General features: G+C 64.5%; 53 protein-coding genes (1 of these 53 cut by a window edge). 31 read left to right on the top strand and 22 right to left on the bottom strand.

The annotated features are described in order from the left end of the window. From AC1RNN_RS18825 to tal, 3 genes are all read right to left on the bottom strand, one after another. Nucleotides 1-396, bottom strand: the start of a protein-coding gene (locus AC1RNN_RS18825; protein ID WP_493091159.1) for a winged helix-turn-helix domain-containing protein. The gene continues 846 nt to the left of window position 1, outside the view; the window shows 396 of its 1,242 coding nt (coding positions 1-396); its start codon is at nt 394-396; the stop codon falls past the left edge of the window. Between the two features lie 112 nt (nt 397-508). Next, the gene (gene pgi / locus AC1RNN_RS18820; protein WP_493091157.1) at nt 509-2,077 is read right to left on the bottom strand and encodes a glucose-6-phosphate isomerase; all 1,569 of its coding nucleotides are present in this window, start codon (nt 2,075-2,077) and stop codon (nt 509-511) included. Between the two features lie 12 nt (nt 2,078-2,089). Beyond that, nucleotides 2,090-3,037: a transaldolase gene (tal, locus tag AC1RNN_RS18815; protein WP_493091156.1), complete on the bottom strand. Its 948-nt coding sequence runs from the start codon at nt 3,035-3,037 to the stop codon at nt 2,090-2,092. 143 nt (nt 3,038-3,180) lie between these two features. On the opposite strand from tal, the gene zwf reads away from it, so the two are divergent. Further along, nucleotides 3,181-4,647 (top strand): glucose-6-phosphate dehydrogenase, encoded by a 1,467-nt coding sequence (gene zwf / locus AC1RNN_RS18810; RefSeq protein ID WP_493091155.1) that lies wholly within the window; start codon nt 3,181-3,183, stop codon nt 4,645-4,647. Nucleotides 4,648-4,708: 61 nt separating this feature from the next. Further along, the gene (locus AC1RNN_RS18805) at nt 4,709-5,557 is read left to right on the top strand and encodes a MurR/RpiR family transcriptional regulator (protein ID WP_493091154.1); all 849 of its coding nucleotides are present in this window, start codon (nt 4,709-4,711) and stop codon (nt 5,555-5,557) included. A 119-nt stretch (nt 5,558-5,676) separates the two neighbouring features. Here AC1RNN_RS18805 and AC1RNN_RS18800 read toward each other — a convergent pair whose 3' ends face one another. Next, complete coding sequence (locus AC1RNN_RS18800) at nt 5,677-6,777, bottom strand: porin (protein WP_493091153.1); 1,101 nt, start codon at nt 6,775-6,777, stop codon at nt 5,677-5,679. A 296-nt stretch (nt 6,778-7,073) separates the two neighbouring features. Continuing rightward, nucleotides 7,074-8,078 carry a porin gene (locus AC1RNN_RS18795; protein WP_493091152.1) on the bottom strand — a complete coding sequence of 335 codons (1,005 nt, stop codon included), beginning with the start codon at nt 8,076-8,078 and terminating at the stop codon, nt 7,074-7,076. Nucleotides 8,079-8,321: 243 nt separating this feature from the next. Between AC1RNN_RS18795 and coq7 the strand changes: the two genes are divergently transcribed. Beyond that, the gene (coq7, locus tag AC1RNN_RS18790; RefSeq protein ID WP_493091151.1) at nt 8,322-8,939 is read left to right on the top strand and encodes a 2-polyprenyl-3-methyl-6-methoxy-1,4-benzoquinone monooxygenase; all 618 of its coding nucleotides are present in this window, start codon (nt 8,322-8,324) and stop codon (nt 8,937-8,939) included. 28 nt (nt 8,940-8,967) lie between these two features. On the opposite strand, the gene AC1RNN_RS18785 is transcribed toward coq7, so the two are convergent. Then, nucleotides 8,968-9,417: an OsmC family protein gene (locus AC1RNN_RS18785; RefSeq protein WP_493091150.1), complete on the bottom strand. Its 450-nt coding sequence runs from the start codon at nt 9,415-9,417 to the stop codon at nt 8,968-8,970. A 122-nt stretch (nt 9,418-9,539) separates the two neighbouring features. On the opposite strand from AC1RNN_RS18785, the gene ilvA reads away from it, so the two are divergent. After that, the gene (gene ilvA / locus AC1RNN_RS18780) at nt 9,540-11,162 is read left to right on the top strand and encodes a threonine ammonia-lyase, biosynthetic (RefSeq protein WP_493091149.1); all 1,623 of its coding nucleotides are present in this window, start codon (nt 9,540-9,542) and stop codon (nt 11,160-11,162) included. Nucleotides 11,163-11,208: 46 nt separating this feature from the next. On the opposite strand, the gene AC1RNN_RS18775 is transcribed toward ilvA, so the two are convergent. Next, nucleotides 11,209-11,757 carry a type II secretion system protein N gene (locus AC1RNN_RS18775; RefSeq protein WP_493091148.1) on the bottom strand — a complete coding sequence of 183 codons (549 nt, stop codon included), beginning with the start codon at nt 11,755-11,757 and terminating at the stop codon, nt 11,209-11,211. 81 nt (nt 11,758-11,838) lie between these two features. Between AC1RNN_RS18775 and gspG the strand changes: the two genes are divergently transcribed. Genes gspG through AC1RNN_RS18720 form a run of 11 tightly spaced genes read left to right on the top strand, consistent with a single transcriptional unit; the run spans nt 11,839 to nt 22,202 of the window. Continuing rightward, nucleotides 11,839-12,270 carry a type II secretion system major pseudopilin GspG gene (gene gspG / locus AC1RNN_RS18770; RefSeq protein ID WP_493091147.1) on the top strand — a complete coding sequence of 144 codons (432 nt, stop codon included), beginning with the start codon at nt 11,839-11,841 and terminating at the stop codon, nt 12,268-12,270. Next, a complete protein-coding gene (locus tag AC1RNN_RS18765; protein ID WP_493091146.1) occupies nt 12,267-12,698 on the top strand; it encodes a GspH/FimT family pseudopilin in 432 nt (143 codons plus the stop codon). The genes gspG and AC1RNN_RS18765 overlap by 4 nt, the downstream gene beginning before the upstream one ends. Beyond that, on the top strand, nt 12,695-13,063 hold the full coding sequence (gene gspI / locus AC1RNN_RS18760) for a type II secretion system minor pseudopilin GspI (protein WP_493091145.1): 369 nt from the start codon (nt 12,695-12,697) through the stop codon (nt 13,061-13,063). Before AC1RNN_RS18765 ends, gspI begins: the two co-directional genes overlap by 4 nt. Beyond that, entirely contained in the window at nt 13,063-13,746 is a 684-nt protein-coding gene (locus AC1RNN_RS18755; protein ID WP_493091143.1) for a PulJ/GspJ family protein, read from the top strand. Before gspI ends, AC1RNN_RS18755 begins: the two co-directional genes overlap by 1 nt. Then, nucleotides 13,743-14,696, top strand: a complete 954-nt coding sequence (gene gspK, locus AC1RNN_RS18750; RefSeq protein WP_493091140.1) for a type II secretion system minor pseudopilin GspK — start codon at nt 13,743-13,745, stop codon at nt 14,694-14,696. The genes AC1RNN_RS18755 and gspK overlap by 4 nt, the downstream gene beginning before the upstream one ends. Nucleotides 14,697-14,718: 22 nt before the next feature. Then, nucleotides 14,719-15,894: a type II secretion system protein GspL gene (gspL, locus tag AC1RNN_RS18745; protein ID WP_493091139.1), complete on the top strand. Its 1,176-nt coding sequence runs from the start codon at nt 14,719-14,721 to the stop codon at nt 15,892-15,894. Further along, nucleotides 15,891-16,364: a type II secretion system protein M gene (locus AC1RNN_RS18740; protein WP_493091138.1), complete on the top strand. Its 474-nt coding sequence runs from the start codon at nt 15,891-15,893 to the stop codon at nt 16,362-16,364. Before gspL ends, AC1RNN_RS18740 begins: the two co-directional genes overlap by 4 nt. A 12-nt stretch (nt 16,365-16,376) precedes the next feature. Next, complete coding sequence (gene gspN / locus AC1RNN_RS18735; RefSeq protein ID WP_493091136.1) at nt 16,377-17,195, top strand: type II secretion system protein N; 819 nt, start codon at nt 16,377-16,379, stop codon at nt 17,193-17,195. 4 nt (nt 17,196-17,199) lie between these two features. After that, the gene (gene gspD, locus AC1RNN_RS18730) at nt 17,200-19,317 is read left to right on the top strand and encodes a type II secretion system secretin GspD (protein WP_493137494.1); all 2,118 of its coding nucleotides are present in this window, start codon (nt 17,200-17,202) and stop codon (nt 19,315-19,317) included. Nucleotides 19,318-19,341: 24 nt separating this feature from the next. Next, nucleotides 19,342-20,805: a hypothetical protein gene (locus AC1RNN_RS18725; RefSeq protein ID WP_493091132.1), complete on the top strand. Its 1,464-nt coding sequence runs from the start codon at nt 19,342-19,344 to the stop codon at nt 20,803-20,805. Between the two features lie 8 nt (nt 20,806-20,813). Then, nucleotides 20,814-22,202 (top strand): GspE/PulE family protein, encoded by a 1,389-nt coding sequence (locus AC1RNN_RS18720; RefSeq protein ID WP_493091130.1) that lies wholly within the window; start codon nt 20,814-20,816, stop codon nt 22,200-22,202. A 6-nt stretch (nt 22,203-22,208) separates the two neighbouring features. Here the strand turns inward: AC1RNN_RS18720 and AC1RNN_RS18715 are convergent, their stop codons facing one another. Continuing rightward, nucleotides 22,209-23,141, bottom strand: coding sequence for a LysR family transcriptional regulator (locus tag AC1RNN_RS18715; protein WP_493091129.1), 933 nt, complete (start codon nt 23,139-23,141; stop codon nt 22,209-22,211). Between the two features lie 204 nt (nt 23,142-23,345). Here AC1RNN_RS18715 and AC1RNN_RS18710 point away from each other — a divergent pair, with 204 nt between their 5' ends. Then, nucleotides 23,346-23,906 (top strand): DUF4148 domain-containing protein, encoded by a 561-nt coding sequence (locus tag AC1RNN_RS18710; RefSeq protein WP_493091127.1) that lies wholly within the window; start codon nt 23,346-23,348, stop codon nt 23,904-23,906. Between the two features lie 55 nt (nt 23,907-23,961). On the opposite strand, the gene AC1RNN_RS18705 is transcribed toward AC1RNN_RS18710, so the two are convergent. Further along, nucleotides 23,962-24,945 (bottom strand): lipase secretion chaperone, encoded by a 984-nt coding sequence (locus AC1RNN_RS18705; protein WP_493091125.1) that lies wholly within the window; start codon nt 24,943-24,945, stop codon nt 23,962-23,964. A 3-nt stretch (nt 24,946-24,948) separates the two neighbouring features. Continuing rightward, on the bottom strand, nt 24,949-25,866 hold the full coding sequence (locus tag AC1RNN_RS18700) for a lipase family alpha/beta hydrolase (RefSeq protein ID WP_493091124.1): 918 nt from the start codon (nt 25,864-25,866) through the stop codon (nt 24,949-24,951). A 249-nt stretch (nt 25,867-26,115) separates the two neighbouring features. Between AC1RNN_RS18700 and gspF the strand changes: the two genes are divergently transcribed. The 6 genes from gspF (at nt 26,116) to AC1RNN_RS18670 (ending at nt 33,290) form a co-directional block, all read left to right on the top strand. Further along, nucleotides 26,116-27,330 carry a type II secretion system inner membrane protein GspF gene (gene gspF / locus AC1RNN_RS18695; RefSeq protein WP_493091123.1) on the top strand — a complete coding sequence of 405 codons (1,215 nt, stop codon included), beginning with the start codon at nt 26,116-26,118 and terminating at the stop codon, nt 27,328-27,330. Between the two features lie 6 nt (nt 27,331-27,336). Continuing rightward, complete coding sequence (locus tag AC1RNN_RS18690; protein ID WP_493091121.1) at nt 27,337-28,230, top strand: 5'-nucleotidase; 894 nt, start codon at nt 27,337-27,339, stop codon at nt 28,228-28,230. Nucleotides 28,231-28,340: 110 nt separating this feature from the next. After that, nucleotides 28,341-29,861, top strand: a complete 1,521-nt coding sequence (locus AC1RNN_RS18685) for a DUF1800 domain-containing protein (protein ID WP_493091119.1) — start codon at nt 28,341-28,343, stop codon at nt 29,859-29,861. Between the two features lie 9 nt (nt 29,862-29,870). Then, nucleotides 29,871-31,139, top strand: a complete 1,269-nt coding sequence (locus tag AC1RNN_RS18680; RefSeq protein ID WP_493091117.1) for a DUF1501 domain-containing protein — start codon at nt 29,871-29,873, stop codon at nt 31,137-31,139. A gap of 62 nt (nt 31,140-31,201) precedes the next feature. After that, entirely contained in the window at nt 31,202-31,414 is a 213-nt protein-coding gene (locus tag AC1RNN_RS18675; RefSeq protein ID WP_493091115.1) for a hypothetical protein, read from the top strand. Between the two features lie 76 nt (nt 31,415-31,490). Continuing rightward, nucleotides 31,491-33,290, top strand: a complete 1,800-nt coding sequence (locus AC1RNN_RS18670; RefSeq protein ID WP_493091113.1) for an ABC transporter ATP-binding protein/permease — start codon at nt 31,491-31,493, stop codon at nt 33,288-33,290. Here AC1RNN_RS18670 and queC read toward each other — a convergent pair. The 8 genes from queC to glmS form a co-directional block, all read right to left on the bottom strand. Then, nucleotides 33,245-33,985: a 7-cyano-7-deazaguanine synthase QueC gene (gene queC / locus AC1RNN_RS18665; RefSeq protein WP_493091111.1), complete on the bottom strand. Its 741-nt coding sequence runs from the start codon at nt 33,983-33,985 to the stop codon at nt 33,245-33,247. The genes AC1RNN_RS18670 and queC overlap by 46 nt on opposite strands. Nucleotides 33,986-34,041: 56 nt before the next feature. Continuing rightward, nucleotides 34,042-34,542, bottom strand: coding sequence for a hypothetical protein (locus AC1RNN_RS18660; RefSeq protein ID WP_493091109.1), 501 nt, complete (start codon nt 34,540-34,542; stop codon nt 34,042-34,044). Between the two features lie 192 nt (nt 34,543-34,734). Continuing rightward, nucleotides 34,735-36,315: a methyl-accepting chemotaxis protein gene (locus AC1RNN_RS18655; protein ID WP_493091107.1), complete on the bottom strand. Its 1,581-nt coding sequence runs from the start codon at nt 36,313-36,315 to the stop codon at nt 34,735-34,737. Between the two features lie 51 nt (nt 36,316-36,366). Then, a complete protein-coding gene (locus AC1RNN_RS18650; RefSeq protein ID WP_493091105.1) occupies nt 36,367-37,812 on the bottom strand; it encodes a DUF4139 domain-containing protein in 1,446 nt (481 codons plus the stop codon). A 142-nt stretch (nt 37,813-37,954) separates the two neighbouring features. Beyond that, on the bottom strand, nt 37,955-39,004 hold the full coding sequence (locus AC1RNN_RS18645) for an ABC transporter ATP-binding protein (protein ID WP_493091104.1): 1,050 nt from the start codon (nt 39,002-39,004) through the stop codon (nt 37,955-37,957). Further along, a complete protein-coding gene (locus AC1RNN_RS18640) occupies nt 39,001-40,542 on the bottom strand; it encodes an ABC transporter permease (RefSeq protein ID WP_493091102.1) in 1,542 nt (513 codons plus the stop codon). The genes AC1RNN_RS18645 and AC1RNN_RS18640 overlap by 4 nt, the downstream gene beginning before the upstream one ends. A gap of 34 nt (nt 40,543-40,576) precedes the next feature. Further along, nucleotides 40,577-41,599: an iron ABC transporter substrate-binding protein gene (locus tag AC1RNN_RS18635; RefSeq protein WP_493091100.1), complete on the bottom strand. Its 1,023-nt coding sequence runs from the start codon at nt 41,597-41,599 to the stop codon at nt 40,577-40,579. A gap of 97 nt (nt 41,600-41,696) precedes the next feature. After that, complete coding sequence (glmS, locus tag AC1RNN_RS18630; RefSeq protein WP_493091098.1) at nt 41,697-43,592, bottom strand: glutamine--fructose-6-phosphate transaminase (isomerizing); 1,896 nt, start codon at nt 43,590-43,592, stop codon at nt 41,697-41,699. Nucleotides 43,593-43,729: 137 nt separating this feature from the next. On the opposite strand from glmS, the gene AC1RNN_RS18625 reads away from it, so the two are divergent. Beyond that, nucleotides 43,730-44,212, top strand: coding sequence for an Lrp/AsnC family transcriptional regulator (locus AC1RNN_RS18625; protein WP_493091286.1), 483 nt, complete (start codon nt 43,730-43,732; stop codon nt 44,210-44,212). Here AC1RNN_RS18625 and AC1RNN_RS18620 read toward each other — a convergent pair. Then, complete coding sequence (locus AC1RNN_RS18620; protein ID WP_493091096.1) at nt 44,111-45,160, bottom strand: LysR family transcriptional regulator; 1,050 nt, start codon at nt 45,158-45,160, stop codon at nt 44,111-44,113. The genes AC1RNN_RS18625 and AC1RNN_RS18620 overlap by 102 nt on opposite strands. A 203-nt stretch (nt 45,161-45,363) precedes the next feature. Between AC1RNN_RS18620 and AC1RNN_RS18615 the strand changes: the two genes are divergently transcribed. After that, entirely contained in the window at nt 45,364-45,564 is a 201-nt protein-coding gene (locus AC1RNN_RS18615; protein ID WP_493091094.1) for a hypothetical protein, read from the top strand. A 34-nt stretch (nt 45,565-45,598) separates the two neighbouring features. Here the strand turns inward: AC1RNN_RS18615 and AC1RNN_RS18610 are convergent, their stop codons facing one another. Continuing rightward, nucleotides 45,599-46,357 (bottom strand): sensor histidine kinase, encoded by a 759-nt coding sequence (locus tag AC1RNN_RS18610; RefSeq protein WP_493091092.1) that lies wholly within the window; start codon nt 46,355-46,357, stop codon nt 45,599-45,601. A 20-nt stretch (nt 46,358-46,377) separates the two neighbouring features. Continuing rightward, complete coding sequence (gene glmU, locus AC1RNN_RS18605) at nt 46,378-47,760, bottom strand: bifunctional UDP-N-acetylglucosamine diphosphorylase/glucosamine-1-phosphate N-acetyltransferase GlmU (RefSeq protein ID WP_493091284.1); 1,383 nt, start codon at nt 47,758-47,760, stop codon at nt 46,378-46,380. Between the two features lie 159 nt (nt 47,761-47,919). Here glmU and AC1RNN_RS18600 point away from each other — a divergent pair, with 159 nt between their 5' ends. After that, nucleotides 47,920-48,744: a DUF6279 family lipoprotein gene (locus AC1RNN_RS18600; protein ID WP_493091091.1), complete on the top strand. Its 825-nt coding sequence runs from the start codon at nt 47,920-47,922 to the stop codon at nt 48,742-48,744. 8 nt (nt 48,745-48,752) lie between these two features. After that, nucleotides 48,753-49,178, top strand: coding sequence for a TfoX/Sxy family protein (locus AC1RNN_RS18595; protein WP_493091089.1), 426 nt, complete (start codon nt 48,753-48,755; stop codon nt 49,176-49,178). Here the strand turns inward: AC1RNN_RS18595 and AC1RNN_RS18590 are convergent. Beyond that, nucleotides 49,147-49,746, bottom strand: a complete 600-nt coding sequence (locus AC1RNN_RS18590; RefSeq protein ID WP_294769032.1) for a 5-formyltetrahydrofolate cyclo-ligase — start codon at nt 49,744-49,746, stop codon at nt 49,147-49,149. The genes AC1RNN_RS18595 and AC1RNN_RS18590 overlap by 32 nt on opposite strands. Nucleotides 49,747-49,755: 9 nt before the next feature. Here AC1RNN_RS18590 and AC1RNN_RS18585 point away from each other — a divergent pair, with 9 nt between their 5' ends. The 5 genes from AC1RNN_RS18585 to AC1RNN_RS18565 all read left to right on the top strand — a co-directional run bounded on the left by AC1RNN_RS18585 (nt 49,756) and on the right by AC1RNN_RS18565 (nt 55,993). Continuing rightward, a complete protein-coding gene (locus AC1RNN_RS18585) occupies nt 49,756-51,768 on the top strand; it encodes a lytic transglycosylase domain-containing protein (RefSeq protein ID WP_493091087.1) in 2,013 nt (670 codons plus the stop codon). Nucleotides 51,769-51,879: 111 nt separating this feature from the next. Continuing rightward, nucleotides 51,880-52,563 carry a glutathione S-transferase family protein gene (locus tag AC1RNN_RS18580; RefSeq protein WP_493091085.1) on the top strand — a complete coding sequence of 228 codons (684 nt, stop codon included), beginning with the start codon at nt 51,880-51,882 and terminating at the stop codon, nt 52,561-52,563. Nucleotides 52,564-52,568: 5 nt separating this feature from the next. Further along, entirely contained in the window at nt 52,569-53,870 is a 1,302-nt protein-coding gene (locus AC1RNN_RS18575) for a multifunctional CCA addition/repair protein (RefSeq protein WP_493091083.1), read from the top strand. Between the two features lie 48 nt (nt 53,871-53,918). Further along, entirely contained in the window at nt 53,919-54,620 is a 702-nt protein-coding gene (locus tag AC1RNN_RS18570; RefSeq protein WP_493091081.1) for a response regulator transcription factor, read from the top strand. Beyond that, nucleotides 54,617-55,993 (top strand): sensor histidine kinase, encoded by a 1,377-nt coding sequence (locus AC1RNN_RS18565; RefSeq protein WP_493091079.1) that lies wholly within the window; start codon nt 54,617-54,619, stop codon nt 55,991-55,993. Before AC1RNN_RS18570 ends, AC1RNN_RS18565 begins: the two co-directional genes overlap by 4 nt. Nucleotides 55,994-56,083 lie beyond the last annotated feature (90 nt).

Below are 56,083 nucleotides of genomic sequence, written 5' to 3'. Positions count from 1 at the left end.
GGCGCGGACGTGGTCCAGCAGCTTGTCCAGATGCGCGCGCTGCGTCGCATCCAGTTTCCGAGCATTGGCCACCCCCCAGTGCTGGCGGGCGTGGCGGTTGTAGGCGCGATGGATATGCAGATCGTCCACAGGCGCAAAGCAGGCCTCATGGGCCCAGGTTTCAAACACCTTGGCCGCAGCCAGTGTTTCTTCCAGCCATTCACGCGGGTAGTCACCCAGCCGGGAATGTAAAACGAGGTAAGGGCTGCGCGACACCACATGGATGGTGTCGATCTGCAGCAGCGCCATACGCTGGATACAGGCCGCCACATCGGCGCGCTTGGCAGCACGCGTGGGCACTTGCAGCAAGCCTTGTGCTGCGAGATGCAGATTGCGGGCCTGCTGCAGTGTAAGCATGGTTCAGTGGCTTGGAAGCGAAGCGGCACGGCGGGATGTTGCGGCGGGCGATTTGTGCGCGTTTGGCACCATGAGCCCGCCGCAATGTCCCGCTGTGCCGCCCACCACGCAGTCAGGCCCGCAAGCGTGCCAACAATCCGGCGGTGGAGCCGTCCAATCCCGACACATCGCCGGAAGCCAAGCGAGGCTCGATCTCCTTGGCCAGCACCTTGCCCAGCTCCACACCCCACTGATCAAAGCTGTTGATGCCCCATAGCGAACCGCTGACAAACACGCGGTGCTCCTGCAGTGCAATCAGCGCGCCCAGAGAAGCGGGAGTCAAATCGTCCAGCAACAGGAAAGTGCTGGGGCGATTGCCGGTGAAATGCTTGTGGCCACCCGCATCGCTCTTGCCCTGCAGCAAGGCTTGAGCTTGCGCCAACACATTGGCCAGCAGCAATGGCTGGTGACCCTTCAGGTCATGGCGCGCCTTTTTCACCGCGATGAACTCCATGGGCACCACGTCGGTCCCCTGGTGCAGCATCTGGAAGTAAGCGTGCTGCCCGTTGGTGCCAGGCTCGCCCCACAGCACGGGCGAAGTGCCAAAGGGCAGCGCTTCACCGGAAGCGTCCACGCGCTTGCCATTGCTCTCCATCTCCAGCTGCTGCAGATAGGCCGGCACGCGGCGCAAGGCGCTGTGGTACGGCGCAATGCTGCGGCTGGTGAAGCCATGGAAGTTGCGGTACCAGACGTCCAGCAGGCCCAGACGCACCGGCAAATTGCTTTCCAGCGGCGCAGTGCGGAAGTGCTCGTCCATGGCGTGGGCACCGGCCAGGAATTCGCGGAAGCCCGCGGCACCAATGGCAATGGCGATGGGCAAGCCAATGGCCGACCACATGGAATAGCGGCCACCCACCCAGTCCCAGAAGCCAAAGGTGGTGGTGATGCCAAAGGCATTGGCCGCCGGCACATTGGTGGTCAGCGCGGCAAAGTGACGCGCAACGTCGGTGCCACCCTGCGCTTCGAACCAGGCCTTGGCCGAGGCGGCATTGGTCATGGTCTCGATGGTGGTGAAGGTCTTGCTGGCGATCAGAAAAACGGTGCTTTCGGCCTTCAGGTCCGGCAGCTTGGCGGCCAGTTCGTGACCATCCACATTGCTCACAAAGTGCAGGCGCTTGCCGCTGGTGGCAAAGGCATCCAGCGCGAGCACAGCCATCTGCGGGCCCAGGTCCGAGCCGCCGATGCCGATGTTCACCACATCCGTAATCGCTTTGTCAGCGCGCACTTTCTCGGCGTAGGCCAGCATGGCGTCCAGCGTAGCGTGCACCTTGGCCTGCTCGCCTGCTACAAATTCCGCAGCTGCTCCCGCATAGTTGACGGGGACTCCAGGCGGATTTCGCAACAACACGTGCCACACCTCGCGCTGCTCGGTGTTGTTGATCTTCTGGCCCGCGAACATGGCATCGCGGTGTTCCAGCACGCCGCTCTGGCGCGCCAGGTCGAATAACAAAGCTTCGGTCGCCGCGTCTATGCGGTTCTTGGACAGGTCAGCAAACACATAGGGTGCCTCCTGGCTGAAGCGGCCAAAGCGCTGGGCGTCAGCCTTGAAGGCCTCGCGCACATCCAGTGCTTTGCCCGACGCATCGTAGGCAGCTTGCAGGGCGCCCCAGGCGGGCGTGCGGTCGCAACGGGTACGTGCCATGTCGCCCGCCCCTTACGCTGCCAGCAGCAGTTGTTCCAGCTTCACCGCGTCCACGCAGAAGGCGCGAATGCCTTCGGCCAGCTTCTCGGTGGCCATGGCGTCGTTGTTCAGCGCGAGGCGGAAGCTGGCTTCGTCATAGCTCACGTGTTCGATGGCTGCGGCCTTGGCGGCTTCGGCGTTCAAGGCGGGTGTCAGCGGTGCGTCGGTGGCGGCCAGGCTGGCCAGCAGGTCGGGGCTGATGGTCAGCAGGTCGCAACCGGCCAGGGCCGTGATCTGGCCCACGTTGCGGAAGCTTGCGCCCATCACCTCGGTTTTGATGTCGAACTTCTTGTAGTAGTTGTAGATCTGCGCCACGGACTTCACGCCGGGGTCATTGGCCAGCGCGTTGTCGGCTTCGACCCAAGCAGCGCCTGCGTTCTTCTTGTACCAGTCGTAAATACGGCCGACAAAAGGCGAGATCAGTTGCACCTTGGCCTGGCCGCAGGCCACGGCTTGGCAGAACGCGAACAGCAGGGTCAGGTTGGTGCGGATGCCCTTGCGCTCCAGTTGCTCGGCGGCCTTGATGCCTTCCCAAGTGGACGCGACCTTGATCAGCACGCGATCGGTAGCAATGCCTTGCGCTTGGTACAACTCAATCAGGCGCTCGCCGCGCGCCACGGTGGCGGCAGTGTCAAAGCTCAGGCGGGCATCCACTTCGGTGGACACGCGACCGGGGATGATGGAAAGGATTTCGCAGCCAAAACGCACCAGCAAGCGGTCCACGATCTCGTCCATGGGGCGGCCGCGGAACTGGTTCACCGTGTCTTTCACCAGGGGCGCGTAATCAGCCTTTTGCACCGCCTTCAGGATCAGCGAGGGGTTGGTCGTCGCGTCCTGGGGCTTGAAGGCGTCGAGCTGCTTGAAGTCGCCGGTGTCAGCGACCACGGTGGTGAATTGTTTGAGTGCGTCGAGTTGGTTCATGAGAGGCGCGGGCCGCGAGGCCGGGGTTAGAGACTAGGGTAAACCCGTAAAACTGGGTCGGTTCAGCAGCTTGAATTATCAATGAAACAAAGTTACATTACAACGTCATCTTTCATGTAACTCTTAAACGTACCATCTGTCTTATGAGCTTTGATCTAGTCATGTTTGGCGGCACCGGCGATTTGGCCTGGCGCAAGTTGATGCCCGCACTGTTCCAGGCGTTTCGCCACGGCTCCTTGCCAGAGGGTGGACGCATCATCGGCGTGGGCCGTGACAATCTGAGCCACGAGCAATACCGCGCGCTGATCCAGTCCCGTTTCGAGAAGGTGGAACTGGCCAAGCGCCCCAGCGCCGAGGAGTTCGCCCGCTTTGCCGCCATCCTCGAATTCCAGCGCATGGACCTGTCCAAGCCCGACGATTACGCCGCCCTGGCCGAGACCCTGAACGCCCGCAACGCCGACAGCGTGGTCATCTACGTAGCCACCGCGCCCAGCCTGTTCACCAATGTCTGCGAGCAGCTCGCCGCTGCCGGCCTGAACACGCCCAAGACGCGCGTGGTGCTGGAAAAACCGCTGGGCCATGACCTGGCCTCCAACCGCGCGATCAACCAGACCGTGCGCCAGTTCTTTGAAGAAAAGCAGATCTTCCGTATCGACCACTACCTGGGCAAGCCCTCGGTGCAAAACCTGTTTGCCATGCGCTTTGGCAACGCCCTGTTTGAACCCCTGTGGCGCCGCGAGCACATCGCCAACATCCAGATCACCATCGCCGAAGACCTGGGCGTGGAAAGCCGTGGTGCGTTCTACGAAACGACCGGTGCGCTGCGCGATATGGTGCAGAACCACGCGCTGCAGCTGCTCTGCGCGATTGCCATGGAGCCGCCCATCAATTCGCACGCCGATGCCATCCGCGACGAAAAGCTCAAGGTGCTGCGTTCGCTCAAGCCCTGGACCAGCGAAACGTTGAAACAGGACGTGGTGCGCGGCCAGTATGCGGCCGGCACCAGCGGTGGCAACAAGGTACCGGGCTACCGCGAAGAAACGGGCGTGGACCCCAAGAGCAACACCGAAACCTTTGTGGCCCTGCGCACCGAAATCGCCAACTGGCGCTGGGCCGGCGTGCCGTTCTACGTCCGTACCGGCAAGCGCCTGTCGGGCCGCGATGCACGCATCGTCATCAACTTCCGCCCCACACCGCACGCCATCTACGACTCCAACGAAGGCGCGGCCAACCGTCTCATCATCAACCTGCAGCCCAAGGACGGGCTGGAATTGCACATGCTGGCCCAGGGACAGGAAAACCGCCAATCGCGTGCAGCCGCCTCGCAAACGCTGGCCCCGGTGCAGTTGGACCTGGACTTCGACAAGCGCTTTGGCTCCGAGCGCGTGGGTGCCTACGAGCGCCTGCTGCTCGACGTCATCGACGGCCGCCTGAACCTCTTCGTGCGCAGCGATGAACAGGAAGAAGCCTGGCGCTGGGTCGAACCCATGCTGGAACATTGGGCTGCCGACTCCACTGGCCCCCGCCTCTACGCGGCGGGCACCTGGGGTCCCAGTGCGTCGAGCGCCATGATTGCGCGCGACGGCTTCTGCTGGTCAGAAGAGTCTTGATGTGCTGACGACGCAGCGGCAGTCCACGGGACTGCCACTGCGTCCCACTGGAAAACTGAACATGCTGGACCGAATCAAAGCCTCCCTGCCCTCCCTGGCCCCCGCTGAACAACGGGTGGGCAAGCTCTGCCTGGCCGACCCGCGCGCCTTTGCCAAGCTGCCCGTCAGCGAATTGGCCGACCGCGCCCACGTGAGCAAGCCCACTGTGGTGCGCTTCTGCCGCAGCGTGGGCTACGACGGTCTCTCGGACTTCAAGCTGAAACTGGCTGGTACGGTGAACGAAGGCGTGCCCTTCATCCACCGCAGCGTGGATGCCGATGACAAGGTAGGCGATGTGATGGTCAAGGTCATCGACAACACGGTGGCCGCCTTCCTCAAGTACCGCAACGATGCTTCCACCATGGCCATCGACAAGGCCGTCACCTCTTTGGTGGATGCCTATAGCGCTGGCCGGCAAATCCAGTTCTTCGGCGTGGGCAACTCCGGCATCGTGGCGCAGGACGCGCAACACAAGTTCTTCCGCCTCGGCATCAACACCACCGCCTACAGCGACGGCCACATGCAGGTCATGAGCGCCTCCATCCTCGGGCCCGGTGACTGCGTGGTCGTCATCAGCAACTCCGGCCGCACCCGCGACCTCATGGATGCCTGCGACATCGCCCGAAAGAACGGCGCAACCACCATCGTCATCACCGCCAGCGGCTCGCCCCTGGCCAGCGCCGGCCACATCCACCTGAGCGCAGACCACCCCGAAGGCTTCGACCGCTACAGCCCCATGGTCTCCCGCCTGCTGCACCTGATGATCATCGATATCTTGGCCACCTGCGTCGCCCTGCGCATAGGCAGCAACAAGCTGCAGCCTCTGCTGCGCGAGATGAAGCACAACCTGCGCAACAAGCGCTACGCGTGAGCTGCACGGAGATCGTTGCGCCCATATCCGCCAGCCCGACTGGCAAACAAAAAGCCCGCTGTATCACTACAGCGGGCTTTCTTATCTAGACCACACACTGGCTCACGCCAGCGTCGTGATTAGAAGGAGTGGGAAACCAGCAGATTGGTCTCGCTGCTGCGGTCCTTGCCAGCGGCGGACAGCCAGTTTGCGTAAGTGGCAATCAAGCTGGTGCGCTTGCTCAGAGCGTATGTAGCAGACAGGCCATAGCCGCTGCGGGTTTGGTCCAACTGCCCCGCCACGAAGGGAACGTTACCCACGCCAGAAACAGGAATGGTTTGCGCAATTGTTCCATTGGAGGTTTCTTGGGCGAAGTTTGCGCCCAAAGTCCAAGCGCCAACCGGCACAGAGGCTGCGACCATAACGTCAGTCAGGGTAGAGCCACCAGTTGTTGTCAGAACAGACACCCCGCCACCGAGCTTGGCAACGCCGAAGTCATAGGACGCTGCAGTACGAAGCACATCCTTGTAGGAGGTATTCACATTATCAGTACGGCCGTCATACGACAGGTAGTTGATGTTGGCAATCAAAGCGCCGCCCACATAAGTGGCAGAGAAGCTGTTGAGGCGTTGGCCAGTAGTACTCGCAGCACCAGCACCGCCAACACCTAGACCAGCACCCACACCGGAGGTCGTGCTGGAGCTCACGGAAGCCTGCTCATGGTGAGCGATACCCAAATAAACAGAGCCAAGCTTGGTGTCAAAACCAACGCTGTCCTTCAGACCACGCGAAGGAAACACTTTGTTGTCCATGCCCACGCCACCCACGCCAGAAATACCACCCGACAGGTAGTCCACAGGCTTGTAGGTTTGCAGAGTCAGGCGCCCCACAGATGTCGTCAGCTTCAGGGAGGAGTCACCGCCGGATACACCACCACGGTTCAGACCGTCAATGCTCATTTCGGCGGCAACACTCATGCCACCACCCAAGTCTTCCTTTGCAGCGAAAGTGATGAGCGAGGTGTCAATACCCAAGCCGGAAGCATCACCTACAGGGTTACCGCCGCTACCACCAGCCAGCGCTTCAGTCACTGCCTGTGTGATTTGTTGTGTAGCCGTACCTTGGCGGGGAGCATTAGTGCTCGCCTTGTAGCCAACAATGTAGTTACCAGTGATCGTTACCTGGGCAAAGGAAGCGCCAGAAGCAGCCAAAACTGCCAAAGCGATGAGCGATTTTTTCATGTGGTGTCTCTTCAATTTGAGTTAGATGGTAAGCAGGAAGAACATGATGAGTTCTTCTTCCGCCTGTCTACTTCTTAATTCAGAAGTAAGTTCTATTGAAACAAAAATTCACATTGGCGTCATGTAAATGCCGGGACAAAAAGTAGACGACCGTGCCAAAAAGTGCGTTTTGTTGTATTAGCACCAACGACAACAAGAATTTCACCCAATGAAAATAAGGCGAATAAAAAAGCCTGCTGCATTGCTGCAGCAGGCTTTTAATCTTCAATCTCAAGCTGGCTTACGCCAGCCGGATATTAGAAGGAGTGGGAAACCAGCAGGTTGGTTTCAGTGGAACGCTGAGCAGCGCCCACAACGCCTTCCCACGAAGCGTAGGAAGCGATGAAGGAAGTGCGCTTGGACAGAGCGTACTCAGCCTTCAGACCGTAACCGGTACGTGTACCTTCAGCGCTACCAGCAGGAGCAGTGTCGCTGTGCACGCGTTGAGCAAAGTCTGCACCCAGAGTCAAAGAGCCCAGGGGAACGCCAACAGCCAGGAACGAGTCTTGGCGAACGCCAGTCACGAATTGGGTGTTACGGTAGCCAGCGCCCAACTTGGCAACGCCGAAGTCGTAAGCGCCACGGATGCTGAAACGGCTCTTGCCGTTGGTGGAAGCAGCAGTACCTTGTTGGTCCCAGACCTTGAAGTTACCGTTGATAGCCAAGGGGCCAGCGGCGTAGCCGAGGGTCACGCCAGTACCGCGTTGGTAGCCAGCAGCGACGGGGGTACCAGCAGCACCAACACCCAGACCGATGGGGGAAGCGTTTTCACCGCCTTGAGTAACGGCGCTTTCGTCGTGAGAGATGCTAGCTGTGAAGCCGCTGAAAGAAGGAGTGGTGTAAGTGATGGAGTCAGAAGCAGTCTTGGTGGAGAACACCTTGCCGTCAAAGCCAACACCGCCAACAGCGGAAGTACCTTCGGACAGGTAGTCAGCGCCGCGGCCGTTTTCGATAGCGATCTTACCGAAACCACCAGCGATCCACAGACCGGAGTCACCACCGGAAACACCACCGCGTGTCAGGCCGTCGATCTTCATTTCTGCGCCAGCAGTCAGACCGCCGCCCAGATCTTCCTTGGCGGTGAAAGTCACCAGGGAAGTGTCGTTACCTAGACCAGATTGGTCACCACCGTTGGCAGTGGCAGTAGCGCCAACGCCAGTGGAAGCACGGTAGCCAGCGGTGTAGTTACCGGTGATGGTTGCTTGAGCGAAAGAAGCGCCGGAAGCAGCCAGAACTGCCAGAGCGATGAGGGTCTTTTTCATTGAGAAATTCTCCAAGGTTAAACATAGAGCTCCGGACCGATTGTTCGGAACTCCGGGCCAACCTCCTAGTTCAGGAAGTTGGATGTATTGCACCAGACGAGGCCCGGTTTGGCAAAGAAAAAGGCCGAAATATTAGGGTTCCTACGAGTTACCGTTGTTGGTCTGCAACATTTTCTTTAACCCTCGTCAAATGCCTTTAGATGCCCGTCCCTATAGACTCTGCGCATCCCTACAGAGACCTCTATGGACGCCCTGCTGACTGCCGCCGATTCCGCTTTGCGCACCCTGTTTGCCACCCCCCGGGCTTCCCAAGCCTGCCCCACTTTGCCCGAAGGCCCAACCGAGCTTTCAGATGGCGAAAAACGGCGCGCGGCGGGCCTGATGCGGGTCAACCACGTGGGAGAGGTCTGCGCCCAGGCTCTATATACCGCGCAGGCTCTGGCCACGCCCAATGCGGCACTACGTGAACACTTCACCAAGGCCTGCGACGAGGAAACCGATCACCTAGCTTGGACCGCCCAGCGGCTGGAGGAACTGGGCTCGCGCCCGTCCCTGCTCAATCCGCTCTGGTATGCCGGGGCTTTCGGGCTGGGCTTGCTGGCCGGGCGCATGGGCGACCGCCTGAGCCTGGGCTTTGTGGTGGAAACCGAGCGCCAGGTTGGTGCACACCTGGAAAGCCATTTGACGAAATTGCCAGAGGGCGACCACGCCTCCCGTGCCATCGTGGCGCAAATGAAAACGGATGAGCTGCAGCACGCTGCTGATGCGGAGGCTGCAGGAGCGGTCGAACTGCCCGCCCCGGTCAAGGACATGATGCGCGCCGCGGCCAAGGTCATGACCAGCGTCGCTGTCCATATCTAGGTCTAGGGGCGCCTGGCCCCGCTGACGATCAGTCCTCGATCAGGTCGAAGCCGGTGGTGATTTCGGCCGTCTTGCCCAGCATAATGCTGGCCGAGCAGTATTTCTCGTGGCTCATGGCGATGGCACGCTCCACGGCGCTGGCCGGTATGCCCCTGCCGCGCACGGTGAACTGCATGTGGATCTTGGTGAACACCTTGGGATCCACGGGCGCACGCTCGGTGGTGAGCTTGACGCTGCAACCGCGCACATCGTGGCGGCCGCGCTTGAGAATGAGCACCACGTCATAGGCCGTGCAGCCGCCCGTGCCGGCCAACACAGTTTCCATGGGGCGCGGCGCCAGGTTCTGACCACCGTTTTCAGGTTTGGCGGCATCGGGCGCACCGTCCATCACCAATGTGTGGCCGCTGCCTGTCTCGGCAATAAAGCCCATGCCGGAGCGGGTATCCAGACCACCGGTCCAGCTGACTGTGCATTCCATGACTTGCATCCTTTTCAATATGCCCCGCGCGGGGCCAAAAACTTGCCACTACAATATGATTAACTTACTCCGCGCGGAGTAAATTATTTGCATTTGCTTATTGCAACCCGGAGTGTAGCCCTGTGAGTCAACCCAGCCCAACCGCCACCGCCCCCCTGACCCCCGCCGACTACCTCGCCAAGATCCTGAGCGCGCGCGTCTACGACGTGGCCAATGAGACGGCGCTGGAACCTGCCCGCGCCCTGAGTCGGCGCCTGCACAACACCGTGCTCTTCAAGCGCGAGGACCAACAACCCGTGCGCAGCTTCAAGCTGCGCGGTGCCTACAACAAGATGGCGCAGTTGCCTGCGGACCAGATTGCGCGCGGCGTGATCTGCGCCTCCGCCGGCAACCACGCCCAGGGCGTGGCCCTGTCGGCCAACCGCATGGGTATACGCGCCGTCATCGTGATGCCCACCACCACGCCCCAGCTCAAGGTGGACGCCGTGCGCAGTTTTGGCGGCGAGGTGGTGCTCCATGGCGAAAGCTATTCCGACGCCTACGCCCACGCCGTGACGCTGCAGAAGAAAGAGGGCCTGACCTTCGTCCACCCCTTTGACGACCCGGACGTGATCGCCGGCCAGGGCACGGTGGCCATGGAAATCATGCGCCAGGTGCAGACCCTGGGCGCGGACAAGGCCGCCAAGTCGGGTCACAAGACGGGCAGCAAGAGCGGCCCCGGTATCGACGCGGTCTTTGTCGCCATCGGCGGTGGCGGCCTGATCTCGGGCGTGGCCAACTACATCAAGGCGGTGGCGCCTGGCGTGAAAGTCATCGGCGTGCAGATGAATGACTCGAACGCCATGATCCAGTCGGTAGGCGCCAAGGAACGCGTCACCCTGCCCGACGTGGGCCTGTTCTCCGACGGCACAGCCGTGAAGCTGGTGGGCGAAGAAACCTTCCGCATCGCCAGCAACCTGGTAGACGACTATGTGACGGTAGACACCGATGCAGTGTGTGCGGCCATCAAGGACATTTTTGTGGACACGCGCTCCATCGTGGAGCCCGCCGGTGCGCTGGCCGTGGCTGCCATCAAGCAATACGTGGCGACGCACAAGACCAAGGGCGAAACCTACGCGGCCATCCTCTGCGGCGCCAACATGAACTTCGACCGCCTGCGCTTTGTGGCTGAGCGCGCCGAGGTGGGCGAGGAGCGCGAGGCCTTGTTTGCAGTCACCATCCCCGAGGAGCGCGGCAGCTTCAAGCGCTTCTGCGAACTGATTGGCGAACTGCCCGGCGGCACGCGCAATGTGACCGAGTTCAACTACCGCATCAGCGACGCGGCCAAGGCCCATGTGTTCGTGGGCCTGAGCACGCAGGGCAAGGGCGAGTCGGCCAAGGTGGCGAAGAACTTCGAGAAGAACGGCTTCCAGACCCTGGACCTGACGCACGACGAACTGGCCAAGGAGCACATCCGCCACATGGTGGGCGGCATTTCCCACCTGGCGCAAGACGAGCGCCTGCTGCGCTTTGTATTCCCTGAGCGACCCGGCGCGCTGATGAAGTTCCTGAGCCTGATGCGCCCGGGCTGGAACATCAGCCTCTTCCACTACCGCAACCAGGGCGCGGACTACGGCCGCATTCTGGTGGGCCTGCAGGTGCCTGCTGCGGACAACGCGGCCTTTGCAGAGTTTCTGGAAACGCTGGGCTACCCCTATGTGGAAGAAACCGCCAACCCGGTGTACCGCATGTTCCTGCAGCGCTGAGCACTTGCTACCAAAAAAGTAGCTGTTCGCGCGCATTCCACGGGGGCTAGGGCGCTGTTTTATCCTTAAGCGCGATGGAGGGGCCGGCAAATTCGGCCTTGGCCTGAACCGGCTGCGCGGCAACACCCAGCCCCGCAGCCGCGGGAACCGATGCCGGCAACTCCAGCAGCATCTCCAAGCCGTTGCGTATCAGCGTGGCCCGACGGCCTTGCACGGACTGCAGTGTCCAGCCATCCACCACCGTGGCGCCCACAGCCACCGGCTTGGCCGGCTTGCCGTCGACCGACAGCAAGACTGCACCTTTGGTTTGGCCCTGGACGACCACGCCCAGCAATGCAAATCGCGCAGACTCCAGCACAGGGGCCGCCTGCGGCGCGGCGTTGGCACTACCGCCACTTGCCACATCCCCCAGCGCGCGGCGTACGGCCACGGTATCCGGCGCCACGGCAGGTGCAGCGGCCACGGCCACCACACTGTCGGACGCGGCAGGGGCCGCCACACGCAGCCCCCACACCACCGCACTGGCCGCAGCCAGGGCCGCCAGGACAAATGCCGCCAGACGCGGCCACCACAGGGAGGGGGCAGACAGGACCATGCGGCGCATTATCATGGAAGGCCCATGCGCCTGGCCCCGGCAGGCGAGCCCCATCCACCCCTGCCCCTTGGCCTACCCACCATGCGCCTTGCTCCACGTCTTTCTGCACTTGCCCGCGGCTTCACGCTGATCGAACTGATGGTGGTGCTGGTCATCATCGGCGTGCTGGCTGCGCTCATCGTGCCCAATGTGCTGGACCGCGCCGACGACGCGCGCGTCACCGCCGCCAAGACCGACATTGCCAACCTCACGCAGGCGCTCAAGCTCTACAAGCTGGACAACCAGCGCTTCCCGAGCAGTGAACAGGGCCTGCAGGCGCTGGTGACCAAACCCACCGCTGCCCCCCTGCCGCCCAACTGGCGCGTCTATCTGCCAAAGCTGTCCAACGACCCCTGGGGCCACCCCTACGTGTACCTGAGCCCCGGCCTCAAGGGCGAGATCGACGTGATGAGCCTGGGCGCCGATGGCCAGGCCGGCGGCGAGGGCAAGGACGCCGACATCGGGAACTGGTGAAAGAGCGCGGCTTCACCCTGCTGGAACTCCTGCTGGTGGTCGCCATCGTGGGGGTGGCCGCTGCTGGGGTGACGCTTGCGCTGCGCGACGCCACGCAGTCCCAGCTGGACCAAGAGGCCCAGCGCCTGGCGGCACTGCTCGAGTCCGCCCGCGCCCAGTCACGCGCCAGCGGCGCACCTGTGCGTTGGCGCACCACCGCGCAGGGCTTTGTGATCGAAGGCCTGCCGCCCGTGAAAGACGCGCAGCCCCTGCCCACCAACTGGCAAAGCGCAGGCACGCAAGCGCAAAGCGACGGCGTGCTGCTGGGCCCGGAACCGTTGCTACCGCCACAAGCCGTACGCCTGTGGAAGCGCGATCAGCCCGAACGCAGTCTGTGGGTGGTCACCGACGGTGTGCGACCCTTTGCCGTACAGGGCAGCGCGCCATGAACCGGCCGCGCCGCACGCCCCGGGGCTTCACCCTGATTGAGGTGCTGGTGGCGCTGGCCATCGTGGCGGTGACGCTGATTGCAGGCCTGCAGGCCACGGCCTCGCTCACCCGCAATACCAGCCGCCAGACCGAGCGCGTGCTGGCGCAGCTGTGTGCCGAAAACGCGCTGGCCCAGGTGCGCCTGTCACGCCAGCTGCCCGACGTGGGCGACAGCACACGGCCGTGTGAGCAGGCCGGGCGCACGCTGGACCTGCGCCTGCTGGTGCAGCCCACGCCCAACCCCAATTTCCGCCGCGTGGAAGCGCGCGTGGCGCTGGAGGGCGTGCCCCTGCTGCAATTGGGTACCGTGGTGGGACGCTACTGATGCACCGCCCCCTGCGCCCGCGCGGCTTCACCCTCGTCGAGCTGCTGGTGGCGCTGGCCATCATGGCGCTGATGGCGGTAATGGGTTGGCGCGCGCTGGACGGCATGCAACAGGCGCGCAACGCCAACCGCGACCATGCCGACGCCGTGCTGGCGTTGGACGCTGGCCTTACGCAGTGGACCACCGATCTGGAAGCGCTGACCGAGCAGCCCCAGACCCGCACCCTGGAATGGGACGGCCGCGCCCTGCGCCTGACGCGCCGTGCCGCCGCAGGCGCGCAGGCCGGTGTACAGGTGGTGGTGTGGACGCGGGCCGAACGCGAAGGTCGCATGCAGTGGTTGCGCTGGGAGTCCACCCCGGTGCGCACGCGCGAAGAATGGACCAGTGCCTGGGCCGCTGCCGACGCTTGGCTGCAGGGTACAGGCGCGGGAGTCGACGCGGCCAGCGGCGTGCGCACGCGGGAAGTGCGCATTACCGCGCTGGACCAATGGCAGCTTTACTTTTACCGCGGCGGTGCCTGGAGCAACCCGCTTTCCAGCGCCGGCAGTAATGCCGCTGGTGCCGAGCCCGCTGCCGCGGTGCCCGACGGCGTGCGCCTGGTGCTGACTGTGGCATCGCCCCACCCGCTGGCCGGCACCGTGGTGCGCGACTGGGCGCGCGCCAATAGCGGGGGTACGCCATGACGCACATGCAGCGCCAGCGCGGCGCGGCGATCCTCACCGCAATGCTGCTGGTCACCCTGGTGGCGGCGCTGAGCGCGGCCGCGCTGTGGCAGCAGTGGCGCACGCTGGAGGTGGAAACCGCCGAGCGCCAACGCACCCAGGCCAGTTGGATCCTGCAGGGCGCGACCGACTGGGCGCGGCTCATCCTGCGCGAGGATGCACGCGCCGGGACCACCGACCACCTGGCCGAGCCCTGGGCCGTGCCGCTGCAGGAGGCCAAACTCTCGGCCTTTCTGGCCAGCGATGGGGATGGCGCGCTGGACGCGATGCAGTCGGCCAGCCTCTCGGGCCAGATCGTGGATCTGCAAGGGCGACTCAACCTGCTCAACCTGGTGCAGGAGGGCCGCCCCCACCCTGCCACGCTGCAGGCCGTCACCCGCCTGTTTGATGCATTGCACCTGCCCCCTGCCGAGCTGCAGCTGCTGGTGAGCCAACTGCAGCTGGCGCTGGAGCCGGCTGATAACTCCGGCTCCGCCAAGCAGCCCCACCCCCTGTTGCCGCGCAGTGCAGATCAACTCGGCTGGCTGGGCCTGTCGACGTCTACCGTGCGTGCGCTGCAACCCTATGTGGTGGTGTTGCCCGAGCGCACGCCGCTCAACCTCAACACCGCATCCGCCGCGCTGCTGCAGGCCAGCCTGGGCGTGGACGCTGCGGGCGCACAACGACTGGTAGCGGCGCGCACGCTCAATCCCTTCCGCTCGCTGGCCGATGTGGTGCAGGCCGCGGGCAGCGCCAATCTGGTCACCGTAGATACGCTGCACAGCGTGAACTCGCGCTACTTCGAAGTGCGTGCGCGCCTGCGCCTGGGCACGCTGGAGACGATGAAGCGCACCGTGGTGCAGCGCGAGGGCCTGCTGGTGAAACCCCTATGGAAAGAGCGGGTGGCGCCCGAGATGGCGTTCGTACAATGAAGCGCCCTCCGGCTCCCCACCCATGACCCACCTGCTTGTCCTGCTGCCCCTGCCTGCCGACCTGAGTGCCACACCAGTGGCGCAATGGGCGTGGGCGGGCCCTGCGCGAGCGGGCCAGGTGACGGTGGTGGTGCCGGCGCAGGCCCTGTCCTGGCACCGCGTGCAACTGCCCGCTGGTGTGCAGCGCCAGGGGCCGCGCCTGCGCGCCGTACTCGAAGGCCTGTTGGAAGACCAGTTGCTCGATGAGCCGGCCCGCATGCACTTTGCGCTGGAGCCCTCGGCGGCCAGCAGCGGCCCCGTCTGGGTAGCCGCCTGCCTGCGCGACTGGCTGCGCCAAGCCTTGCAGGCGCTGGAGCAGGCCGGCCACCAGGTCGGTGCCGTGGTGCCCGAATGGGCGCCGCAGGCCAACAGCACCACGCTCTGGGTCACCGGCAATGCCGACACCGCCCAGGCCGTGTGGGTGGATGCGCAGGGCGTGCACTGGCGGCCGCTGTCGGGCGAACACATCTCTTCCGCCTCCATTCCCGCCGCCTGGCAAGCGCTTTCCGTGCAGGCCGAGCCTGCCGTGGCCAGCTTGGCCGAAGCCCTGCACCGCGGGGACGTCACCGTGCTGCCGCGCGACGAACGCCTGCAGCAATGCGCCCACACGGGCTGGGACCTAGCCCAAGGCGACATGGCCCGCCGCCACCCGTTAACGCGCCGCCTGCAGCAAGCCGCGGCCGCGCTGTGGCAGGCGCCGCAGTGGCGCCCGGCGCGCTGGGCGCTGACGACCCTGCTGCTGGTGCAGCTCGTTGGGCTCAACGCCGCAGCCTGGCAGGCAAAAAGCCAGCTCGCGCAGCAGCGCAGCGCCATGCAGGCCACGCTGCTGGCCACCTTCCCCAACACACCCGTGGTGATCGACGCGCCCAAGCAGATGGAGCAAGCCGTGGCGGGCCTGCGCCAAGCCAGTGGCCAGGCCTCGGCCCGCGATCTGGAAAGCCTGCTGGCCGCCCTTGGTAGTTTGGAAGGTTTTGATGCCCTGGCCCTCGCCAATTCTGCGCAAGCAGCTATTGATTTCGTAGCAGGCGAGTTGCGCGTGCGCGGCCTGAACCTGTCCGCCACGCAGCTGCCCACGGTGCAAAGCCAGCTGCAGGCGCGCGGCTACAGCGCCCGCCTGGACGGCAGCACCCTGCACATCACCCCCCGGAGCACACCATGAGCACCGCCCTGCGCCACTGGTGGACCCAACGCGCGCCGCGCGAGCAGCGCATGCTGGGCATCGCGTTGGCACTGGTCGCGGTAGCGCTGCTATGGTGGCTGGGCGTGGCCCCGGCGCTGCGCAGCCTGCGCCAGTGGGAAACCCAGGCCCCCCAACTGCAAACCCAGCTGCAGACCATGCGCAGCCTGCAAGCCGAGGCCCAGGGCCTGCAGGCCCAGCCTCCACTTTCTACCGCCGCCGCACAACAGGCCCTGCAAGGCACGCTGGGCGCGCTGGAGAGCAGCGGCAGCCTGGTGGTGCAGGGCACGCTGGCCACCGTGACACTGCGCGGCACAAGCCCGCAGGCACTGGCCCAGTGGTTGGCCCGCGTGCGCACCGAAGCGCGCCTGGCCCCCAGCCAAGCCAGCCTGAGCCGCGACGCCAAGGGCGGCTGGAGCGGCACGCTGCAACTGCCGCTGCCCGGCCAGTAAGCCGCCCCCACCATGGCCCGCACGCACCTCCGCCCCCACCTGGTCGCCGCATCGCAGCGCGGCGCGCCTTGGGCGTGGGCCGTGGCGGGTGTATTGGCTGGCGGGCTGCTTGCCACCGCCTTGTTTGCACCCGCGCGCTGGCTGGCCTGGGGCCTGGCGCAGGCGACCCAACAACGCGTACAGCTGCTGCAGCCCCAGGGCACGGTCTGGAACGGCAGTGCCCAGCTGACGCTGGGCGCCGACGCCGCGGTAGCCACCGCGCTGCCCGGGCGCGTGGCCTGGCAACTGCGTCCGCAGTGGCTGGGCGCCGCATTGCGCCTGGAAGCACCCTGTTGCCTGCACGCACCGTGGGACATAAGACTGCACGGTTCCACCAGCGGTGTGCAGCTGCAAGCTGCCGACCTGAGCGCGGGCCAGGCCCTGCGCCTGCCCAGCGCCTTGCTGGCCGGGTTGGGCACGCCGTGGAACACCATCCAGCTGCAGGGCACCCTGGCGCTGCAACCGCAAGGTTTGGCCCTGCAATGGCAGCAAGGCCAACTCGCCGTGCAAGGTCGCCTGCAGATCGACGCGCTGCAGATGAGCACGCGCCTCACGCCGCTGCAACCCGTGGGCAGCTACCGCCTGCAGCTGCAGGGCGGTGATGCGCCCACGCTGGCGCTACTGACGCTGGACGGTGCCCTGCAACTGCAGGGCCAGGGCCAGTGGCAACAGGGGCGCTTGCGTTTTGAAGGCGAAGCGCGCGCCGCCGCGGGCCGCGAAGACGCGCTGGCCAATCTGCTCAACATCATCGGACGGCGCGATGGCGCGCGCTCCATCATTCACGTGGGTTAACCGCATGCACCACTCCCTTCCCCCTTCGTCCATGGCTCTGGCTCGCAGCCGAAGTGCTACGGTTTTGCTAGCTGCTTGCGCACTATCCATGGGGGCTGGCAGCCTGTTTGGCACACAAGCCTGGGCGCAGGCCGCAGCCGCCAGCACGATAGCCAAACGCGGTGACTCGATCACCCTGAACTTCAGCAACGCCGACATCGAGGCCGTCGCCCGCACCATGGCCACGCTGACCGGGCGCAACGTGGTGGTGGACCCGCGCATCAAGGGCACCATCACGCTCACCACCGACAGCCCGGTGCCACCGGCGCGCGCCTACAGCCTGTTCCTGGCCACGCTGCGCATGCAGGGCTTCACTGTCGTGCAGGTCGATGGCATTGACAAGGTGGTGCCAGAGGCCGACGCCAAGCTGCAGGGCGGCGGTGTCTTGTCAGCCGAATCCGGCGCGCCCAGTGCAGGTGGCAACCAGCTGTCCACCCAGATCATCAAACTGCAGTACGAGAACGCCAACAACCTGGTGGCCGTGCTGCGCCCGCTGATCAACCCCAACAACCCGATCAACGTGAACCCGGCGACCAACTCGCTGGTGATCACCGACTACGCCGACAACCTGCGCCGCCTCTCGCGCGTGATCGCTGCGCTGGATGTGCCCAATGCCACCGATGTGGAAGTTGTGCCCCTGCAGCACGCCAGCGCCACCGACCTGGCACCGCTGGTGCTGCGCCTGCTGGAGAGCAATGGCACGGCAGCGGGCGGACAGGTGGACGCGAGCTTCAAGACCACCGTGCTGGCCGAACCGCGCAGCAACGCCCTCATCGTGCGCGCCGCCAACCAGGCGCGCCTGACGCTGGCACGCTCCCTCATCAGCAAACTGGACCAGCCCACGGCGGGCGGCAACGGGGCGGCCGGCAACATCTATGTGGTCTACCTGAAGAACGCCAACGCCACCCAACTGGCCACCACGCTGCGCGCCGCCATCAGCAACGAGGCGCGCGCACCGGTCAGCAGCGTGCCTGCGCCCTCGACGCCCAGTGGCGCAGCAGGCGCCACGCTGGCTGCGCCGGCCGCCCCCAGCACCGGCGGCCAGATCCAGGCCGACCCCACCACCAACTCCCTCATCATCACCGCCAGCGAACCGCAGTACCGCCAGCTGCGCGCCGTCATCGACAAGCTCGACGCACGCCGCGCCCAGGTGTTTGTGGAAAGCCTGATTGCCGAAGTCAGTGCCGACAAGGCCGCCGAATTCGGCATCCAGTGGCAAGGCGCGCTGGGCAATGCCGGCGACGGCACCATCGGACTGCTGGGCACCAACTTCGGCAGCGCGGGCAAGAACATCATCACCCTGGCCACGCAGGGTGCGGCGGGCACCGTGTCACCCGGGCGCGGCATCAACCTGGGCGCGGCCACCAAGACCAATGGCGTCTATGTGCTGGGCTTTCTGGCGCGCTTTCTCGAAGAATCGGGCAGCGGCAATGTGCTGTCCACGCCCAACCTGCTGACGCTGGACAACGAAGAGGCCAAGATCGTCATTGGTCAGAACGTGCCCTTTGTGACCGGCCAGTTCACCAACACCGGCGGTGGCAACAACGGCACGGTCAACCCCTTCCAGACCATCGAGCGCAAGGACGTGGGCCTGACGCTCAAGGTCAAGCCGCAGATCAGCGAGAACGGCACCGTCAAGCTGGCCATCTTCCAGGAGGTGTCCAGCGTGCTGGCCTCCACCGCCAACGCCACCAACGGCCCCACCACCAACAAGCGCACCATCGAGTCGAACGTGCTGGTGGAAGACGGCGCCGTGGTGGTGCTGGGCGGCCTGCTGCAGGACGAGTACGCCGGCAACCAGGAGAAGGTGCCCGGCCTGGGCGACCTGCCCTTCTTCGGCAACCTGTTCAAGAGCGAGGCCCGCAGCCGCAAGAAAACCAACCTCATGGTCTTCCTGCGCCCCATGGTGGTCCGCGATGCGGCCGCCACCCAAGCGCTGTCCAACGACCGCTACGAACTCATGCGCAGCGGCCAGCAAAACAGCCAGCCCGAGGCCAGCACGCTGGTGCCCATCAACGAGGCGCCGGTGCTGCCCACGCTGTCGGCCAAGCCTGCAGCAGGCAATCCATCACCACAACCATAAACGAACTAGGGAGTTTTTTTGAGCATGAAGTGCACGTTCCAGCATCCACGCCTGCGCACACTGCAAGCCACCGTTTTGACCGCCGCACTGGCGTGTGCGGTCAGCCAAGCCCAGACCGCCTACGACAAACTGGACGTCGGGGTCCAGGTCAACAAGGGCATCAGCTTCAGTGCCTTTGCAGCACCATTGCCACTGCCACCGGGTGAATGGCTGGTGGTCAGCAAGGCGGAATCCAAGGTCAGCCTGATGGGGGGCGGCTCTGACGCCCCCGGTTCGGCCAAGGAGATCAGTCTGGGGCTCAAAAGCACCGATGCCGACAACCCCGTGGAGCTGGTGGTGGCCACTTTCACACCGGACTCCGTCCCGATTGTCTGGCGAAGCCCAGCCTGCAACACCATGGGCACCGGGGCACCCTTCAAGGATGATTTCGGCACAGTGCCCAGCGGCCTGACGTATGGTTGCGCCAAAGGTTTCTATACCGGAACCGGCAACCGCAAAGTCGTCGACACCTTGGCACACAGCAGCAACGCAAACACTGCCCAGCTGTACACCGGATTCACACCCTACCTGTCCTCCATCAGTGACAGCAGTGTGATCATCGCCATGACCTTCAGCGCCGACCGGGGCCGACGTGTCAGCTACCAGATGCACGCACGCGCGCCCTCCAGCGTGCTCAAGGGCAATGCCTTTGACGTCGCCACCCAGGCGTGGACACATGAGAGCGGCTTGGCGATTCAGGCCGCCTTACAGAACAAGGCCATTGCCATCGCCCCCTTCCCAGCAGCCACCGGTGATAACAGCCCGGAAGCGGTCGCCAAGAAAATGGACAACGCGGTGGAAATCACGCTGCCGGGCAAAACGCTCTCCGGTTCCATCAAACTTGATGAAAGTGGCCAACCCCTCCCTCTGCCGCCAGGCCAGTGGAAAGTAGCCGGAAGGCGCGAGGTGCAACCGTCCACCCCAAGCGGCGACCGGTCCAGCCGTGTCTACCTGACGTTGCGCAACCTGGACGCCAGCGCCAGCATCGCCGTGGTCTGGTTGGCCTACGACAGCAAGCCCTATTACAACTCCCAGGCTTCGGCCAAGTGCGAAAACAAGTCCGCGCCCATTGTGGAGAGCTATGGCACCACGCCGGAGTCGCGCGTAGCATCCTGCGCAATCGTCAATACTTTCACCCGTAGTTTCCGGGAACGGGTTGTAAACGCCAAGACCACAGGGACCGACTGGGACAAGAGCAACTTGGCCTCGCTGCTGCCATATGCCGAGGGGCTGCCAGAAGCGCACACGTGGATGGAGTTGCGTGTGGGCGCCAATGAGACACGCCGCCTGCTGTACACCTTCTATGCCGCGCAGCCAGCCAAGGTCAGCCCGGAAGGCAAGTACCTGAAGGCCGTGCGCACCTGGATGGACAAGAGCAAGGTTACGTTAGAAGCCTACCTTGACGGGAAGGCCTCCAGCTTCCCGCCCTACCCCGATCTGGTGGATTGAACCCGGCCATGCGCTACCCCCTGCCCTACGCCTTTGCCCGTACCCAGCAGCTCCTGCTGGAGGACGCCGGCAGCACGCTGACACTGTGGGTGCATGACGCAACGCCGCCATCCGCCATCGGCGAGGTATTGCGCAAACATGCCGTGCACAGCGTGCAGACGCAGGAGGCCACCACGCTGACACAGCGCATCAGCGCGGCCTATGCGCAGGGCGAATCGAGTGCGGCCACGGTGATGAGCGAGGTGCAGGGCGAGGCCGATTTCAGCCGCATGCTGCAGGAGCTGCCCGCGGTGGAAGACCTGCTGGAGACGGCCGACGACGCGCCCATCATCCGCATGCTCAATGCGCTGCTGACCCAGGCCGCACGCGATGGCGCCAGCGACATCCACATCGAACCCTATGAGCGCCACAGCAGCGTGCGTTTTCGCGTGGACGGCACGCTGCGCGAGGTGGTGCAGGCGCACCGCGCGCTGCATGCAGCGCTCATCTCACGCCTGAAAATCATGGCGGACCTGGATATCTCCGAAAAGCGCCTGCCGCAGGACGGTCGCATCAGCCTGCGCATCGGCACGCGTGCGGTGGATGTGCGCGTGAGCACCCTGCCCAGCGCGCACGGCGAACGCGCCGTACTGCGCCTGCTGGACAAGAGCCAGGACCAGCGCAGTCTGGAGTCGGTGGGCATGCAGGGCTCGGTGCTGCAGCGCTTTGAAGACCTGATTGCGCAGCCCCACGGCATCATCCTCGTCACCGGGCCCACGGGCTCGGGCAAGACGACGACGCTGTACGCCTCGCTCTCGCGCCTGGACGCGGCGCGGCAAAATATCATGACGGTGGAAGACCCTATCGAGTACGAGCTGCCGGGCGTGGGGCAGACGCAAGTCAACACCAAGATCGACCTGACCTTTGCCAAGGCCCTGCGCGCCATTTTGCGGCAGGACCCGGACGTGATCATGATTGGCGAGATCCGGGACTTCGAAACCGCGCAGATTGCCATCCAAGCGTCCCTTACCGGCCACCTGGTGCTGGCCACGCTGCACACCAACGACGCGGCCAGCGCGGTGACGCGCCTCATCGACATGGGCGTGGAGCCTTTCCTGCTGAGCTCGTCCCTGCGCGGCGTGCTGGCGCAGCGCCTGGTCCGCAAGCTGTGCACGGCCTGTGCAGGCAAAGGCTGTACGGCCTGCTCCCACATGGGCTACCAAGGCCGCACCGGCGTCTTCGAGCTGCTGCGGGTGACCGACGCGATTGCCGAACTGGTGCACCACAACGCGCCCGAATCCGAAATCCGCACAGCGGGCTTGGCCGACGGCATGGTGCCGCTGCGCGAAGATGGCGAACGCCTGCTGCAGGCGGGCATCACCAGCACCGAAGAGCTTCTGCGCGTGGTGCGGGACTGAGTGCGCTCAGCACACGGTACAGGCCTTGAGCGCGTTGTCTGACTGCAAGCGCGTCTGCTCAGTCAGGTAGTCCAGAAACACGCGCGTGCGCTCAGGCAGGAATTTGCGACTGGGCAGCGCTGCATACAGGGTCAAACGCCCTGAAATCCAAGGGGCCAGTACGCGGACCAATGCGCCCGAGGTCAGCAACGGAGCCACCAGATTCACCGCCGCGGAGGTGATGCCGGCACCGTCGAGCGCGGCGCGTAAAAGTGTGTCGGAATGGTTGGCCACCATGCGGGGCTTGACGTCCACCTCTTGCACTGCGTCGTCCTGGTCCGGATGGATCAGTCGCCATGGCGTTTCCGCTTGGCCCGCGCGCTTAAAGCGCAGCACCTCGTGATGAGTCAGATCCGCCGGAGTAAGCGGCGCGCCCTTGCGCTTGAGATAGGCTGGAGAGGCCACCAGCACGGCCTCGGTGGACGACACCTTGCGCGCAATGATGTCACCATCGAAATGCCCCTCCGTGGGAAGGAGCGTCACATCGTAGTCTTCAATGGGGGGCTCCTTGAAGGACTCCACATCGATGTGCAGGGTGATGTCGGGGTAGCGCTCGTTGAACCCCGCCACCAGCGGAGCCAGAACATGGGACGCCAGTGAAGGAGGCGTGAGCAGGCGTAGCGGGCCCGCCAACTCATGGGTTTGCGAGCTGGCGGCTTCATGCGCCTCGTCAATATCCTGCAGGATATCTCGTACCCGTCCCAGATAGGTCTCACCCGCCGGGCTTAACGAAACTTTACGTGTGGTCCGGTGCAGCAACCGGGTACCGAGATAGTCCTCCAGATCCGCAATCAGGCGGGTCACGGCGGCGGAAGACATGTCCAGTGCGCGCGCGGCAGCAGAAAAGCCACCCTCGTCGATGACAGTCTGGAAAACCCGCATTGACATCAAGCGATCCATGGCAACCTTTTTTGTTTTTTCAAGAGATGGATTATTTCAAGCAGCGTAATGAACCACTGTTTGCAGTGGTATTTTTCAGATGCTAGGTCGTGCCTAAAGTTCACCCCATCGATGAGACGAAACAAAAACCGCCCCTTCGATACCACGGGCAGGACGCTGTGTCCTGTCATTGGAATCAATCAATTGAACAGAAGGACTGAAATCATGAAAACCGCAACCGCCTCCATCGCCCTGGCCATCACCGCCCTGCTCACAGGCCATGCCCAAGCCGCCGACGTCGGCAAGACCCGCGAACAGGTTCGTGCCGAACTGGCCCAGGCACAACGCAACGGCGACATCATCGCCAACACAGACGCTGGCAGCAGCGAATTCCTGTCCGGCAAGGGCAGCAAGCTGAACGCAGCGTTCCCTGAAAGCTACCCTGCAGTCCAGTTCGTGAGCACGAAGACCCGCGAACAGGTTCGCGCCGAACTGGCCCAAGCCCAGCGCAATGGTGACATCGTAGCCAACACCGATGCTGGCAGCAGCGAGTACCGTTCCGGCAAAGGCAGCAAGCTGAGCGACGCTTTCCCCGAAAACTACCCCGCCGCGCAAGCTGTGAGCAGCAAGACACGTGATGAAGTGCGCGCCGAGCTGACCCACGCCCAACGCACCGGCGACATCGTTGCCAACACTGACGTGGGCAGCAATGAGTTTGTTTCCGGCAAAGGCAGCAAGCTCAGCGCCGTGTTCCCCGAAAACTACCCCGCCACCCGCTTCAACTAAGAAGCAGCACTGCATACGCAGCAAACAAAAAGGCCCCTCGGGGCCTTTTTTCTTGTCAGGGTTCGTACGCCGCCAGCCGTTTGCGTTCCAGCTCGCTGAACTGGGCCTGCTGCAACTCATTCAGGGCAACACTGCGCTCGGACTCGGGCGCATCACCCAACTTCCTGAGCAAGCCCGCGCGTTCGACCAAGTAGCGGTCAATACGGGCCTTCCAAGCCGCGTCCTCTTTGTCCACCTCCGCCAGGCGGCTCGCCGCCGCAGGGTCCAGCGCCTGGGCACGCAGGCGGTAGACATCGTCTTCGCTGCCGCCCTGGGCGCGCAAGTTGCGGGCTTTCTCTTCCAGTATCAGCACGGCGCGCGGCGCTTCGCGGTCTGCGCGCAGGGCCTTGGGCATGGCCGCATCCAGCGCGGCCAGTTGCTCACGCTTTTGCGCGGCATCCAGCGCCGGGTTGTTGGTAATGTCCAGCCGGGCCATGGCATCCATGTCCGCCATGTCTTCCAGCCCGAACATGGACTGCTCTTCTTCTGCATTGAAGAAGCGCGCACGCAAAGCCTGCATGCCTTCAAAGCGCTTGCGCAGGCTTTGCGGCCCGGGCGGTTGCTTGGCAAATTGCTGTTCCAACCCGAAGAGCTCCCGCTTGAAATCCAGATAGCGTGCCAGCAAGCGCTTGGCCGCCTCCGCACGCGGAGGCTCCAGGGTTTTGTCCAGCTCCAGGCGAATCTGCTGCGCGATCACATCGACCGTTTGTTCGCCCACGGTGCTGAGGTAATAGTCAAACAGGCGGCGCAGGGCGCCGTAAGGCAGCCCTCCCGCGCCACTTGCTGGCAACGCATTGAGTGCGACCAGGCCGGCCGCACCGTCGGGCACCGTGCCCTGCAAGGAGGCAGCCCTTGGCTGCGTAGACGCAGCGCCCGCTGACCCGGCCAACAGGGCTTGCACGTCAGAATCTGCGGACCACGCCCACCAGGCCAGGGCCAGCAGCAACGCCGCCCCCAGTCCCAGTGCAGCCCGCAGCCAGCGCGCCAGGCGTGGTGCCAAGGCTCAGAGCCCCACGTTCTTCAGGCGGTTGGCCTGCTGGCGGAACAGGGTGACCGGGCTGGTCTCAAACAGATTGGTCAGGCCCACGGTCTGGTTCACTTCGTCCAGGTGGTTGATCGCGTAGTCATCGCGGATCACCTTGCCTAGGCGCGAGGAGCAGCTGCTCACCAGGCCATCGTTCTTGGCACCGGCAAACGCGAGCGAGGTCAGCGCCAGGCCGGGGTCAATGATGTCCAGCACGTTGGTATAGGGCTGTGCGCCGCTCCACGAGTAATAAGACACACCGTTCACGCTGTAAGCACCTTCACCGCAGGCGCTGGTCGGCACACCCTGGGGGTGGGCCGCGTTGAACTTGGCCGTGCCCTTGGTGCTGAGCGACTGCGCCGCAGCCAGCGAGTTCTGGGTGAGGCCGCCACCGCCGGAGAGGAAGTTGATGATGGTACCCAGACCGTTGGTGATGGACACCAGCACGGTGTTGCTGAAGGTACCCGCAGGCGCCACGCCCAGCAGCACGTCGGCCACGGCCGAGCCCTTGTTCACGCCACCGATGGAGGTGACCGAGGCCACCAGGTCAGGACGCACCGACGCCACATAGCGGGCAGTCGGTCCGCCGTGGCTGTGGCCCATCAGGTTGACCTTGGCAGCGCCGGTGGCGGCCAGGATCTGCTTCACCTGGGTGAGCAGTTGCTCGCCGCGCACCTCGGTGCTGTTGGCAGCGGCCACCTGCACCACATAGACCTTGGCGCCGTCAGAACGCAGGGCCGAAGGGATGCCGTAGAAATATTCCACGGGGCCAATGTTGTCGAAACCAAACAAGCCATGCACCAGCACGATGGGGTACTTGGTCTGGGTATAGCCGGCTGCGGACGCAGTGGCGGGGAACAGGCTCAGGGCCAGCGCGAACGCGGCCAGCCAACGCATCACGATTCTCTTCACAGTTGTCTCCTCGGGACCTCTCAGGGTCGATGGTGTTGAAGGGATGTCAATCGATGGATACCGGTGCGACCTCTGGGGTGGGGGCGCTGTCGCGGGTGAGCTGCGGCCCATGGTTTGTGTCGGTGGACAGAACTCTTTAAATAGCACGATCGTGCTTTTTATGAAGCATAAAACCAGACGTCTGCTTTGTCATGGTGGAAAACCCGCGCCATGCCCTGCCGCTACCATTGCGCTATGCCCGCCTACAGCTACTCAGCCCTGGACGCCAATGGCAGCACCCACACCGGCGTGCTGGAGGCGGATGCACCGCGTGCCGCGCGCAGCCAGTTGCGCGCGCAGCAGCTCGTGCCGCTCAGCGTACAGGAGCTCACACAGCAAACACCTACGGGAGCGACCACATTGGGTGGTCGGCGCGCCTTCAACGCCACGCAGCGCGCCGTCTGGACGCGCCAGCTCGCCGGGCTGGTGTCTGCGGGCTTGCCGCTGGAGCGTGCGCTGAGCTCGCTCACCGAAGAGGCTGAAACCCCGGCCCAGCGCGACGTGGTGGCCACCATACGCGCCGAGGTCAACAGCGGAACGCCGCTGGGCACAGCCTTGGCCCAGCACCCGCGCGAGTTCTCCGACATCTATGTGGGCCTCATCAGTGCAGGCGAACACAGCGGCGAACTGGGTCTGGTGCTGGAGCGCCTGGCCGACGAGCTGGAGGAGCAGCACGCGATGCAGTCCAAGCTGCTGGGCGCAGCGCTCTACCCGGCCGTGGTGAGCGTGGTGGCCATGGTCATCGTCCTGTTCCTGCTCACCTACGTGGTGCCCCAGGTGGCCGGCGTGTTTGCCGGCTCCAAACAGGCCCTGCCCCTGCTGACGCGCGCCATGCTGGGTATCAGCAGTGCACTGCGCAGCTATGGCTGGATGCTACTGATTGCTATTGTTTTGATAGCTGCTTGCGCACGTTTGGCGTGGGCTAGTGGCACATTTCGCATCAAGGCAGACGCCGCGTGGCTGCGCCTTCCCATCCTGGGCCGGCTGGCGCGCGGCTACAACGCCGCACGCTTTGCCAGCACCCTGGCCATGCTGGTGGCCGCCGGGGTGCCCATCCTCAAGGCACTACAGGCCGCGGCCGACACGCTCTCCAACCGCGCCATGCGCGAGGACGCGCTGCAGGCCCTGGTGCTGGTGCGCGAAGGCGCGCCGCTGGCCAGCGCACTGGCGCACGAGAAACGCTTTCCGCCGCTGCTGGCCATGTTCGCCCGCCTGGGCGAGCAGACCGGCCGCCTGCCCCACATGCTGGACCGCGCGGCCCTGCAACTGCGCAACGAAGTGCAGCGCCGCGCCCTGCAACTGGCCACCTTGCTGGAGCCCCTGCTCATCGTCGCCATGGGCATCGTCGTCATGCTCATCGTGCTGGCCGTGCTCATGCCCATCATCCAGCTCAACCAACTCGTGAAGTAAATCCTTATGGCCCTGTCTCTGGACGGCAAACTCGTAGTCGCGATTTCCAGCCGCGCCCTCTTCGACTTTGAAGAAGAAAACCAAGTCTTCGAGCAGAACGACGACCGCGCCTACATGGAGCTGCAGCGCCAGCGCCTGAACGTGCCAGCCAAGCCCGGCGTGGCCTTCTCGCTGGTACAGAAGCTGCTAGCGTTCAACGAGACACCCTCGCAGCGTGTGGAGGTGGTCATCCTCTCGCGCAACGATCCGGTTTCGGGCATGCGCGTGTTCCGTTCGGCCCAGCACTACGGCCTGCCCATCCAGCGCGGCAACTTCACGCGTGGCGAATCGCCCTGGCGCTACCTCAAGCCGCTGCACGCCAACCTGTTTCTGAGCACCCACCTCAGCGATGTGCGGGCGGCGCTGGCCGCTGGTGTGCCAGCGGCGCAGGTCTACCCACACAGCGCCCACGCCAGCAACGCCCACCCCAGCGAAGTGCGCATCGCCTTCGACGGCGACGCTGTGCTCTTCAGCGACGAGGCCGAGCAGGTCTACCAGAGCGGCGGGCTCAGCGCCTTCCAGCAGCACGAGCAGGACCACGTGACCCAGCCTCTGCCGGATGGCCCCTTCAAGCCCCTGCTGGTGGCGCTGCACAAGCTGCAGCAGGCGCAGATCGAACACATCCGCATCCGTACTGCGCTGGTCACTGCGCGCAGCGCGCCCGCCCATGAACGCGCCATCCTCACACTGATGAACTGGAACATTGACGTGGACGAGGCCATGTTCCTGGGCGGGCTGGACAAGGGCGAGTTCCTGCGCGAGTTCGAGCCCGACTTCTTCTTTGACGACCAGACCGGCCATATCGAATCCGCCGCCAAGCATGTGCCCGCCGGCCATGTGGCCAGCGGCGTGCGCAACTAGACCCCAACGGGTAAAGGTTTGTAAAGCGCAGCGGGACTGCGGGTGAACCCGTAGACGCGTGGCAAGGTGAGGCCGTTGTGCACCCAACACCGCCACACCTCCCGCTCGCCATGCCTGCCCTTTCACACCCCACACCCCTGCTGCAACGGCGCAGTGCGCTGCGTGCGCTGTCCGCCCTTCCCATCCTGGGCAGCGGCCTGCTTCACCCGGTCTGGGCTCAGGGCACTGCCGATCCCGCACGCAACGCACAGGCCTGGCGCGCCATGTCCCGCGTGGGCTATGGACCCAGCGCGGCGCTGGCACAGACGGTGCAAGGCGCCAGCAGCCCGCGCGACTGGGCGCTGGCCCAGGTAGACGCGGCCTACGCTTCCAGCCAGCAGCCCCCGCGCATCCCCACTGAATGGGCCGGCATCAACGCGCCGCTGCCCGAACTCTTCGCCAAGTTCCGCGAAGAACGGCAAGAACGAGCCAAAGACAAGGGCAAAACCAGGAACAAGGACGACAAGCCCAGCCGCCAGGAGCTGCTGGCCGGTGACCCGGAGTACTTCAGCCGCTCCATGGCCCTGCAGGCCGTGGCCTGGCGGCTCTACGCCAGCAGCCAGCCGGAGGCAGAAAACCCCTTGCTCGCGCGCCTGACCGAGTTCTGGTTCAACCACTTCAACGTCTACATCGGCAAGGGCGCTGTACGCCCCTTCACCGGCCACTACGCCATCCACGTCGCCCGCGCCCACGCACTCGGCAAGTTTGAAGACCTGGTGCTCGCCAGCGCGCGCCACCCGGCCATGCTGGCTTACCTGGACCAAGCGCAGAGCGTGGCCGAGAACGGGCGCGGCCCGATGGGCAAGTCGCGCGGCCTCAATGAGAACTACGCCCGCGAACTCATGGAGCTGCACACCCTGGGCGTGCACGGCGGCTACACCCAGACCGATGTACGCGAGCTGGCCCGCGTGCTGACCGGCTGGACCGTGGGCCCGCAGGACAGCAGCGGCTTCCGCTTTGTGCCACGCTTGCACGACACCGGCAGCAAAACGGTGCTGGGCAAGCACTGGTCCGGCTTCTCCTTCAGCGGTGGCGAGCAGGAAGGCGTGGAAGCCATCCGCATGCTGGCGCGCCACCCCAGCACTGCGCAGCGCATCTGCCTGCGGCTGGCGCAGTTCTTCATTGCCGACCAGCCGCCGCAGGCCGCCGTGCAGGCGCTGGTCAGTACCTTCAGCAATACAGGCGGAGACCTGCGCGCCGTGGTGCGCACACTGCTGCAACTGCCCGATTTCTGGCAGGCCGAAAACAGCCTCTTCAAGACGCCCATGGACTACGCCTGCTCGGTGTTGACAGCCACGGACGGTGCACGCGAGAACCGCAACCTCATGCTGGCTGCCGGCTTTCTGTCCAACGCCGGACAGCCCGTGCATGGCTGGCAGACACCGGACGGCTACGCCTTTGACGCCGCCACCTGGCTGGTGCCCGAGGCACTCACACGCCGGGCCGACTTTGCGCTGGCCGTGGCGCGCCAGGCCAATACCGAGTTCCTCACACCCTACCTCAGCGCCACCACCCTGGCCAGCATTGCCCAGGAGCGCACTGCCCTGCGCGCCGGCCTCATGCTGGCCAGCCCCGACTTCATGCGCAAATAAGGCCTCACGATGACACACCCCCACTTCTCCCGCCGTGGCCTGCTGCAAGTCGCCTTGGGCAGCGCGGCCGCCTGGGCTGCACCCGCCGCCTGGTCGCAAACCCAGCGCGGCAGCGTCGACGATGCCCGCCTGGTCGTCATCTTCCTGCGCGGCGCCTACGACGGCCTCTCGGCCCTGGTGCCGCATGGCGATGCCAACTACTACCGCCTGCGCCCCAACATCGCCATTGCCGCACCTGACGGCAGCGCGCAGACCACGCTGGCACTGGACACCACCTTCGGCCTGCACCCGGCGCTGGCCGCGCTGCAGCCACTGTGGCAGCAGGGCGTGCTCACCGCCATTCCCTGCGCGGGCTCGCCCGACGCCACGCGCTCACATTTCGAGGCCCAGCACCATTGGGAAATCGGCATCCCTGGCAAGAACGGCACCTCGCCCGGCTGGCTCAACACCCTGGCCGGCCTGCGCCATGCCGAAGCCTTGGGCGTGGGCGAAGCCAACCCACTGATCCTGGCCGGCAGCACCCAGGTGCAACTTGTGCCCAAGGGCCAGGCCGCGACCCGCCAAGGCGCGCTGGGTGACGCACGCACGCGCGATGCCGTGATGAACCTCTACGCTGGCGATGACACTCTCTCCAAGACCTTCCGCGCCGGTGCGCAGAGCCGCATGGAAACTGCCAAAGCCCTGAGTGAGGACGAGATGCAAGACATGGCCGGTGGCTCCATGGCCAGCCGCAAGGAAATGGCCGCGGCCGACAACGGCGCCGGCAGCGCCAAGGGCCTGCTGCTGGACGCACGCCACTTGAACACCCTGATGCGGCAGAACCGCAACCTGCGCCTGGGCTTCCTGTCCGCCGGTGGCTGGGACACCCATGCCAACCAGGGCAATGCCAGCGGCGCGCTGGCCAACAACCTGGGCAGCCTGGCCGCCACCCTGGTGCAGCTGCGCCGCGAGTTCTCACGACCCAACGACGTGGTGGCCGTGGTCAGCGAGTTTGGCCGCACCAGCGCCGAGAACGGAACCCGTGGCACCGACCATGGCCACGGCAATGCGCTGTGGCTCATGGGCAGCCGCGTGCAGGGCGGGCGCTGGCATGGCCGCTGGGATGGACTGGCACAAGGGAATCTGCATGAAGGCCGGGACCTGCCGGTGCACCACGACTTCCGCGCCGTGCTGGCCCAGGTACTGCGCACCACGCAAGGGCTCAACGCCGCAGGTCTGGACGCGCTGTTCCCCGGCTTTGCGTGGGACAGCAAGCTCGACGGGTTAATGCGCGCATAAGCATTGGTAAACCTATGTAAAAGCGGCTGACAGGCTGGAGGACTCCCCCTAAGCTTGTTCCCATGTCTCCAGCCTACCTCCTGCGATCCACCGCCACCCCGGCAGACGAGAGCTGCCCTGGTAACGAACGTGCACGACGCGGCACGACGCTGTCCAGCAATGCACAGGCATGGCGCCGTCTGGCGCGCGATGGCTATGGCCGCACAGCCGAGCAGGTGCGTGCCTCGCAGGCAGCGCCCATTACCCGTACCCCGGACGACAGAGCCCACCGCTGAACCCGCGCGTCCAGCGGCTACCATGGCCCTTGCGCTGGGCCTGTAGCCGCAGCCTCCCATTCACAAGGACTTCACCATGGTGTCTCTGGCCCACACGAGCGGCAAGCTCGCGTCGTTCCGTCAGCTGCTGCAGCGCGTGTATGCGCTGACCCGGCCCTACTTCTACTCCGAAGACAAATGGAAGGCGCGCGGCATGCTGGCGGCCATCGTGATGCTCAACCTAGGGTTGGTCTACATGGCCGTACTTCTCAATGACTGGTACAGGCTCTTCTACGACGCGCTGCAGGAAAAAAATGCCTCCGCCTTTTGGTCTCAGTTAGGTCGCTTCACCTACTTGGCCTTTGGCTCCATCATCATCGCTGTCTACAAGTTCTACCTGACGCAGCTGCTACAGGTTCGCTGGCGTTCTTGGATGACCACCCACTACCTGCAGCGCTGGCTCAGCGGGCAGGCTTTCTACCGGCTGGAGCTGGCGCGCTTCACGCAAATTGCAGAGGCCGGCAGCCACCCTGACAACCCAGACCAACGCATTCAGGAAGACATCCGCCAGTTCACCGAATTCACCATAGGCCTCTCCATGGGACTGCTCAATGCGATCGTCACTCTGGCCAGCTTCGTAGGCATTCTCTGGACCTTGTCAGGCAGCTTTGCCTTTCATCTGGGTGGCAGCGAATACAGCATCCCCGGCTTTATGGTCTGGATGGCGGTGCTCTACTGCGCAGCGGGCAGCATCATTACCCACTACATAGGCCGCAAGCAGATTCCGCTGAACTTTGCACAGCAGCGCGTGGAAGCCGACTTCCGTCACACCCTAGTTCGGGTGCGTGAATACAGCGAATCGATTGCGCTAGATCGCGGCGAACCCATGGCCAGCCAACAACTTCATCAGCGTTTTGGTAAGGTGCTTGACAACTACCTCGCACTGATCAAGGCGCAGAAAAGCTTGATCTGGTTCACCAACTTCTTTGGCCAGGCGGCCGTGGTATTCCCATTTGTGGTGGCTGCGCCGCGCTATTTCAGCGGCGCCATCCAGCTCGGCGAGCTCATGCAGATCTCCTCCGCCTTTGGCAAGGTCCAGGATGGGCTGAGCTGGTTTGTGGACAGCTACAGCAGCATCGCCACCTGGCGCGCCACGACCGACCGCCTCACCAGCTTTGAGGCATCTTTTCAGGCCCTAGCCCCCATCAACACTGCGCAAGCAGCTCCTGAAAACATAGCTAACCAGACGACACTGCAAGCCAGCGATCTCTCCATCGCCCTACCCAACGGCACCCCGCTGCTGGCAGCCACTACGCTGCAAGCCCAGCCCGGTGACCGCGTCCTGCTGCAAGGCCCATCGGGCAGCGGCAAGTCCAGCCTGTTCCGCACACTGGCGGGCATCTGGCCCTACGCGCGCGGCCATGTGCAGTTGCCGGCCCACAGCATGTTCCTGCCGCAGCGCCCCTACTTTCCCAACGGCCCGCTGCGCGAAGCCCTGGCCTACCCCGAGCCGGCAACCGCCTACACCGACGCCCAGCTGCAGCAGGCCCTACGCGACGCCCTGCTGCCCGCGCTGGTCGATGAACTGGACCGCGCAGATGCCTGGGGCCAGAAGCTGTCGGGCGGCGAACAGCAGCGTCTGGCACTGGCGCGCGTGCTGCTCAAACAGCCGCAGTGGGTGTTTGCCGATGAAGCCACCAGCGCGCTGGATGCGGAAGCCGAAGCCACGCTATACCAGCGCCTGAGCGAGCTGGTCGCACGCAACGGGGGGGGACTGGTGTCCATCGCCCACCGCCCGGCCGTGGCGGCTTTCCACAACCGGCAGTGGCAGCTATCTGCCGCCTCGGACCATCAGGGCACAGGGGCCTTGTTCACCTTGTCCGAGAAGCGCGCATAGCCTTTGGCGCGCAGCTCGCAGGCGGGGCAGCTGCCACAGCCATAGCCCCAAGCTTGGCGGTGGGTACGGTCGCCCAGGTAGCAAGTGTGGGTGTGCTCCACGATGAGGTCCACCAGGGCCTCGCCACCGCCGGGCACACCCGACTGCTCGCCCAGCGCATGGGCCAGTTCCCAAGTCTGGGCCTTGTCGATCCACATGAGCGGAGTCTCGATCAGGAAGCGCTTGTCCATGCCCAATGAAAGCGCGAGCTGCAAGGCTTTCATGGTGTCGTCACGGCAATCGGGGTAGCCGGAGAAGTCGGTCTCGCAAACGCCAGTCACGATAACCTGCAGCCCGCGCCGGTAGGCCAGTGCCGCGGCCAGCGTCATGAACAGCAGGTTGCGCCCTGGCACAAAGGTATTGGGCAGGCCGCTGGCCTCCATCTGGAAAGCGGTGTCCCGCGTGAGGGAGGTTTCACTCACCTCGCCCAGCACCGCCAGATCCAGCAAATGGTCTTTGCCGAGCTTGGCAGCCCACTGCGGGAAGTGGCTGCGGATTTCACGCAGCACATTCAGGCGCGCCTCCAGCTCCACGCTATGGCGCTGGCGGTAGTCAAAGGCGATGGTTTCGACACGCTCGTAGCGCGCCAAGGCATGGGCCAGGCAGGTGGTGGAGTCCTGCCCGCCAGAGAAGAGAACGAGTGCGGTGGTATGCATGGCCGCCATGGTAGAGCACCACGGGGCAGTCTGTCAGACCCGGTCTTTCGGCCGGATCAGATGTTTTCGGTCTTCTTGATTTTGCTGGGCGTGTAGACCAGTACATCTTTCGCCACTTGGCCTGACACATCCGCCGCATTGACGGGCTGTGGCTGCGTCAGCTGGTTCTTGACCTGCTCAATCTGGATGGCGCTGGCGCTGGCCGTCCACACCGTCTTGAGGTGGTCCATCAGAACCTGGGAGATCGGCTTGGGCGGTGGATCTTCCACTTTTTCCTGTTTGGGGCGGTGGATCGTCCAGTCCTGCGGCGCTGTGGCCTCCTCCGCTCCGCGCCGGGTGGGCTCGGGCACCACCACCTTCGGAGCCTGCCCTTCCTGGGGCTTGAGCGCGGGGTTCACCATGTCGATCACCCCCGGCGAGGCGGTTTCGACTGTGGTGCTGGTGTTGGTAGCGGGGTTGACCGGAGCAACTGGGATAACCCTATGTGCCCCAGACGAAGCCGAATCTACGCCGGCAGGGCGCACATTCGGGTTTCGATCAATGGATGGCAGTTGCATTTTGGCTAGGCTGTGAGGCCCCTCCGGTGACTTTTAGGAGTTGACGTACGATTCTTAACGGCAGATTTAGGGGCTTATTTAGGCCTATTTTTAAAATTTCTCCAATTTTTTCAGACCTCCAGGCCCTTTCAAAGCAAAAAAAGGCACCAAAACGGTGCAAACCGCCTTGGCGCCGCGATTTCCGAAGTTCAGCTAGGCAGCCGAAAGGGCCAGGGGCTGCAGGGATTGCATCTCGCGCGGCAGCTTGAAACGCCCCACCAGGCGCTCCAGCAGCTCGGCCTGCTCCCGCAGGGAACTGGCCGCCGCCGCACTCTGCTCCACCAGGGCGGCGTTTTGCTGGGTCATTTGCTCCAGCTCCGCCACGGCGGCACTGACTTGCTGCATGTCACGGCTCTGCTCGTCGCTGGAGGCGGTGATTTCACCAATGATGCCGGTCACGCGCTGCACCGACTGCACGATCTCCTGCATGGTCTGACCCGCACCGTCCACCAGCTGCGAGCCATGCTCCACGCTGGCCACCGAGCCGCCGATGAGGGTCTTGATTTCCTTGGCCGCCTCGGCGCTGCGCCCGGCCAGGGCGCGCACTTCACTAGCCACCACGGCAAAACCGCGCCCCTGTTCACCCGCACGTGCCGCTTCCACCGCGGCATTCAAGGCGAGGATGTTGGTCTGGAACGCAATGCCGTCGATCACGGCAATGATGTCCACGATCTTGCGCGAGGAGCCATTGATCTCGTGCATGGTGCTGACCACCTGAGAGACCGCCGAGCCCCCGCTCTCCGCCACGGAATAGGCCGTACCTACCAGCATGTTCGCCTGCCGGGCCGATTCGGCCGACTGCTGCAGCGAACCATTGAGGTGGTCCATGGTGGAAGACGCGCGCTGTAGGTTGGCAGCCGTGGTCTCGGTACGGTTGGACAAGTCCTGGTTGCCGTGCGCGATCTCGGAGCTGGCAATGCTGATGCTGCCGGTAGACCGGTGCACCTGCCCTACCAACTGCGCCAGCGAATCGGCCATGTGGGCCAGGGAGCGCAGCACGTCGCCCATCTCGTCCTTGCGTTCCGTGCGAATGGCCACGCTGAGGTCGCCCTGCCCGATGGACTGCGCCACGCGCACGATTTCGCCCAGCGGGTCGCACACATTGCGCTGCAGCAGGCGCGTGCCAATCGAAATCAGCACCACGATGACGGCCATGATGCCGGCCACCGACCAGACCGTGCGCATGCGCTCCTGCCCGGCCTTGTCACGCAAGGCCGTCGCGCCTTCTTCCGTCAAGCGCACCATGGCCTGCTGCGCCTCCAAAAAGGCCTTGAGCTCGCTCTGGGTCGCACTCTGGATATGGTTGACGACAGCGGCGCCATCCCCCGCCGTCTTGAGGGCCTGGGCCTTGTCGATAGACGCCTGCAGGGATTGCGCACGGGTCTTGACCGCGTCCAGCGCAGCGCGCTCCGCCGGGCTTTGCATGGTTTTCTCCAGTGCGGCCTGGAGCTTGCCCATCTCCTGACCGCTGCTCTCCTGGTCCGCCAGCAGGAGCTGGGCGGCCGCAGCATCGGCATTGAGCGCCGCACCGATGCCACGCAAGGCGTTGGCCTCGGTCAGGCCACGCCAGCGTGCGGCCATCTCCAGCTTGCTTTGCTGCTCCGACTGTTCTGCCACCGTGATGGCCTGGGAATGCACCGTGCGCACGGCCGACCCGGACGCCATGGCCACCAGGCCCACACTCACGGCAATGGCTGGCAGCCACAGCTTCAACGCAATACTCAAAGACTTCATAAACCGCTCCGCAAAGAAGCGGTCCAGTATCCGGGCAGCCCCCGGACCTGGTCAATACCGCACCAGTGCGCGATAAGTCAAAACAGTACTGCCTTCAGCAGGGATATTGATCTTCCAGACTGCGGTATTGGAGGCACCCTTGGTGTAGGTGTGGCTGGCACTCAAAATCTGCCAGTCACCCGGCATGGGCTCCTGCACCGTCACGGTCACAGCTTCCTTCTTGGCGTTCTTCAGCACCAATTGGTAGGCGCTCTCGAACACATAGTTGTACTTGCCGGTCCCGCCCAGTTTCTTGAAATCGGTCTGCTTCTTGTCAGCCGTCACGTCAAAGGCCTCGCCCAGCTTGAGACGCACGGTCTCGTTCTTGGGCGTGTGGTCCATGCGGTCCTCGCCGATGAACTGCGCATTGCCCGCGCTGTCCTTCTTGTAGACGCGCACCACGCCCTTGGGCAGGGGCAGGCCCAGGCGTGCACTTTCCTTGTTGTCAAACTCCATGAACACGGCCACCTTGATCTTCTGGCCCAGCTCGCCGACCGCGCTCTGGTAGTAGTAGTCGTTGCCGCGCAGCAGCAGTTCCTTGCGCGCAGGCACACCGCTGGCCGTGAGCAGGGACACCTGCTTGGTCTGATTCTCGGCAATCGTGGTGGGGCGCGGCAGGGTATAGAGGTGGTATTCGAACAAACCTTCTTCGGCCATGTCGGTAGCGGCCTTGGCCATCATGGGCGCGGGCGCCGCCATGGGGCGTACACGCTGCTGCAGCTCGGGCTGCACTTGGTTCACATCACCGGCCACCAGTTGCAGACGCGCATTGCGGTAGGTGGCTCCGCTGGTGTTGGTCAGCGTGACCCAGCCCGACATGTCGAGCTTGTCATCACTGGCATTGAGCTCCACCACATAGTCTGCCTTCCAGCCCAGACCCGATGTCAGGTAGCTGAGCTCCACGTCCTGCTGGGGCGCTCCCTTGTTATCCAGGGCCATGACCAGTGTGGGGCGATCGCGCAGATTGGCAGGCACATCGCCAAACACCAAACGGCCGGGGATGCCCGTCTCAATGCGGTTGCCGATCTTGAGCACCACGCCCTCGTTGGCCGAGAGGACGGTGGCAACCTCACTGGTCTCCGCGCCCGTAGCGGGGTTGGTGCGCACCACGTTGACGGTCTGGCCCACGTACTTCTCCAGCATCTTCTGCGGTGTGAGCAAGTCGAAGTCGAAGTTCTGCTCCAACACACCAAAGCTGCCGGGTGCGCTCACGCTGCGCAGCAGCGCCGTCTCGGGCCGCAGATGGGCACTCACATCACGGAAGGCCAGCGCGAGACGGCCGTTGCCCAACTGCACGCGACGCTGGTCTTTAACCAGGGCCAGATTTTCGTTGTAGATAGTGACCGCGACCTCTTGCTGGTCGGCGAGGGTACTGCGCTGCTCGACAGACTGGGCCCACAAGGCAGGGACAGCAAGACTCAGGGCCGCGAGGGCAAAGGGGGCGGAGAAAGAACGCATGCGAAGGCTTTCTGAAAACGTTGGAAAGAAACCTGTGACTGGCACCAGCATAGCGCCGGCGTCTTACCCCAACGGAGCGCAAGGCCGCCTCGACGACCTTGTTGCACAGTGTTACTCTCCGCGACCCCGAAAGCCGCCGCACTCAGGCCGCAAAAACGTGGGCCTGGCCCGTCACGCCAATGGACACCGTGGCACCCACGCCAGGGGCGTGCAGGCCTGGCCCGCGCACCAGCAGGGGCGGCACCTCCCGGGCGTTCAGCAAGCGCACGGTGAGCTCGCTCACGGGACCACAGAAGTCGGCCTCCAGCACTTCGCCCAGGCAGTGATTGGCAGCTGGTGCCTGTACCTCAGCCAGTTGCAATTGCTCGGGCCGCAACATGATGTGCGCAGGGCCCTGGCGCTGGCCGTCATTGACGGCAATGCGCCCCAGGGCGCAATCCGCCCAACCGCCCGCCAGCTGAGCCGGCAGCACCACGGCTTCACCCAGGAAGTTGGCAGTGGCCGCATCCACCGGGCGCAGGTACAGATCCATGGGGCGCCCCACCTGGGCCAGACGGCCATCACGCATCACTGCCACCTGGTCAGCAAACGACAGTGCTTCCGCCTGGTCATGGGTCACCAGAATGGTGGTGATGCCTGCGGTCTGCAGCAGTTGGGCCACGGCCTTGCGCGTCGCGGCGCGCAGGCCGGTGTCGAGCGCGGAAAAGGGTTCGTCGAGCAGCATGAGGCGCGGCTGCAATGCGAGCGCACGCGCCAGCGCCACACGCTGTTGCTGCCCGCCCGAAAGCTCGTGCGGGCGGCGCTGCAACATGGCCGCATCCAGCGACACCATGTCCATCAGCTCGGCAATGCGCTGGCTGCGCTGGGGCAGATCCTTCGGCAAACCAAAGCCCACGTTATCGGCAATGCTCAGGTGCGGGAACAGTGCGCCGTCCTGCGGCACATAGCCAATGCCGCGCTGATGGGCCGGCACAATCTGCGGCCCCTCGGCCAGTACCTGTCCACCCAGCACCACGCGGCCAGCGTCCGGGGCCTCAAAGCCCGCAATGATGCGCAGCAGGGTCGTCTTCCCAGAACCGGACGGCCCCACGATGGCGGTGCGGCTGCCGGCGGGCACCTGCAGATCAACACCCGCGAGCGCGGCCACGGCACCATAGTTCTTGCGCACTGCGTGCAGGTCTAGAAGCGTCATCGTCCGGCTAACCGTCTGGATTGAATGTAGAGAAGCCATGTCAGGGGCAGCGAGAGCAACACCATGGTCAGGGCATAAGGCGCGGCACCCGCGTAGTCGATCTCGCTGGTGTGGGACCAAAAGGCGGTGGCCAGCGTCTGCGTGCCATTGGGTGACAGCAGCAAGGTGGCGGTGAGTTCATTGGTGATGGCAAGGAACACCATGGCCACGCCAGAGGCCGCGCCCGGCGCCGCCAGACGCATGGTGATTTGCCATAGCGCACGCGCAGGAGAGCGGCCCAGACTGCGCGCGGCCTGCTCCAGCTCCACCGGCGCCTGCGCAATGCCCGCACGCAGGCTGATGAGTGCGCGCGGCAAGAACAACAGGATATAGGCCAGCAGCACGGTGAACACCGTCTGGTACAAGGGCAGCGCCACCCGGACTGTAATGGTCACGAGGGCCAGCGCGACAACAATGCCCGGCAACGAGCCGGCCAGGTAATTGCAGCCTTCGACAATGCGCTGCATGCGTCCCGGCGCACGAATGGACAACCAGGCCATGGGAACCGCGAACAGCGTGGTCAGCACAGCCCCTACCAAGGCCAGGCCCAGGGTCTGCAACAGGGTGGGGCCCCATTCCGCAAGCTTCCAGACTTCGATGCCACCGGCCCACAGCCAGCGGCTCAGCGTCACCAGGGGCACACCGAGCGACAACAGGGCCGTGAAGGTCGGCAGGGCCAGACACAGCCAAGTCCAGCCGCCGAGACGCGCACGCGCAACCTGGCGTGCCGAGCCCGAACCCACGCGCGCATAGCGTTCGTTGCCACGCGTAGCCGACTCCAGCCCCAGCAAACCCAGACAGCACAGCACCAGCACACCAGCCAGCATGTTGGCTGCAGGCCCATTGAATGTCGACTGGAACTGGTCCACGATGGCGGTGGTGAAGGTATCGAAGCGGATGGTCACGAACAGGCCGTACTCGGCCAGCAGATGCAAACCCACCAACAAGGCGCCGCCCCAAATCGGCAGGCGCAATTGCGGCAGCACCACGCGGAAGAAGACCTGCCAGGGACTGCAGCCCAGCGAGGCCGCAGCGTCCTCCATGGCCGGATCGAGCCGGCGCAGGGACGCTGCCATGGGCAGATAGAGGAAAGGGAAATAGGCGACCACCGAGACCAGAACCCCTGCGCCCAGCCCATGCAGGCCAGGGAAAAGGCTGATCCAAGCATAGCTCTGCACAAAAGCCGGTACGGCCAGGGGCACTGTGGCCAGCCAAGACCACCAGCGCGCGCCGGGCAAATCACTGCGCTCCGTCAACCAGGCCAACACCAGCGCCAGCGCGATACACAAAGGCACGGTGAACGCCACCAGCATGGCCGTATTGACGAGCAGCTCGCCCACACGCGGACGGAACACCAGCGCGTAGACCGTGTCCCAACCCGTTTGCAGCCCCACCCACACCACAAACCCCAAAGGCAACAAGGCCGCCAGCGATACCAGCAAGGCGGCCAGGGCCACCCAAGACCAGCGGCGCGGCTGTGCGCTGCGAACCGCGGGCATGGGCAGATGATTGACTAGCGTAGTCAAGACAGACTCAGAGCAGGCCCGCCTGGGTCATGAGGTCAGACACCTTCTTGCTGTTCAGGCGCGAAGGCTCTACCTTGGGGGCTTGCAGATCGGCCAGCGGCACCAGGTTGCGCTGGGAGGCTGCGCCCACGCCCACGGCGTACTCAAACGAGTTGCCAGTGCGCAGGATTTCCTGGCCACCCTTGCCGGTGATCCACTTGAGGAAGGCTTGGGCTTCGGTCTTGTGCTTGCTGGAAGCCAGCACACCACCGCCGGAGATGCTCACAAAGGCACCGGGATCTTCATTGCGGAAATAGTGCAGACCGGTCTTCTCGCTGTTCTCGCCAGTCTTGGCCATGTCGCTGTAATGGTAGTAGTGGTAGATCAGCGCGGCATCCACCTGACCGGCATTCACCGCCTTCATGGCAATGCTGTTGCCCTTGAACGGCACCACGTTTTCCTTCATGCCCTTGAGCCAGGCCAGGGTGGCGGCTTCGCCCTTGAGCTCCAGCAAGGCGCTCACGATGGCCTGGAAGTCCGCGCCAGCAGGCGCAGCGCCCCAGCGGCCTTTCCACTCGGGGTTGGCCAGGTCCAGCATGGACTTGGGCAGTTGCGCTGGCGTGAACTTGGTCTTCTTGTAAACGAATACGGTGCTACGCGCAGCGATACCCACCCAGCGGCCATGGACCGTGCGGTAGCTGGGCTGCACTTGGGCCAGTGTGGCCGGGTCCAGCGGAGCGAACAGACCAGCGCCATCCACCAGTGCCATGGCGGGAGAGTTTTCAGTCAGGAACACATCGGCAGGCGATGCACCGCCCTCCTGCACCAACTGGTTACCCAGCTCGGTGTCACTGCCCTGACGCAAGGTGACCTTGATGCCGGTTTCCTTGGTGAAAGCATCGGCCCATGCCTGGGTCAGGCTGGCGTGCTGGGCGTTGTAGACCAGGATGCCTTCGTAGGCCGACTGGGCCGATGCCCCCATGGAAGCCAGTACAAGACCGGCGGCCAAGGAAATGGAACGCAACAGGAACGCGGAGCGGGAGATTTTCATGGAAAGCCTGGATAAAGGGGGAGATGTAACAACGCCAATCAGCGCAACTCAAATAAAAATAATTCGCATTTGAGATTCTACCCGCCTCACCCTGCCCTCACTCGACTGTCACGCTTTTTGCGAGATTGCGCGGCTTGTCCACATCCGTCCCACGCGCGCAGGCCGTGTGGTACGACAGCAGCTGCAGCGGCACCACATGCAACAGGGGCGAGAGCTCACCGTAGTGCTCGGGCATTCGGATCACATGCAGGCCTTCGCCGCTTTCGATGCGCGTATCGGCATCGGCCAACACATACAGCACACCGCCGCGGGCGCGCACCTCATGCAGATTGCTCTTGAGCTTCTCCAGTAGCGCGTCATTCGGCGCCACGGTCACCACCGGCATCTCGCTGGTCACCAGAGCCAACGGGCCATGCTTGAGTTCGCCCGCCGCATAGGCCTCTGCGTGGATGTAGGTGATCTCCTTGAGCTTGAGGGCCCCTTCCATGGCAATGGGGAAGTGCAGGCCACGGCCCAGGAAAAGCGCGTTTTCCTTCTTCGCAAAGTCATCCGCCCAGGCCATGATTTGTGGCTCAAGCGCCAGCACGGCCTGCAGCGCGGCCGGAAGGTGGCGCATGGCTTTCAGGTGGCGAGCTTCCTCTGCGTCGCTCAAACGACCCTTGGCCTGCGCCAGACACAAGGTCAGCAGAAACAGGCCAGCCAGTTGGGTGGTAAAGGCCTTGGTAGAGGCCACTCCGATCTCCACGCCAGCGCGCGTCACATAGGCCAGGCTGCATTCGCGCACCATGGCGCTGGTGGCCACGTTGCAGATGGTCAGCGTGTGGTGCATGCCCAGGCTCTTGGCGTGTCGCAGGGCCGCCAGGGTGTCGGCCGTCTCGCCGCTTTGTGTGATGGTGACGACCAGCGTGTTGGGATTGGGCACGGACTCGCGGTAGCGGTATTCGCTGGCCACTTCGACTTGGCATGGCACCTTGGCGATGCTTTCGATCCAGTACTTGGCCGCGCAACCGCTGTAGTAGCTGGTGCCGCAGGCCAGGATGAGCACCGAGTCGATCTGTGCAAACACGCGCGCCGCATTGCTACCGGGCGCATGGTTCATCTGCGCGTCGAACAGCTCGGGGACGATGCCCTCCACACCTTCCAGTGTGTCGGCAATGGCACGCGGTTGCTCGAAGATTTCCTTTTGCATGTAGTGGCGGTAAGGGCCCAACTCGGCTGCGCCGCTGTGCGCCAGCACGGTCTTGACCGGCCGCTGTGCTGGCGGGAGCGCCTTGTGCGCTTTGTCCACCAGCCAGTACTTGCCCAATTGCAGGTCCACCACATCGCCTTCTTCGAGGTAGACAATCTGGTCGGTCACGCCAGCCAAGGCCATGGCGTCGCTGGCCAGGAAGTGTTCCTGCCCATCCTTGCCCACACCCAGAATCAGCGGCGAGCCCGCACGCGCGCCCACCAGGCGTTGCGGCTCGTCCTTGCAGAACACGGCGATTGCATAGGCGCCATGCAGTTGCAGCACGGCGGCCTTCACCGCCTCGAACAGATCGCCGTCATAGAGGCTATCGATGAGGTGGGCGATGACCTCGGTATCGGTCTGGCTGTCGAACACATAGCCGCGCGCCTTGAGCGTGGCCCGCAGCTCGTCGTGGTTTTCGATGATGCCGTTGTGCACCAGCGCAATGCGGCCCGCGCGGTTGGCCGCATCAGCACCGGGGCCATGGCTGAAATGGGGATGGGCGTTGTGCACCACCGGTGCGCCATGGGTAGCCCAGCGGGTGTGGGCAATGCCCAGATGGCCTTGCACGCCCCCGCTGGCCACCTGCTCGATGAGCTCGGCCACACGGGAGGTGCTGCGCGCGCGGCGCAGGCCGGGCTGGCCGTCCTGCGCATAGACCGCCACGCCGCAAGAGTCATAACCACGGTACTCCAGGCGCTCCAAGCCCTGAACCAGAACCGGAACGATGTTGCGGGTCGATACCGCGCCTACGATGCCACACATAGCGAGCCTCCAAAAGGAATCAATGGGCTGCATGGTAGGCAGGGCACGAAAAAATATCAGATCATTTTTTACAAATAAATGGATATTTATTTCACAAAACTGCGATGATGGATTTTTATTCCATTAATCAACATATCGTGGAAGAAATATCACTTGATGCAGTAGACCTGCAATTGCTGGATGCGCTGCAACGCGATGCCAGCCTAAGCAACCAGGCCTTGGCCGAACTGGCCCACACGACGCCACCCACTTGCCTGCGCCGCGTCAAGCGACTGCGCGAAGCCGGGCTCATCGAACGGCAAATCACCCTGCTCAACCCCGAGCGCCTGGCCACCACCGTAGGCCACGGGCTCACCGCGATCGTGGAAATCACTTTAGACCGGCAGGACGCAGAGGCGCTGGAGCGGTTTGAGGACAAGGTGGCCCATGAAGCGGCCGTGCAGCAGTGCTACCGCGTCTCGCCCGGACCGGACTTCTGCCTCGTCGTGCATGCGCGGGACATGCCAGCCTACCAAGCGCTAACGCAGCGTCTTTTTACCGCTGACGCCAATGTGCGCAACGTCAAGGCCTTCTTCAGCATTCGCCGCAGCAAGTTCGGGGCTGAACTGGCGCTGGTATAGCATCGCCGACGTGCTGCAAGCCATGCCACAGGCATCCATGGCATTGGCCAGCTGGATGCGCGTTTGCTCGGCCAAGTAATCCAGAAACACCCGCGTGCGCCGCGGCAAAAACTGGCGACTGGGCAGCGCCGCATAAAGAAACAGCTGGCCCTTGACCCACGGCGGAATCACCCGCACCAACTCGCCACTGGCCAGGAAAGGGGCTACCAGCTCGACGGTGGCCGGGGCGATGCCGGCGCCGTCCAGGGTGGCACGTATCAGGGTTTCGATGTGGTTGGACCACAGCACAGGCGTCACGGGCACGTCCACCACGTCGTTCAAGTCCTCGGAATTCTTGAACCGCCACACACGGCTTCCCATGGTGCCGCCCTTGATACCCAGGCAATCATGTGCCGCCAAGTCTTCCGGGCGCTGCGGTATGCCTTTGCGCTGCAAATACGCCGGGGATGCAACAAACACCGCTTCGGTTGCAAGAATTTTGCGGGCAACCACGTCGCCGTCGTAGGCCTCGTCTGCGGTGAACAGCGTCACATCGTGGCCATCGATCGGAGGCTCCATGAACGACTCCACGTTCACGTGCAACACGATCTTGGGGTACTGCGCACGAAAACCCGCCACCAGCGGTGCCAGCACATAGGTGGCCAGCACCGGTGTGGCCAATACATGCAGCTCGCCCGACAGCTCCTGCGTGTGCTGGTTGGCCAGGATGTCGGCTTCGTCAATGTCCTGCAGGATGGCACGCACCCGGCCCAAGTAAGACTCCCCCGCCTCACTCAGCGAGATGCGGCGCGTGGAGCGGTGCAAGAGGCGGGTACCCAAGTGTTCTTCCAGATCCGCCACGAGGCGGGTCACCACTGCGGGTGACATATCCATGGCGCGCGCGGCCGCCGCAAAGCCGCCCTCGTCGATCACACGCTGGAAAACACGCATTGAAAGCAGTCGGTCCATAGGGCACCTCTGAGCGATATCAAGCCGGCATTATTGCCAAAACAGAAACATGCATGTGCTACGCATGCTGTTTATCTTCTGAATTAGAAATTTTACAGTTCATCCCATCGACGAGACGAATGAATTAAACGCCCCATCGATGCTGTTCAGACGGTGTGATGCCCGCCAGAGCGGATTTTCTAAACATTGAAAGGAACTTCATCATGACCAAGACATCTTTTGCCGCTATCGCTTTTGCTCTGACTTCCGTACTGGCTGGCCAAGCCATGGCCGCCGACCAAGCCGCCCCCACCACAGAACAAGTGGCCGTGGCTGCCAAGGCCGCTGACAAGGCTGCCGACACCAAGGCCAAGGCTTCCGCTGCCGACGCTTTCGCCGAATACGACAAGATCAAGAAGTGGTAAGTCCTGGCAACTGCCCTGCGGCAGTTCCCACACGCTACGCAGAGCCCGGCATGCCCGGGCTTTTTTCATGGGGAATCCACAAAATCACCGAGCAACCACCGGATGCCGAGGACTCCAGCCGGATATTTCCCCCCAGGCGCTGCAACGCCTGGGCAGCCCAAGCCAGCCCCGCCCCCAAGCCTGCAAAGGGCTTGGCCCCGTGCAGGCGGCCGAACATGCGCAGCGCCACCTCCGGCTGCGCGGCGCGGAAGCCGGCCCCGTTGTCGCGCACCGTCAGCCAGACCCCCTCGGCCGTCTCATCCAGCGTCAGCGCCACGGTCGCCGCTCCTGGCGGCAACTGGGCGGTGAACTTCCAGGCGTTGTCGAGCACCGCGTGCAGCGCCGAACGCAGCAGGCCAGCATCGGTTTGCAATGTGCGCGGAACGAAGGCCACGTCGCAGGTCAGCGCGCGCGGTGCATGGCGCAAGGCCAATTCCTCGCTCACTTCTGCCACCAGCGCGTCCAACGCCACCGGCGCCAGTACCACGGGCACCGTACCCAGCCGCGCCAGCTCGCGCAAGGCGTCCAGCATGGCACCCATGTGCTGGGCCGAATCCACCATGGTGCCCAGGAAACCCTGGTGCTCATCCTCCAGCTTGGGCCCAAGCTCTTCTTCCAACAAGCGCGCAAAGGACACGATGTGCCGTAGCGGTGCACGCAGGTCGTGCGATACCGATGACATGAACGCCTGCATCTCCTGCCGCACCTGGGCCAGTTCGGCTTCCAGCTGGGCTATGCGTTGTGCCTCCGTCATGCCATGCGCTCCACCGTGCCTCAGACCTTGGGCTTTTTGGCCGGGCGCGACCAGTTGGCAATGCTGACCTGCTTGCCGCGCGCCACGCTCAGGGCGCCGGGCTCGGTGCTCTTGGTGATGGTGGAGCCGCCGCCCACAGTGCCCCCCGCGCCAATGGTGACGGGCGCCACCAGCACGCAGTTGCTGCCCACATGCACATCGGCCTCGATGACGGTGCGGTGTTTGTTGGCGCCGTCGTAGTTGGCGGTGATGCTGCCCGCGCCGTAGTTGACACGCTCGCCCACCGTGGCGTCGCCCAAGTAGGCCAGATGGTTGGCCTTGGCACCGGCCGCCAGCGTGGAATTCTTGACTTCCACAAAGTTGCCGATATGCACCTCGGCTCCCAGACGCGCGCCGGGCCGCAGGCGTGCAAACGGGCCGATCAAGGCACCTGCGCCCACGGTAACGCCCAGCTTCTCGCCATCAATATGGGTAAACGGATGGATCACGGCGCCCGCCTCGATCACGGCATTCGCAATCACACAGTTCGCCCCGATGCGCACGCTCTCGCCCAGACTCACCTGGCCTTCGAACACGCAGTTCACGTCGATAGATACATCGTGCGCGCACAGCAGGTCACCGCGCACATCGATGCGCGCCGGGTCGGCCAGACGCACGCCTTCTTCCATGAGGCGGTGCGCCTCGCGCCGCTGATAGGCGCGCTCCAGCTCGGCCAGTTGCACCGGGCTGTTGACGCCAGCCACTTGCACCGCATCGTCAATCTTGTGGGCCACCACGCCCACGCCATCGGCCACGGCGAACTTCACCACGTCGGTCAGGTAGTACTCTTTCTGGGCGTTCTGGTTGTCCAGGCGCGCCAGCCAGCGTTTGAGCTGGGCGGCCGGCACCGCCATGATGCCGCTGTAGATCTCGGTAATCTGGCGCTGCGCCTCGGTGGCATCCTTGTGCTCCACGATAGCTTGCACGGCGCCATCTGTGGCGCGCACGATGCGGCCATAGCCGGCCGGGTTGGCCTGCTCCAGCGTCAGCAAGGCCAGTTTGTCGCCACCAGAGGCGCTGATCAGATGAAACAGCGTGTCGGCCTGGGTCAGCGGCACGTCACCCGACAGCACCACCACGATGCCGTCGTCGGCCAGCGCTGGCACCGCCTGCTGTACCGCGTGGCCGGTTCCCAGCTGCGGCTCCTGGCGCACGAACTCCAATGAAAAATCAGCTGCAGCCCCCGTAAATGCTGCGCAAGCTGCTTCTACTTCTGTAGCACCATGACCGGTGATCACCACCACCTGGCGCGCGCGCAGGGCGGCTGCGGTGTCCAGTACATGGCCCAGCAAGGGGCGCCCGGCCAGCGCGTGCAAGACCTTGGGCGTCTTGCTCTTCATGCGCGTGCCTTTGCCCGCCGCCATAATGACCACATCCACCACCGGGTACGTCCCTGCGTGCCCCTGAACCTGAAAACTCGACGTCACGTGCTTGCCCTCGCGCAAATTGCTACTGATCCAAGAGGGCCGCAACACGGGCGAAACCGCCTGGGCCCCTGGTGCGCCATTATCGGCCTGCTGCTCGTGCTTCTGGGCCTGGGCGGTTGCAGCGCCGTGCGCCTGGGCTATAACAATGCGCCCGACCTGGCCTACTGGTGGCTGGACGGCTATTTCGACTTCGACGGCTCGCAGTCCACCCGCCTGCGCAATGACCTGCACACCCTGCAGGACTGGCACCGCAAAGAAGAGCTGCCCGGACTGGCCACCATGCTCAAGGACCTGCAAGCCGCCGCGCTGCAGGACGTGACCCCGGCCCAGGTCTGCCAGCTCGCCAGCTACCTGGAAGAACGCCTGCAAACTGTGCTGGACCGCGCGGTCCCCACGGCCGTGGCGCTGGGGCCGCTACTCAGCAATGCCCAGCTGGACCACCTGGCCCGCGCGCTGGACAAGCGCAACCGCGAGTGGCGCGAAGAATGGCTGGACGGCACACCGACCGAACGCAACGAACGCCGCATGAAGAAGCTGGTGGAGCGCGCCGAAGGCTTCTATGGCCGCCTCACAGAGCCGCAACGCCAGCAACTGCAAGTCCAGATGGACCAATCCGCGTTTGATCCGGCGGTGCAATACCGTGAGGTGCTGCGCCGCCAGCAGGACGCGCTGCAGACCCTGCGCGGCCTGCGCGCCGGCAACACCAGCGAAATCCACATCCAGGCCGAGGTGCGTGCCCTGGTAGCGCGCAGCCAGCAGCCGGCCGACCCGGCGTTCAGCCAGTACACCGAACGTGTGCGCAGCCAGGCCTGCGCCGCCACTGCCACCTTTCACAACCGCACCAGCCCCGCACAACGCCAGCGCCTGCAGACCACCCTGGCAGGGTATGAAGCCGATGCGCGGGCCCTGCTCGCCCGCTAAGGACACCCATGGCCGGAATTGACGCCTCGTTTGCCGACTACTGCTGTGAACTGCTGCAGGGCTTGGGCCCCTGTGTGGCCAAACGCATGTTTGGCGGCTGGGGCATCAGCGTGGAAGGGCTCACCGTGGCCATCCTTGCCGACCTGGGCGGGGGTGACACGCTATGGCTCAAGGCCAATGAAGAAACGGCCCCACGTTTTCTGGCTGCGGGCTGCGAGCGTTTCAGTTACGGCTCCAAGACAGGGACGCGCGGCATCAACTACTACAGCGCTCCGGCCGATGCCATGGAATCGCCTGCGCTGATGCTGCCCTGGGGAAGGCTGGCACTGGAAGCCGCCTTGCAAGCCAGAAAACCTGCGCCTGCGAAGAAAGCAGCGACCAAAAAGACCTCCGCAAAAAAAACTACACCGGCCAAACGACCCCGTGGTCGTTGAGGATGGCGTCCAAGGGGACGTCATGGGGTTCAGGCTCCAGATCGTCGACAAACCCGGTCCCAAACCCCAGCCCCACGGTGAACGGCTTGGGGCTCAGGCTGCCCAGCATGCGGTCGTAAAAGCCGCCGCCGTAGCCCAGGCGGTACCCACCGGGGCCGTAACCCACGCAGGGCACGAAGAGCAACGTGGGCACGATGAGTTCGGTGTCCTTGGGCTTGGGGATGCCATAGGCGTCTTCTTCCATGGGGCAGCCGGGGTACCAGGCGTGGAAGGTCATGGTCTTGTGTTCGCGGTTCACCACGGGCAGACCGATACGACGCGGTTGCGGCTGGTCGATCAGCTCGCCATCTTCCTTCCAGCGGTGCAGCGCGGGCAGCGGGTCGAACTCGCCCTTGATGGGCCAGTAGGCGCCAATCACCGTGTCCGGGCGCCCCACCAGCCAGATGCGCATGACGCGCTGCAGAAGTTCTGCGCGCTGTAGGCGGTCCGACAGGTTCAGGCGTTGTTCAAGGAGTGCCTTGCGCAAGGCTTTCTTGTGTGCGGCTTTGCTTTCGTCCGAGTTGTCCATAATCCCCACATGCAGTTTTCAGCCATTCTGACATCCCTCGCCCTCGCGGGCTGCGCGGTGTCCGCCTTTGCCGCTCCGGCCAGCACCCAGGGGCGCGACGCAGCGCGTGAATCCGCCCGCTCCGACGACACCATTCTCGACATGGCGCAGGCCTACAAGCTGCGCGACCGCAAACGCCTGGCAACCTTGCTGCCCCAGGTGCGCGGCCACCTGCTGGAACCCTGGGCCGCCTACTGGGAACTCTCGGCCCGGCTGGACGACGCCAGCAACGCCGACATCCAGGATTTCATGACCCGCTTCAGCGGCACCTACCAGGAAGACCGCTTGCGGGCCGAATGGCTGCAGCAACTGGGCCGCCGGGGCGACTGGACCAGCTTCCTGCGCGATCTGCCGGCCTACCGCATGAACGATGACCGCGCGGTGCGTTGCTACGGCCTGCTGGCCGACTACACCACCCAAGGCAATGATGTCACCAACGCCGTGCAGGACAACTGGCTCGGACTGAAAGACGCCGACGAGGCCTGCGCCAGCGCGGCCAGCCAGCTCATCAAGGACAAAAAACTTAGCGCCCATACCGCCTGGTTGCGCGCGCGCTTGGGGATGGAAAACGACAAGCTGCGCATTGCCACCCAGGCCGTGGCCATGCTGGACCCGGACTGGGTCAAGACCGTCAACACCATCTACCTGACGCCGGCCAAGTACCTCAATGAAAAAATGACCGCGCTGCGCCCGCAGACGCGCGAATTCGTGTCTCTGGCCATGATCCGCATGGCCTACCTCGACCCGGTGATGGCGGCAGAAGAGGTGGACAAGCTTCGCTGGAAAGCCCAGCTCACGCAGGAAGAGCGCAGCTGGGTCTGGGGCGTGATCGGCAAACGGCTGGCGCAGCGCCTGTCCGACGACGCGCTGGGCTACTTTGCCAAGGGGCAACTGGCCCAGATGCATGAGGACCACCTGATCTGGGCCACGCGCGCCGCCCTGCGCGCCGGGCGCTGGAACGTGGTGCAGGACGCCATTGCCGCCATGCCCGAGGCCACGCGCAACGACCCCGCCTGGATCTATTGGCGCGCCCGCGCCCAGCTGGCCCGCGCCAGCACCGACGCCGCCCGCGCCGAGGCCACACGCGCGCTGGAGGGTATCGCCGGCATCAAGGGCTTCTACGAAATGCTGGCGCTGGAAGACCTGGGCCGCAAGGTCACCCTGCCCGCCAAGCCCCTGCCCCTGACGCCTGAAGAAAAAGACCAGGCACGCACCAACCCCGGCCTGGCCCGCGCCCTGTATGCCGTGCAGTTGGGCCTGCGCTCCGAAGGCGTGCGTGAGTGGAACTACACCACCAACCTGCACACCCGGGGCGGCATGGACGACCGCAGCCTGCTGGCGGCGGCCGACCTGGCCTGCAAAAACGAGGTCTGGGACCGCTGCATCAACACCAGCGAACGCACCCGCACCGTGGTGGACCTGGACCAGCGCTTCCCCATGCCCTTCAAATCCGCCGTGCTGGCCCGCACCCAGAGCATCGGGCTGGAGGCCGCCTACGTGTACGGCCTGATCCGCCAGGAAAGCCGCTTCATCATGGACGCCAAGTCCGGCGTGGGCGCTTCCGGCCTCATGCAGGTCATGCCCGCCACGGCGCGCTGGACAGCCAAGAAGATCGGCCTGTCCGACTTCCAGGCGCACCAAATCACTGACCGCGACACCAACATCGCCATCGGCACCGGCTACCTCAAGCTGGTGCTCGACAGCTTTGGCGGCTCGCAAGCCATGGCCGCTGCTGCTTACAACGCCGGCCCCGGCCGCCCGCGCCTGTGGCGCGGCCAGGCCGGCGCGCCCACCGTGGAAGCCGCCATCTGGGCCGAAAACGTGCCCTTCTCGGAAACGCGCGACTACGTGAAAAAAGTGCTGGCCAACACCACGCTCTACGCCGCGCTGATCACCGGCCAGCCCCAATCCCTCAAGGCCCGCCTGGGCACCGTAGGTCCGCGCGACGCCAGCACCCCCGAAGCCGGGCTGGACCTGCCCTGAGCCCAACGGGGCACCGTTCATGGCGGCGCGCATCAAAAAGGCCTGCGTATTTCATCAATGCGCAGTGCCTTGAGCCGCTAGGATGTCCCTCCCTCCATTCACAGGTGCACCATGCTCAAGCTCTACATCGGCAACAAGAACTACTCCTCCTGGTCCATGCGGCCCTGGGTGCTGCTCAAGCAGGCCGGCATTGACTTCGAAGAGGTCATGGTCCGCTTTGACTCCTTCGACAGCAACTCACAGTTCAAGGCGACGCTGGGCCCGCTGACCCCGACGGGCAAGGTGCCACTGCTGGTGGATGGCAGCTTGGCTGTGTGGGATACGCTGGCCATTGCGGAGTACGTGGCGGAGCAGTTTTCCGGTACCCCGCTGTGGCCCCAGGACAAGGCAGCCCGTGCCCGGGCGCGCAGCATCTGCGCCGAGATGCATGCCGGCTTCACAGCCCTGCGCAGCGCCTGCCCCATGAACATCGAGGCCGACCTGTCTGCTGCAGGTGCACTGATCTGGCGTGACAAACCCGCGGTGCGCGCCGATGTGGCCCGCCTGGTGTCCATGTGGGAAGGCCTGATCGCGCAGTACGGTGGGCCGTTGCTGTTTGGCGGCTTCAGTGTGGCCGACGCCTACTTCGCCCCGGTCTGCACCCGCATCAAGACCTACGGTCTGCCCTTGCCCGCGGTCGCCCAGGCGTATGTGGATCGCGTATTGGCACTGCCCGGCGTACAAGCTTGGGTGAACGATGCGCTGGCCGAAAAGGATTTCCTCGATTTCGAGGAGCCCTACCGCCTGCAACGCTAAGCCCCATGTCCGAAGCGCGCACAACCCTGCCCCCACCCGGCCAGACCTACCTGGTGGGCGGCGCCGTGCGCGATGCGCTCCTGGGCCTGCCGGTGCAGGACCGGGACTGGGTGGTGGTGGGCACCACGCCACAGGCCATGCTGGACGCCGGCTTTACCGCCGTGGGGCGCGACTTTCCCGTCTTCCTGCACCCGCAGACGCACGAGGAATACGCCCTGGCCCGCACCGAGCGCAAGACGGCGCCCGGCTACCGCGGCTTTGACGTGCATGCCGACCCCGGCGTGACGCTGGAAGACGACCTGGCCCGGCGCGACCTTACTATCAATTCAATAGCTGCTCGCGCAGATTCCACGGGGGCTACAGGTCAATTTGACTTGAATTCCGTGGTAGACCCCTATGGCGGCCGGGCGGACATAGCCCGGCGCGTGCTGCGCCATGTCACCCCCGCCTTCCGCGAAGACCCGGTGCGCATCCTGCGCCTGGCGCGCTTTGCCGCCCGCTTCACCGACTTCACCGTCGCCCCAGAAACCACGGCCCTGATGCAGGCCATGGTGGACGCCGGCGAGGTGGACCACCTGGTGGCAGAGCGCGTCTGGCAGGAGCTAGCCAAGGGCCTGATGGAGGCCCAGCCCTCGCGCATGTTCGAGGTGCTGCGCAGTTGCGGCGCCCTGGCGCGGCTGTTGCCCGAGTTGGACCGGCTCTGGGGCGTGCCCCAAAGCCCGCAGCATCACCCCGAGGTGGACACCGGCGTGCACGTGATGCTGGTGCTGGACCGCGCGGCCCAGCTGGGTGCGCCGCTGGCCGTGCGCTTTGCCTGCCTGGGCCACGACTTGGGCAAAGGCACGACGCTGGCGGACGTGTTGCCGCGCCACATCGGCCACGAGGAGCGCAGCGTGCGCCTGCTCAAAACCGTGTGTCAGCGCCTGCGCGTGCCAACCGATTGCGCCGAGCTGGCCGAAGTCGTGGCGCGCGAGCACGGCAACATCCACCGCTCCGGCACGCTCAACGCCGCAGCCCTGATGCGCCTGCTGGAGCGCTGCGACGCCCTGCGCAAGCCGCAACGCTTTGCCCAGGCCCTGCAGGCCTGCCAGTGCGACGCACAAGGCCGGCTGGGCATGACCGACACGCCCTACCCGCAGGCTGCCCGCTTGGCCCAGGCGCTGGAGCTGGCATTGGCAGTTGCTACAGAATCCGTAGCTTCTCGCGCAATATCCATGGGGGCCACAGGCCCAAATATTGGTCAATTCATCCACAAGGCGCGAGCCCAAGCCATTGCCGCCGGACTGGCCGAAACGCCCCAGACCTGAGGGTTGTTCCGCTCAGCCTGACCCAGCCTGCCTTGGTATGCTCAGACCATGGCCCATTTACTGATTGTTGAAGACGATGAATTGCTGCGCGACGGCCTGTGCGCGCAGTTGGTCCATGCGGGCCACAGCGTGAGCAGCGCCAGCGACGGCGCGCAGGCCCAGAACCTGCTGGAAAGCACCCGCTTTGACGGCGTAGTGCTGGACCTGGGCCTGCCTGTGCTCGACGGTGTGGGCGTGCTGCACTGGATACGTCAGCGCCTCACCGCGCTGCCCGTGCTCATCCTCACCGCCCGCGATGGCGTGGAAGACCGGGTGCAGGGTCTCAACGCCGGCGCTGACGACTACCTCACCAAGCCCTTCAACATGGCCGAGCTGCTGGCCCGCCTGCAGGCCATGCTGCGCCGCTCGCGACTGCCGGCCTTCGGCGGTTCACTGGAGGTACAGGGCCATATCAGCAAGAGCCTGCGCCTGGACCCGCAACTGCCGCTGGCCTGGCTCAACGAGGAGCCGATGGACCTGACGCAGCGCGAGTGGTCGCTGCTCTCCCTGCTGGTCAACAACATGGGCCAGGTGGTCGGTCGCGAGGACGTGCTGGCCGTCTGGCAAACCCAGCCGCAGGACGGCGGCGCCGTGGGCTCCAACGCGCTGGAGGTGTATGTGCACCGCCTGCGCCGCAAACTGACTGACAGCGGGCTCAACATCCGCAACGTGCGCGGGCTGGGCTACATGCTGGAAACTGAAGCACCGTGAGTGCGGCATCGCGCTTCTCGCTCAAGCGCCAGTTGCTGGTCTGGCTGCTGCTGCCACAGCTGGTGCTGTGGCTCATGGGCGGGGTGCTGGCCTTCCGCGTGGCACTAACCTACGCCGAAAAAACCATCGACCAATCGCTCACCCAGTCGGTGCGCTCGCTGGCGCGGCAGGTCAAGCCGCTGGGCTCGGGGCTGCTGATCGACTTCCCGCGCGCTGCGCAAGACATCATCGAGCAGGACCCCAATGACCGCGTGGCCTACATGCTGTCATCTCCACCCGGCAGCTTCCTCATGGGCAACAACAAGCTGCCCGGCCCGCCCAGCAATCTGCCCATTCCCGAGAACGAGACCGTGCTGTTTGAGGCCGTGATCGAGGGCAAGCCCATGCGCGTGGCCTCTATCGACCTGAGCTTTGGCGACGGCTTTACCGAGCAGCGCATGCGCGTGCAGGTGGCCAAGAGCCTGGCCGTGCAGCAGCGCATTGCCCGCGAGCTGGTGCGCGACGTGCTGTTCCCGCTGCTGATCCTGGGCGCCGTGCTCAGCGTGCTGGTGTACGAAGGCATACGCCGCGGCCTGGCGCCACTGGAGCGGCTGGAGGCCCAACTCGCCCACCGCGCCACCGCATCACTCTCCCCTATCGAGATGACGCAGGCGCCCGAAGAAGTGCACTCGCTGGCCAACGCCGTGAACCAGTTGCTCACCACTCTGCGCCGCAGCCTGGGGCAGGAGAAGCGCTTCCTCAACGACGCCGCCCACCAGCTGCGTACGCCGCTGGCCGGCCTCATCAGCCAGACCGAACTGGCCATGCAGGAGACCGAGCCCGAAGCCCTGCAGAAACGCCTGCAGAAGGTGCACACCGGTGCACAGCGCAGTGCCCACTTGGTGCACCAGCTGCTGTCCCTCGCGCGCACCGAGGCAGACATCCTGCGCAGCCCACTCGACGTGGCTGCGCTCGCGCGCGAGGTGGCTCGCGAATGGACACCGCGCGCCGTGGCGGCGGGCGTGGACCTGGGCTACGAAGGCGAAGATAGCCTCACCATCCCCGGCGACAAGCTGCTGCTGCGCGAGGTGCTCAGCAACCTCATCGACAACGCCCTGCGCTACGCGGGCAAGGGCGTCAACGTGACCCTGCGCACCGAGGTGCGTGACGGCTTTTGCATCCTGGAAGTGGAAGACAACGGCCCCGGCCTGTCCACCGAACACCTGGAACGCGTGTTTGAGCGCTTCTGGCGCGCCAGTGAACTGCCGGGCGGCTGTGGATTGGGCCTGTCCATCGTGGCGGAAATCGCGATGCGGCATCGAGGTACGGCTACTGCGCGGACAACGCTGCCGCATGGGTTGACGATCAGTTTGCAGTTGCCGTTGCAAGGGTGATAACTGACCGGTTTGCGGGGCGGATTCAACCGGTCGCTGCAACACCTTAAATTCTGCATGAGCGGAAGGAGTGTTGCCAATGAAATACAG

It is taken from the genome of Rhodoferax sp. GW822-FHT02D07, assembly GCF_058802405.1.
The sequence above is the reverse complement of the archived record's forward strand: the minus strand, read 5'-3'. Positions and strand labels throughout refer to the sequence as shown.

Bases quoted from the DNA above. Each gene is read 5' to 3' on its own strand.
- pgi (WP_493091157.1), bottom strand. From the start codon at position 2,077: ATGGCACGTACCCGTTGCGACCGCACGCCCGCCTGGGGCGCCCTGCAA.
- tal (WP_493091156.1), bottom strand. From the start codon at position 3,037: ATGAACCAACTCGACGCACTCAAACAATTCACCACCGTGGTCGCTGAC.
- zwf (WP_493091155.1), top strand. From the start codon at position 3,181: ATGAGCTTTGATCTAGTCATGTTTGGCGGCACCGGCGATTTGGCCTGG.
- AC1RNN_RS18805 (WP_493091154.1), top strand. From the start codon at position 4,709: ATGCTGGACCGAATCAAAGCCTCCCTGCCCTCCCTGGCCCCCGCTGAA.
- AC1RNN_RS18800 (WP_493091153.1), bottom strand. From the start codon at position 6,777: ATGAAAAAATCGCTCATCGCTTTGGCAGTTTTGGCTGCTTCTGGCGCT.
- AC1RNN_RS18795 (WP_493091152.1), bottom strand. From the start codon at position 8,078: ATGAAAAAGACCCTCATCGCTCTGGCAGTTCTGGCTGCTTCCGGCGCT.
- coq7 (WP_493091151.1), top strand. From the start codon at position 8,322: ATGGACGCCCTGCTGACTGCCGCCGATTCCGCTTTGCGCACCCTGTTT.
- AC1RNN_RS18785 (WP_493091150.1), bottom strand. From the start codon at position 9,417: ATGGAATGCACAGTCAGCTGGACCGGTGGTCTGGATACCCGCTCCGGC.
- AC1RNN_RS18775 (WP_493091148.1), bottom strand. From the start codon at position 11,757: ATGGTCCTGTCTGCCCCCTCCCTGTGGTGGCCGCGTCTGGCGGCATTT.
- gspG (WP_493091147.1), top strand. From the start codon at position 11,839: ATGCGCCTTGCTCCACGTCTTTCTGCACTTGCCCGCGGCTTCACGCTG.
- gspI (WP_493091145.1), top strand. From the start codon at position 12,695: ATGAACCGGCCGCGCCGCACGCCCCGGGGCTTCACCCTGATTGAGGTG.
- AC1RNN_RS18755 (WP_493091143.1), top strand. From the start codon at position 13,063: ATGCACCGCCCCCTGCGCCCGCGCGGCTTCACCCTCGTCGAGCTGCTG.
- gspK (WP_493091140.1), top strand. From the start codon at position 13,743: ATGACGCACATGCAGCGCCAGCGCGGCGCGGCGATCCTCACCGCAATG.
- gspL (WP_493091139.1), top strand. From the start codon at position 14,719: ATGACCCACCTGCTTGTCCTGCTGCCCCTGCCTGCCGACCTGAGTGCC.
- AC1RNN_RS18740 (WP_493091138.1), top strand. From the start codon at position 15,891: ATGAGCACCGCCCTGCGCCACTGGTGGACCCAACGCGCGCCGCGCGAG.
- gspN (WP_493091136.1), top strand. From the start codon at position 16,377: ATGGCCCGCACGCACCTCCGCCCCCACCTGGTCGCCGCATCGCAGCGC.
- gspD (WP_493137494.1), top strand. From the start codon at position 17,200: ATGCACCACTCCCTTCCCCCTTCGTCCATGGCTCTGGCTCGCAGCCGA.
- AC1RNN_RS18725 (WP_493091132.1), top strand. From the start codon at position 19,342: ATGAAGTGCACGTTCCAGCATCCACGCCTGCGCACACTGCAAGCCACC.
- AC1RNN_RS18720 (WP_493091130.1), top strand. From the start codon at position 20,814: ATGCGCTACCCCCTGCCCTACGCCTTTGCCCGTACCCAGCAGCTCCTG.
- AC1RNN_RS18715 (WP_493091129.1), bottom strand. From the start codon at position 23,141: ATGGATCGCTTGATGTCAATGCGGGTTTTCCAGACTGTCATCGACGAG.
- AC1RNN_RS18710 (WP_493091127.1), top strand. From the start codon at position 23,346: ATGAAAACCGCAACCGCCTCCATCGCCCTGGCCATCACCGCCCTGCTC.
- AC1RNN_RS18700 (WP_493091124.1), bottom strand. From the start codon at position 25,866: ATGCGTTGGCTGGCCGCGTTCGCGCTGGCCCTGAGCCTGTTCCCCGCC.
- gspF (WP_493091123.1), top strand. From the start codon at position 26,116: ATGCCCGCCTACAGCTACTCAGCCCTGGACGCCAATGGCAGCACCCAC.
- AC1RNN_RS18690 (WP_493091121.1), top strand. From the start codon at position 27,337: ATGGCCCTGTCTCTGGACGGCAAACTCGTAGTCGCGATTTCCAGCCGC.
- AC1RNN_RS18685 (WP_493091119.1), top strand. From the start codon at position 28,341: ATGCCTGCCCTTTCACACCCCACACCCCTGCTGCAACGGCGCAGTGCG.
- AC1RNN_RS18680 (WP_493091117.1), top strand. From the start codon at position 29,871: ATGACACACCCCCACTTCTCCCGCCGTGGCCTGCTGCAAGTCGCCTTG.
- AC1RNN_RS18675 (WP_493091115.1), top strand. From the start codon at position 31,202: ATGTCTCCAGCCTACCTCCTGCGATCCACCGCCACCCCGGCAGACGAG.
- AC1RNN_RS18670 (WP_493091113.1), top strand. From the start codon at position 31,491: ATGGTGTCTCTGGCCCACACGAGCGGCAAGCTCGCGTCGTTCCGTCAG.
- queC (WP_493091111.1), bottom strand. From the start codon at position 33,985: ATGCATACCACCGCACTCGTTCTCTTCTCTGGCGGGCAGGACTCCACC.
- AC1RNN_RS18660 (WP_493091109.1), bottom strand. From the start codon at position 34,542: ATGCAACTGCCATCCATTGATCGAAACCCGAATGTGCGCCCTGCCGGC.
- AC1RNN_RS18655 (WP_493091107.1), bottom strand. From the start codon at position 36,315: ATGAAGTCTTTGAGTATTGCGTTGAAGCTGTGGCTGCCAGCCATTGCC.
- AC1RNN_RS18650 (WP_493091105.1), bottom strand. From the start codon at position 37,812: ATGCGTTCTTTCTCCGCCCCCTTTGCCCTCGCGGCCCTGAGTCTTGCT.
- AC1RNN_RS18645 (WP_493091104.1), bottom strand. From the start codon at position 39,004: ATGACGCTTCTAGACCTGCACGCAGTGCGCAAGAACTATGGTGCCGTG.
- AC1RNN_RS18640 (WP_493091102.1), bottom strand. From the start codon at position 40,542: ATGCCCGCGGTTCGCAGCGCACAGCCGCGCCGCTGGTCTTGGGTGGCC.
- AC1RNN_RS18635 (WP_493091100.1), bottom strand. From the start codon at position 41,599: ATGAAAATCTCCCGCTCCGCGTTCCTGTTGCGTTCCATTTCCTTGGCC.
- glmS (WP_493091098.1), bottom strand. From the start codon at position 43,592: ATGTGTGGCATCGTAGGCGCGGTATCGACCCGCAACATCGTTCCGGTT.
- AC1RNN_RS18620 (WP_493091096.1), bottom strand. From the start codon at position 45,160: ATGGACCGACTGCTTTCAATGCGTGTTTTCCAGCGTGTGATCGACGAG.
- AC1RNN_RS18615 (WP_493091094.1), top strand. From the start codon at position 45,364: ATGACCAAGACATCTTTTGCCGCTATCGCTTTTGCTCTGACTTCCGTA.
- AC1RNN_RS18610 (WP_493091092.1), bottom strand. From the start codon at position 46,357: ATGACGGAGGCACAACGCATAGCCCAGCTGGAAGCCGAACTGGCCCAG.
- glmU (WP_493091284.1), bottom strand. From the start codon at position 47,760: ATGGCGGCGGGCAAAGGCACGCGCATGAAGAGCAAGACGCCCAAGGTC.
- AC1RNN_RS18595 (WP_493091089.1), top strand. From the start codon at position 48,753: ATGGCCGGAATTGACGCCTCGTTTGCCGACTACTGCTGTGAACTGCTG.
- AC1RNN_RS18590 (WP_294769032.1), bottom strand. From the start codon at position 49,746: ATGGACAACTCGGACGAAAGCAAAGCCGCACACAAGAAAGCCTTGCGC.
- AC1RNN_RS18585 (WP_493091087.1), top strand. From the start codon at position 49,756: ATGCAGTTTTCAGCCATTCTGACATCCCTCGCCCTCGCGGGCTGCGCG.
- AC1RNN_RS18580 (WP_493091085.1), top strand. From the start codon at position 51,880: ATGCTCAAGCTCTACATCGGCAACAAGAACTACTCCTCCTGGTCCATG.
- AC1RNN_RS18575 (WP_493091083.1), top strand. From the start codon at position 52,569: ATGTCCGAAGCGCGCACAACCCTGCCCCCACCCGGCCAGACCTACCTG.
- AC1RNN_RS18570 (WP_493091081.1), top strand. From the start codon at position 53,919: ATGGCCCATTTACTGATTGTTGAAGACGATGAATTGCTGCGCGACGGC.